Raw genomic sequence first — 57,008 nt, 5'->3', positions numbered from 1 at the left:
TTGACCAGGTACTTCTGCTGCGGATTCGGCAAGACGCGGAAGCGGGCGCTGTCCACCGCGATCACGGACCAGAAATACTTCGCGAAGCGCGACGGCAGGGCGTCCTTGGGGAAGGTCAGCGTGTAGACGTGGTCGCCATTCAGAACCGCGCCGCTGGCATCGTTGCCGCCGCGGTAGTACAGCACCTCCGGTTTGATATTCGCCCAGATGCCGCCGTAGTTCACCAGTGCGCGGGTCACGTAGTCGATGCCGTACTCCCCCACGACGCCCGGGCGTGCCCACCCGTTATGCACCGAGCCGTGACCGATGATCGTACCGGCCTTTCCAAACGCCGGCAGCGCCTGCGTCCGTATCACCTGATCGATCCGGGCACGCGACGACGGGTCGGCGGCTGCCGCCGCTACGCGGCGCGTGAGCGCCTGCATCGGCTCCAGCCCCGCGTTCAAGTCGGGGCCGCTGTCCAGCGCCAGGGCCGCCGCATCGAACGCCTCCACACCGGGCAGTTTCTCCGGTTCGAACATCAGCGTGGCAGGAATCGCCGGCACGGCGGGCTTGCCGGTCTGCGTCAGCGTGAACTGCCGTTGCAGCGCGATCGCGGCATCGGGGTCGTTGCCCAGCGCCACGCGCGCCAGCACGCGCGCGGACTTGACCGGCAGATCGATCCGGATCGCGCCGGGCGGAACCGGCGCCTTCGCGCCCCTCAGGCACACTGCGAAATCCCCGGCCGGGCGCGCCGGAAACAGCCGCTCATTGATATTGGCCAGCGTCTCGCCCCAGCCGTTCAGGATCTGCACCGTGTAGTAGCGATTCTTCACCGGCGGCACACCGACCACCGTGCAGCTCGCGTCGTCGACGGCAAGCCACGCTTCGGAATAGGCCACGTCGAGATTGGGATTGGGCCAGTCCACCGCGCCGGGCTTCCGGTGCATGAACTGGTTCCATTGGAAGCCCTCCCGGAAGTCGAGTTGCTGCTGACGCGTCACCAGCAGGCGGCCCAGCAGATAGATGTAGGCATCGCTGATCTCGGTGTCGCTGAGCGCATCCGTGGCGGGCTCGGCCCCCACGGATGCATTCGCGGCAAGCGCGAGCGACAGCACTGGAATCCAAGCGCGCAGGCGAGCAGTCATGGCAGTACCTTTTATCAAGAGCGGGGCGGCGTGCAACGCATGGCGGGCCGACCTTGCCGGCGACCGCCGCAGCGGCTCCAACGTGGAAAAAAGCGGGCAACCGTCCCGGGTCGGACCGTCGCGCCACGTCGTATGGTGCGCAAGCCGCCTTCACCGGGCATCCCTCCATTATGGAGGGGCGCCACGCATACCGGTAGGCAGCTACGCTGCGGCCTTCGCGCTGCTGATCGAGAAACTCGGCGATGAATGCATAGGCTTCCTGTCACTGCCCGTCCGGCGCGGCAGCTTCCTGCTGATTGGCCGGAGCACGCTGGGGGTGCCCCTCTTTGCAGGTTGCCTTGCGGCGTGCCGCGCACACGTTCACACTGCTGCAGCATGACGTGACCATGGAAGCCGTGCAGGATGGTGAGCTCTGCGGATTCGGCATGTCCTTCGCGCGCAAGGCGATCGGTGCGCAGAACTTTCTGCATGAGATGCTCGTCCGGGTGTTCTGGCAGATGCTGGCCTGGCTGAACGCGTCGCGGCTGCCGCTGCGTCGCATCGATTTCAGCTTTCCGGAACCAGCCTACGCTGCCATCTACCCCATGGTGTTTCCGGCGCCGATCCGCTTTGGCCAGCCGCGCACCGCCGCATGGTTCGACGCCACTGCGCTGCAGGCGCCCGTGCGGCGCGACGAAGAGGCCCTGCGCGCCATTGAGCGGTTGATCACCACTGTCACACCGGTATCCCAGCTTGCCGTGCAGCTCGGCTTCGCGGACGCCACGGCGTTCAATCGTGCGTTCAAGGTATGGACGCGGAGCACGCCCGGAACCTACCGGCGGCGATAGCGGACACGGGTGGATTGCAGGCAGGCTGTGTTGCATCGGCCGGCTGAAGCCGCAGTCGAAAGCCGCCCGCCGTGGTCCCCGCCCGTGCTCACAAACGATTACAACCTCGTACGCGTGCTGGCAATATGCTCTCGGGCGCAGGCGGCCGCTGGGGCCGACGCGTCACGAGGAGAGAATCGATGGGCAAGATCCGGGCACTGGGTCTACTGGCGTCTGTTTTGGCGCTATTGAGCGGCGGGAGCAATGCGACCGCCCAGCAGGTGGCAGGGGGCATGGGCGAGCAGGTACATATCGGCGCGTTTGACGCGCGCGCGGAGAGCCGGCTTACGCGGCGCAATCCGCCGGAGAAGCCATCGGCAAAGGCCAGGCGCGCACGCGATGCCGGAATGCCCGAAACGCACGCGCGTTACGTGAAGCCGACCTTGCCGGGCAAGCATCTGCCTTAGTTTGCGATTGCCATGACGCCGTCCCCCGCCGACCCAGGGCTCCGGTCGCCGGGGAGAGTTACGGAGCCCCGTGCCACGGCGGCGTTGTCCGCGCCCTCCCCGGCGACGCGGCCCTGTGCCGGAGTCAGGGTGACGCGAGATCTTGGCTACGGATCGGCAGACGGTCGGCGCCTCGATCTCTTCGCTCCAGGACCCATGTCGGCAGCGCCCCTCCCTGCACTGGTTTTTATACATGGGGGCGGCTTTATGTATCGGCATCGACGATCCGTGCCATCCCGCCGAACGTGCAGAAGCGTATATGGATGCACGTTTAGCTTCGTTGGCGGCGCATGGCCGGCGCGGTAGCCTAGCAGATCTCTTTTCGTCGCTCCCGGCCGCTACCAATGCATCGTTGCGCAGGCTCCGGCATCTCGCCAAGCCGTGCCCGACTGCACCAGCGTGCCCCAATCCGATATGCCCGCTTCCCCTTTTGTCGAAGACGCCGCCGGTGCCCTGCCGCTATACGCGTGCACATCGGAACAGATCGAACCACTGCTCGATTCCCTGCCGCCTGCCCAGGCCCGCTGGGCCCGCGCCACACGCTTCGGCGCCGAGCCAGGCACCACGCTGCTGTTGCCTGATGCGAACGGCGACCTGGCCGGCGCCATCGTCGGCATCGATGCCGGGCAGCCGCTATGGCAACTGGCCGCGCTGCCACGGCAGCTTCCTGCCGGCCGCTATGCCCTCGCGAACGAAGAGAACAGCACCGACTTCACGCTGGCAGCGCTGGGCTGGGCCATCGGCGCGCTGCCCGGGTGGGACAAACAGCCGGTACAGCAGGCCGATGGCGCGCAATTGGTGCTGCCACGAGGTGCACAGGACGCGCTGCTGCCGCTGGCCGAAGCCGTGCGCGTGGTTCGCAACCTGGTCAATGCGCCAGCCAACCAGCTCGGCCCGGCCGAACTGGCGGCCGTGGTGCGCGCCCTGGCCCTGGAACACGATGCGGACTACGCGGAATGGGTGGGTGACGAGCTTCCGGACGCCGGCTTTCCGCTGGTGCACGCCGTGGGGCGCGCCGCGGCGCCTGAACAGGCACCGCGCGTGAGCGCGCTGCACTGGGGCGACCCTGCCGCGCCGCGCGTGGTTCTGGTCGGCAAGGGTGTCTGCTTCGATTCGGGCGGCCTGGACATCAAGCCCGCGCAAGGCATGCGCTGGATGAAGAAGGACATGGGCGGTGCAGCCCATGCCATTGCCCTCGCGCGCCTGGTGATGCAGGCCAGGCTGCCGGTGCGGCTGACGCTGGTGGTGCCGGCGGTGGAGAACGCCGTGGGCGCCGGCGCACTGCGCCCCGGCGACATCCTGCGGGCCGGCAATGGCAGCACGGTGGAAATCGAGAACACCGACGCCGAAGGCCGCCTGGTGCTCGCCGATGCCTTGCACCATGCGTTGCGGCATGACAGGAACAAGCCTGCCGCGCTGGCCATCGACCTCGCCACGCTGACCGGCGCCGCCCGGGTGGCACTGGGCCCCGACCTGCCGGCCCTGTTCAGTAACGACGACGGGCTTGCCGCGGAACTGCTGGCCGCAGCCGGCAAGCAGGCGGATCCGCTGTGGCGCCTGCCGCTCTGGCAGCCGTATCGCGGCATGTTGAAGTCCACCTTTGCCGACACCGCCAATGCTGGCGCCGCGCCGCTCGCGGGAGCGCTGACGGCAGCGTTGTTCCTGGAGGCCTTCGTGCCGAACGGCACGCCCTGGGTACACCTAGATCTGTTTGCCTGGAACCAGGAAGAACGGCCAGGCCGTCCGCGCGGCGGCGAAGCGCAGGGATTGCGGGCGCTGTTCTCGCTGCTGGCAACGCGCTTTCCCCCGGCCTGAGCGCCGCGCCGGGGCGAGGCCCGCGCGCCAGCACAACACAACAATAAACAACGGAAGAGAAACGATGATCAAACGAGTCACCCTGGCCACCCTGCTGGCCTCGGGCATTGCCATGACGCTGCTTGCGGCGCCCGCGCTTCACGCCGAGACGGTGCGTTGGGCACGCTCCGTCGACGCCTCCACGCTGGACCCGCACGCACTGAACAACGGCCCCAATCACAACCTGCTGCATCAGGTCTACGAGCCGCTCATCATCCGTACCGCGGACGGCAAGCTGCTGCCCACGCTCGCCACCTCATGGCAGCGCACCGAAGACCCCACGGTTTGGGAATTCCAGTTGCGCAAAGGCGTGAAGTTCCATGACGGCAGCGTGTTCACCGCCGACGACGCCGTGTTCTCGCTCCTGCGCGCCAAGTCCGCAACGTCCGACATGAAGTCGCTGCTGGTGTCCGTTACCGAGGTCACCAAGGTCTCGCCCTTCGTGATCCGCATCAGGACCGCCGGCCCCAACCCGCTGTTGCCGGACAACCTGACCAACATCCAGATCCTCAGCGCCGCATGGGCCAAGGCGCATAACGTGGAACAACCGCAGGTGGCTTCCGCCAAGGACGAGACCTACGCCACGCGCCACGTCAATGGCACGGGCCCCTACACGCTGGTTTCGCGCGAGCAGGATGTGCGCACCGTGCTCAAGCTGTTCCCGCAATACTGGGGCCGCGGCCAGTTCCCGCTGGAGATCGACGAACTGGTCTACCTGCCGATCAAGTCGCCCGCCACGCGCGTGGCCGCATTGCTGTCTGGCGAGGTCGATTTCGTGCAGGACCTGCCCATCCAGGACACCGTGCGCCTGCGTGCGGACCCCAAGCTGCGCGTCAACCAGGCGGCAGAAAACCGCGTGATTTTCCTGGGCATGAACGTCGGCAGCGCGCCCCTGAAGTACTCGGACGTCAAGGACCGCAACCCGCTGGCGGATCGCCGCGTGCGCGAGGCGTTCCAGCTCGCCATCGACCGCAACGCCATCAAGACCGCGGTCATGCGCGGCCTGTCCGTGCCGACCAACATCATTTCCCCGCCGTTCGTCCACGGCTATGACAAGGCCTTCGACGTCGTGGGCAAGCCAGACCTGGCGCGCGCCAAGGCGCTGCTGGCGGAGGCGGGCTACCCGAACGGGTTCTCCATCACGCTCCACTGCACCAACGACCGCTACCTGAACGACGAGGCGATCTGCCAGGCCACGGCCGGCTTCCTGGGCCGCATCGGCGTGAAGACCAATGTGGTGTCGCGCCCGCTGGCCATCCAGAGTGCCGCGATCAACAACCTGGACACCGATTTCTACCTGTATGGCTGGGGCGTTCCCACCTATGACGCGGCCTACATCTTCGACTACCTGGTGCACACGCGCGGCAAGAACGCGCGCGGCGCCACCAATGCCACGCGGTTCAGCGATCCGGACCTGGACAGCAAGATCGTGTCCCTGGCGGCGGAAGGCGACCGGAAAACGCGCGACGCCACCATCAAGAGCATCTGGACCACGGTGCAGAAGGAATTGATCTACCTGCCGCTGCACGACCAGATCCAGACCTATGCCATGGTGCGCAAGCTCGATATCCCGGTGAACCCGTCGAACACGCCCTACTTCAAGCTGTTCAAGCTCGCCAGATGAAGGCCGCTACCTTTACCGGTCCACGCCGATGCTAGTCCACCTTCTGCGCAGGCTCGGGCAATCGTTGCTGGTGCTGCTGGCCGTATCGTTCATCGCGTTCCTGGTGTTTCGCCACATCGGCGATCCCACTGTCAGCCTGCTCGGTGAGGATGCCTCGCTGGAAGACCGGCAGGCGCTGATCGCCGAGCTGGGCTTCGACCGCCCGGTACCGGTCCAGTACGCGCGATACCTCGGCCATGTGCTGCGCGGCGACCTGGGCATCTCCTACCGGGTCAAGCAGCCGGTGGCGGACRTCATCCTGGAACGTGCGCCCGCCACGCTGGAGCTGGCGCTGGTGGCCGCGTTCGTGGCCGTGCTGGGCGGTGTGGCATTGGGCGTGCATACGGCGATCCACCGGGACAGCTGGCTCAGCCGGGCCTGGATGACGGTCTCGCTGGTCGGCGTATCGCTGCCCACGTTCCTCATCGGCATCCTGCTGATCTACCTGTTCGCGGTGGAACTGCGCTGGCTGCCCGCGTTCGGGCGCGGCGACACCGTAGCCGTAGGCGGCTGGAGCACGGGGCTGCTGACCCGCTCGGGATGGGCATCGCTGGTGCTGCCGGTGGCCACGCTCGGCTTGTTCAAGCTGACGCTGATCATGCGGCTGGTGCGTGCGGAGATGATGGAGGCGCTGCGCACGGATTACGTGCGCTTTGCCCGCGCCCGCGGCCTCCCCGAGCGGCGCATCCGCTATGGCCATGCGCTGCGCAATACGCTGATCCCGGTCGTCACCATCACCGGCCTGCAGGTCGGTTCGCTGATCGCCTTCGCCATCGTCACCGAAACGGTGTTCCAGTGGCCGGGCGTGGGGCTGCTGTTCATCTCGTCGATCCAGGCGGTGGATGTGCCCGTGATCGCTGCCTACCTGCTGTCTGTCGCGTTGCTCTACGTGTTCATCAACCTGACGGTCGACCTGATCTACCTGTTGGTCGACCCTCGCTTGCGGCGGGCGTGACATGATGAGAAACCGCTCCACCTCAACGCTGTCCCCCACCCCGCGCCGACGCTGGCGGAACGCCGATTCCCCGGTGCTGCGATCGTTCGCGCGCTCGCGCCTCGTGCAACTGGCCGTGACCCTGCTGGCACTGTTGGTACTGGCCGCGCTGCTGGCACCGTGGCTTGCACGCCAGGATCCGTTCGATCCGGCCGCGCTGGAATTGCTCGATGCCTTCACCCCGCCCTGGCAGCAGGGCGCCTCGGGTGCGTTCTATCCGCTGGGCACCGACGACCAGGGCCGCGACATCTTTTCCGCGCTGCTCTACGGGCTGCGCATGTCGCTGCTGGTCGGCGCGGCGGCGGTGGCGCTGTCGCTGGTCATCGGGATCGTGCTCGGCTTGGTGGCCGGCTATGCCGGCGGCTGGTTCGATGCCTTGGTGATGCGCCTGGCCGACGTGCAGCTGACGTTTCCGGTGCTGCTGGTGGCGCTGCTGATCTTCGGCATCGCACGCGGGATTCTTCCGGCCGGCTACCGCGACGAGATGGCTTTGTACGTGATCATCGTGGCCATCGGCCTCTCGGAATGGGTGCAATACGCGCGCACGCTGCGAGGCGCCGTCATGCTGGAGAAGCACAAGGACTACGTGCTCGCGGCGCGCGTCTGCGGGCGCTCGCGCGGCAGCATCCTGTTGCGCCACATCCTGCCCAACCTGCTGGCCCCCGTACTGGTGATCGGCACCATCAGCTTTGCACTGGCCGTGGTAGCGGAATCCACGCTGTCCTACCTCGGCGTGGGCCTGCCGCCGACGCAGCCGTCTCTCGGCACGCTGATCCGCGTAGGCCAGGGCTTCCTGTTCTCCGGAGAGTGGTGGATCCTGTTTTTCCCCGCGCTGGTGCTGCTGGCGCTGGCGCTCTCGGTCAATCTGGTGGGGGATTGGCTTCGCGACGCACTCAACCCGAAACTGCAATGACCCGCATGGTGACCCCCCTGTCCTCCACCCAACCCGGGCCGCCCCTGCTGCGCGTTCGCGATCTCTCGGTGGAATTCGACACCCATCGCGGCACCGTACGCGTGCTTGACGGCGTGTCCTTCGACATCGCGCCCGGAGAAATCCTCGGCGTGGTCGGCGAGTCCGGCGCCGGCAAGTCGATGACCGGCAATGCCGTTGCCGGCCTGATCGAAGCACCCGGCCGGCTGGCGGCAGGCCAGGTCGAACTGCATGGCGAGCGCATCGACACGCTGCGCGGCGAGGATATGCGCCGGCTGCGCGGCAAGCACATAGCGATGGTGTTCCAGGATCCGCTGACCAGCCTGAATCCGGTCTACACGATCGGCCGCCACCTCACCGAGACCATCCGCACCCATCTGCCGCTGAATGCGGCGCAGGCGCGCCAGCGCGCGCTGGCGCTGCTGGCCGACGTGGAAATACCGGACCCCGCCGCCCGCTTCAACCAGTATCCGCACCGGCTGTCCGGCGGCATGCGGCAGCGGGTGGCGATTGCCCTGGCGCTGAGTGGCGAGCCCGAACTGCTGATCGCCGACGAGCCCACCACGGCGCTGGACGTGGTGGTGCAAGACCAGGTGATCGGCATGCTCCGGCGCGTATGCCGCGAGCGCAATACGGCGGCCATGCTGATCACCCACGACATGGGTGTGATTGCGGAGGCTGCGGACCGGGTAATGGTGATGTACCGGGGCCGCGTGCTCGAAACCGGTCCGGTGCGGGAGATCCTTGCCCGCCCGCAGGCGCCCTATACGCAGGCGCTGATGGCGGCGATTCCCTCGGTGCACCAGCGGCTGAAGCGGCTCCCGGTGCAGGCAGCGGGCGTGGCCGACGTGCCGGCACCGGTCCCCTCCGACATGCCGCCAATCGCCAGTCCGGCGGCCGCGCCGCTGCTATCGGTCCAGGGGCTGTCGCGATCCTACGACCTTTCCCCCGGGTGGCTGCTGCGCACCCTGGCACGCGAGCCGCGCCGCGTTCTGCATGCGGTGCGCGAGATCGGCTTCGAGATCCCGCGTGGCTCGACCTTCGGCCTGGTGGGCGAATCCGGCTCGGGCAAATCGACGGTCGCGCGAATGATTGCCGGCCTCGTGCAACCCGATGCCGGCACCATCGTGCTGGACGGCATCGAACGTGGCACGGATCGCGAAAAGGAGATCGCGCTGACGGGTCGTTTCCAGATGATTTTCCAGGACCCGTATGCCAGCCTGAACCCGCGCTGGCGCATCGACCGGATCATTGCCGAGCCGCTGGAGGTAAAGAGCCTTACCCAGGATGCCGACGAGCGCGACGAGCGCGTGGCACAGGCCCTGCGGCTGGTACGGATGTCGCCCGACGATGGACGTCGCTATCCGCACCAGTTCTCCGGCGGGCAGCGGCAACGGATTGCCATCGCCCGGGCGCTGGTCAGCCGGCCGGGCTTTCTGATTTGCGATGAGCCGACCTCCTCGCTCGATGTATCGGTGCAAGCCCAGGTGTTGAACCTGATGCGCGATCTGCAGGATGAGTTCGGGCTGACCTATCTGCTGATCAGCCACAACCTGGCCGTGATTCGCCAGATGTGCGATCAGGTCGGCGTGATGCGGCAAGGGCGGCTGGTCGAGTGTGGCGCGGCCGACGAAGTGCTCTCCGCACCCGCCCACCCCTATACGCGACAGCTGATGGCGGCTGTGCCCGACATCGGCCGGGCCGGGCAGGTCGTCAATGCCTGAGCGCGCATGCTAGCACAGGCGCCGGGCGCCCCCCTCGAGCCCGTGCCCGCCATGCGTGCGGCGCAGGCGCGGCTGCCCTCGCCGGCCCGCCGCATAAGCTTCGGCGAAAAGAATCGTTCCATTCCCGCACCAAACGCCTACCGTTTCAAGTTCGCCCGACTCCTCGCACCGCCGTGCGCCGAAGCCATGCACGCCAATGCAGACACGATATCCGACTGGTTGCTGTCCGGGCCAAAGAAGCGTGGCATGCAACGCCGACCCTCCCTGAAGGGCGAGGTTTGCAGCGCATCCGGTCAATAGGGCAGCGGCAAGCCGAGGTTCTCCCGCAGGGTTCCACCTTGATATTCGGTACGGGCCCGCCCTTGCGCCTGCAGCAGCGGAATTACCTCATTGGCAAAGTCGTCCAGGCCGCCAGGAAAATACGCGGGCATGATGTTGAACCCATCGGCGGCGCCTTCGTCCACCCAAGTGGTGATATGTTCCGCGATCTGCGCCGCGGTGCCCACGACGACCTGGTGGCCTCGGGCACTGGCAACCACGTGATAGAGCTGCCGTAGCGTCAGGTTACGGTCGCGCGCAAGCTTCTTCAGCAGCTGACTGCGGCTCTGGATGGATTCGGTGGATGGCAGCTCGGGCAAAGGTCCATCGAGCGGGTAGCCTGAAATATCGTGGCCCAGTTGCTCCGATAGCAAGGCGGTCGCGTTGGATTGATCGGTGCCATTCTGCAATACCGCAAGCTTCTCATAAGCATCTTGCTCGGTACGTCCGACAATGGGCATCAACCCGGGCATCACCAGGCAGTGCGCCGGATCGCGCCCCTGTTTCGCCACCTGCTCCTTTATCTCCCGATAGAACTGCCGGGCCGCCGCCAGGTCCTGTTGCGCCGTGAAGACAACCTCTGCATGGCGAGCGGCGAGTGCCTGGCCTGGCCCGGAAGATCCCGCCTGGATCAGCACCGGATGTCCCTGCGGGCTCGGCGTCACGTTTAGCGGACCTGCTACCTCGAAGAACCTGCCGCGGTGATTCAGCGCGTGCATCTTGCCCGTGTCGACATAGACGCCGGCCTGCTTGTCGCGCACATAAGGATCAGGCTCCCACGAGCGCCACAATCCCTTTACCACCTCGACGAACTCGTCGGCGATCGCATACCGCTCGGCATGGTCGGGATGCCGTTCCCTGCTGAAGTTCACCGAGCCATCGGCGAAGGTCGTCACGATATTCCATGCGGCCCGCCCCTTGGATATCTTGTCCACTGTGGCAAACATGCGCGCGAGGTTGAATGGCTCGCTATAGGTCGTGGATGCCGTTGCCGCCAGCCCGATGTGACGCGTCACCATCGCCAATGCGGCAAGCAGTGTCAGCGGCTCCGGCCGCGTGATCATCGACGGGTGCGACTCGGGCGTGGTCAGCAAGCGGTCGCCAAAGAACACCATGTCGAACCGGGCTCGCTCTGCTGCCTGGGCGGTCCGGATAATCAGATCGATGTTCTCCGTACCTGACTCGGCGTCGGGATGACGCCAGCCGGCGGCGTGATGACCGGCGGCCAGGAGAAACAGGCCTAGTTTGATCGGCTTTGGCGAAGTGATGGGCATGTCAGAGACTTCAAATTGGTGTGGCACTGGCGCCAAAGGCGCCTGGAGCTAGAGCTGGGTACCGCTGCTTTGTATGATGCGATGCGACAGGTCATGGACCGAGCGTATCGCTGCCTTGGTCTGCTCCGGTGTGAGCGAGCGGGCCTCCACCTCGACACGGGCGAGCGCCTGGATAGTCGCGGGCTCCCGCAGGATTTCGGTGAGCAATCCCCGCAACGCCGCGAGTACGCTCGCAGGCGTGTCCTTCGGTGCGGAGACGAAGAACGACCCTCCCAACGCATTCTCCCAGCCGGTGATTCCGGCCTGCGCAATCGACGGCACCCCTGGCAGTTCGGGCGAGGTCTCGCTACCGAAGAAGGCAAGCGCACGCAGCTTTCCTGCCTTGATGGATGCCGTACTGAGGGGATCGAACACTACGTCCACATGGCCGGCGATCACATCCGCCACGGCGGGCGCGCTGCCTTTGTACGGCACATGGCGCATGTCGATGCCTGCGAGCGATTTGAGCAACTCGCCGGCGATATGCCCAGGGGTACCATTGCCCGAGGTGGCGTAGGTCAGCTTGCCAGGATTGGCCTTGGCATAAGCGATGAGTTCCTTCAGGCTCCGGGCAGGCACGCCTGGATTGACTGCCACCGTCGCGCGTGAGTTGCCGATGTATGCCACCGGAACGAAATCCGCAAACGGGTCGAAGGTCGTCTTGACCAGTTGCGGCGCAATCGCGAGATTGCCGATCGACGTGTTGAGCAACGTGTAGCCGTCGGCTGGCGCATGGGCAACATAGCCCGCACCCAGGGTGCCGCCGGCGCCCGGCTTGTACTCGACCAGCACGCTCTGCCCGGTCTTCTCCGCGAGCCGTTTGCTGATGATGCGCGCCACATTATCGTTGGTACCGCCGGGTGCATAGGGCACGATATAGCTGATCGGCTTTGACGGATACGCCGGGCCAGCCTGTGCATGGGAGGATGTGGCGGCGACCGCCAGGATGATGGTTGTCGCGAGGCGAACGGCAATGTTGGACATGGCAAAGGCCTGCAGATAAGCGAGGGCCAAGTCTCACACGAGCGCACAGCCCGGCAAAAGGAAGCATTCCGCAGTAGATAAGTTGGAGTCGTTCCTTGACGCGGGAGCGGCGCAGAGGTACGCAGGCGCTTGGCCTGGTCCGATCAAGCCACGCTGCCGAAGCGCGGCTGGCGCAGGGTTGATGCCGGAGCAGACTAGGCCGCCACGGTCGCCGGCTGCAGCGCGCGGACAAAGCGGATCAGCCGTTCCACGCCCTGCGCGCATTCCTCCGGGCTGGCCACCAACGCAATGCGGATGTGGCCCGCGCCAGGGTTATGGCCGCGCACCGTGCGCGCCAGGTAGGTGCCTGGGACCACGGCAAGGTTCTGTTCGGCCAGCAATTCGCGCGTGAACGCCACGTCATCCAGCCCGCTGGCACGGATGTCCAGCCAGACAAAGAAGCCCGCCTGCGGCGTGTGCAGGCTCGCCACCTGCTGCAGGCGCGGGATGGCGAAGGCAAATTTCTCGCGGTACAGGCGCCGGTTCTCCACCACATGCGCCTCGTCCTGCCAAGCCGCGATGCTGGCGCCCTGCACGGCCGGACTCAGTACCCCGCCGGAATAGCTGCGGTACTGGCGCAGCCGCGCCAGCACCTCCGCGTCGCCGGCGACAAACCCGGAGCGCAGGCCGGGCGCGTTGGAACGCTTGGAAAGGCTGGCCACGGCCAGGATGCGCTGGCGGTCGCGGCCCAGCGCGCGTGCGGCGGCCAGCACGCCCAGCGGCGGCGCATCCTCGTCGAAGTAGAGCTCCGAGTAGCACTCGTCCGCCACGATATGGAAGCCGTGGCGCTCGGCCAGTTCCAGGACATGCGCCCAATCGGACAGCGAGTACACGCGCCCCGACGGGTTGTCGGGCGAGCACAGGTAGGCCAGCCGCACGCGCGGCCAGATGTCGGGCGGCACCGCGTCGAAGGCTGCGGCCAGCCCGCGCGCGGGGTCGATGTCCAGGTAATACGGCTCCGCCCCGGCCAGCAGCGCGGCACCTTCATAGACCTGGTAGCCGGGGTTGCTGACCAGCACCACTGGCGTACCCTGTAGTGGAAGATTGGCCCGCAGCACCACCTGCGCCACGCTGAACAACGCATCCTTGGAGCCATTGACCGGCACGATCTCGCGTGCCGCGTCCAGGTCGGTCACGCCGTGTCGGCGTGCGATCCACGCGGCAATGGCTTCGCGCAGCGCATCGCTGCCGGCCACTTTTGGATACTGGCCAATGCCCGCGGCGTGCTCGCCAAGCGCCTCCACGATAAAGCGCGGCGTGGGATGTTGCGGCTCGCCCCAGCTGAAACTGATGGGCTCCAGCTTGGTGCGCAACGGCGTCTGCGCCGCCAGCGCCACAAGTTTCTCGGTGGGATAGGGCTGCAGGCGCTCGTGCAGGGGGTGGCTCATGGTTGTTCTCCGGTGAGGACTCTCGGTGCGTTAGCGGCTAACGGCTGACGGCTAGCGGCTTGGCGGCCTGGCGGCTTCCGGCGCCTTCCGCCCCCCCGCTGCCAGGACACGGCGCGCCGGCGTACTCACGGGCGATCCAGCCCGTAGTGCGCCCGCAGCGTATGGGTCTCGTAGTCACGGCGGAACAGGCCCTTGCGCTGCAGCAGCGGCACCACGTGCTCGACGAAATCGTCGAGGTGTGCGGGCAGCACCGGCGGCATCACGTTGAAGCCGTCGGCGGCGCCACTGACAAACCAATCCTCGATAGTGTCGGCGATGCGCTCGGGAGAGCCTGCCAGGGCGAAGTGCCCGCGCGCGCCGGCAAGCTTGTGCAGCAGTTCGCGCAGCGTCGGGCGCTCGCGGGAGACCAGGCCGGTGATCACCACGGCCCGGCTCTGTGCCGCCTGCACCGTGGCGGGATCGGGAAAATCATCGGGCGACAGCGGCGTGTCGAGATCCAGGTGCGAGAAGTCGAACCCGCCGAAACGGTTGGACAACCTGGCACGGCCGACCTCGGGATCGGTCAGCGCATTGAGCTCGCGCCAGTTGCGCTGCGCCTCTTCATCGCTCGAACCGATCACCGGACTGATGCCGGGCAGGACCACGATCTGGTCGGCGCGCCTGCCGCTCTTCTCGGCCCCGGCTTTCAGCTCGTCGTAGAAGGCCACGGCGGTTTCCTTGTCCAGATGCGCGGTGAAGACCGCCTCCGCATAGCGTGCCGCAAACGCCTTCCCCGCGGGGGACGAGCCTGCCTGGACGAGCACGGGGCGACCTTGCGGCCCCCGGGGGATATTGAGCGGGCCGGCCACCTTGTAGAACGCGCCGGCATGCCCGATCGGCCTGATACGGCCGGGGTCGGCAAAGCGCCCCGTTTGCGCATCATCGACAATGGCATCGTCGGCCCAGCTGTCCCATAGCTTGGTGGCCGCCTCCAGGAAGTCGTGGGCACGCGCGTAACGCTCCGCATGCGGCGGCTGCTGGTCCAGCCCGAAGTTCTGGTTGGCGCCCTGGACCCACGACGTTACGATATTCCAGCCCACGCGGCCGTTCGTGATGTGGTCGAGCGAAGCGAACTGGCGAGCCAGGTTGAAAGGCTCTGAGTAAGTGGTGGAGGCAGTGGCGATAAAGCCGATCCGGCTGGTGGCCCGTGCCAGCGCCGCTACCGCGGTGATCGGCTCCAGCCCGGCGCCGGCGACGTGCCGGATGCCCTCCCCCAGTGCCAGCGCATCGGCAAGGAACACGGAGTCGAAGCAGCCTGCCTCCGCCGTGCGGGCGAGCGCCTCGTAGTAGCCGATATCGGTCAGCGGCAGGCGCGTGGCGCGCGCATGGCGCCAGCCCGCCTCGTGGTGGCCGCGGCCGTGGACGAACAGATTCAGGTGGAGTTGCTTCTTCGCCATGGGGTCAAGGGGTCGATGGATCGGGGAGGTGGAACGAGGCGCCTACACGCAGGTGTCCATGCCGAGGGCGGAAAGCAACTGGTCGCGTAGCTGATCAAAGCCCGCTCCGCACCTTCTGCGCGGGTGGGACAGCCCGACTGGCCGGTCGAGCACAATGCGCCCCGCATCCATGACCATGACGCGGTCGGCCAGCACCAACGCCTCCTCCACGTCATGCGTGACCAGCAAGACCGCTGGCCGGTGCTTGCGGACCACATCGTGCAGCAGGCCCTGCATCCTGAGACGGGTCAGCGCATCGAGGGCGCCAAAGGGCTCGTCGGCCAGCAGAAGGGCCGGCCGGCGCACCAGGGATCGCGCCAGCGCAACCCGTTGCTGCTCGCCACCGGAGAGCGCATTGGGCCAGGCCTGCTCGCGGCCGGCCAGCCCGACCATGGCAAGCGCCGCCTTCGCGCTGGCCTCCGCATCTGCCTGGTGCAGGCCAAGCTTCACGTTGCCGAGCACGCTCTCCCACGGCAACAGACGCGAATCCTGGAACAGCACCGATCGGCTCTGCGGCACGGAGAGCTCCCCACTGCGGCCCGCGTCGGCATCGAGTTCCGCCAAGGCCCTGAGCAAGGTGCTCTTGCCGGAACCGCTCTTGCCTATCAGCGCGACGAACTCGCCGGGGGCGATGCTAAAGGAGAGGTTGTCCAGCACCGTGCGCTGGCCGAAGCGCCGGCTGAGGGCGCGCGCTTCGATGGCGACGCTCATGACCCGATCACCTTCCGATAGGACAGCGCCTTGCGCTCGCAGGCACGCACCAGGGCATCCGAGCCCAGCCCCAGCAGGGCGTAGATGCACAGGCCGACGACGATGACATCGGTCTGGCCGTAGTCACGGGCGCGGTTCATCAGATAGCCGATGCCCTCCGTGGTATTGATCTGCTCCAGCACCACCAGCGCCGTCCAGCAAGTTGTCACCGCGAGCCGCAGACCGGTGAAGAAGCCGGGCAGCGCCCCGGGTAGCGCCACCCGGCGGACGAACTCGGCCCGCGACAGCCCCAGGCTCTGTGCCAGTTCGACGTAGCGCATGTCGATGCTGCGCAGCCCGGCATGGGTATTGATATAGACCGGCACCAGCACGCTGGTGGCGATCAGGACGATCTTCATCGACTCGCCGTTGCCCAGCCACAGGATCGCCAGCGGAATCAACGCAAGCGTGGGAATCGCACGCTTGATCTGCACCAGGCTGTCGATCGACGCCTCTCCCCAACGGCTCAGGCCAGCCGCAAGCGCGAGCGTGACCCCAATCAGCACGCCCCAGAACAAACCGATGTAGGCGCGCTGGGCCGAGGCCCACAGATGCGGGCCGAGGGTCCCGTCGAGCGCCAGGTCCAGGCCGGTGACGACGGCGCTCGACGGCGCAGCCAGCAGCTTGGGCGGAAGATATCCGAGCCGCGAGGCCAGCTCCCAGGCAAGCAGCACGACCGCCGGCCCGAACAGCAAGCCCCAGGCACCGAGCTTGCGCGGCAGCAAGGCCGGCCGGGGTCCGGCGCCGCGCGCGGAAGGCCGCTGGCCCGAAGCCGCGGCGCGTAGCCAGGCGCCAGCGCCCTTGCCTGCAGTGGAAGCCTGCTGGTTCATGCCGTCCTCCTAGTTGGCTGCCGGCGGCAGCGAATCGACGGCAGCCTTGATCACGGGATCGAAACCAAGGTCGAACTCCTCGCGGGCGTCCAGGCGCTTCGGTATGTCGCCGGCATCGTGTATCAGGTCAACCAGTTGCTGCTGTGACGGGATCAGCGCCGACAGCAGCGGATAGTAGACTTTCCCCTCCGACCTGACGATGGCGAATCCGTCCTCCGGCTTCAGGCCCTGGTTCTTCACGTAGTAGGCCTGCACCCATTGCTGCGGATGCTTGACGGCCCAGTCGCTGGCCCGGATCCAGCCCTTCACGAACTGGCGGATCGCGGCGGCCTTGGCCGGGTCCTTGAGCGCCTTCGGGCTGGCATACAGGTAGGCCGTGCCGGTGGGCAGCGCGGCATGCTCGGCCGCGGGTATCGTGCTGGCCTTCTGGTCCGCGTAGTCGCGCAGGTAGCGGCTGAAGTGCGGCTCATTCAGGGCCGCCACATCGACCTGCCCGCTGTGGATCGCGGTGGGGAACTCGCCCGCGCGCAGCGGCACCAGCCTGACATCGCGCCGGGACAGGCCCGCCAGCTTCAGCGCGGCCAGCACGAAAGGCTGGCGGCCGGTTCCTTCGGCATAGGCGATCTTCTTGCCTTTCAGTTCCTTGAGCGTGTTGATCGTCAACCCTGGCCGCACGGCGAACTGGTAGTCCGGCGCCGAATTCTTCCTGGCTGCGACAACCGGCAGCGTCTCGCCTGCGGCATGGGCCTGAATCGGCGGCGTATTGCCAACCACTGCCAGGTCGAGGGCGCCTGCGCGGAAGGCCTCCAGGATCGCGGGGCCACCGAGGAAGTTGGCATAGGTGATGCTGGCGCCCACCCTAGCCTGCTCGCCGGCGCTGCGCAGCAGCGTCTGGAGGGCTTCGTTCTGGTCCGCTACAACCAGCTTCGTTCCCGCCGGGACCGCCGGATCCGCGCCGCCCGGCTGGGCCAATGCGTGCGCGCCGAAGGTGCCGCCCAGGGCGAGGGAAAACAGTATGCAGACGGCGCGCAAGCGAGATTTCTTGATAGACATGGAGGATACGAGCAGCACCGGCAAGGCGCCCCGTGAGACAGAGCAGTCCTGGATATTGCAACCGCGTGGAAGCGCGGGCAACGAAGCTTTTCGATCTTGCTTGCTACCATCTTCGCGGCAGGGTGGCCGGGCTGCGGCTCCGCCGCCCGGCGGGAATCCCCGTTGCAAACGGCTTGGTCTGCGGCCTGCGCCAGGCCTTCACCGGCAAGCCTGCCGTCAGGGCCTCACGCCCACCACTGCCCGCAGGATCACGGGGTTGTTGCCGCGCAGCGAACTGGCGCCGAGCACGGACCTCGCGTGGATGCCGACATCGCCGAGCACTTCGACGAGGGTATCGGAGGCACCATCGAGCACCAGGGCATGCTCTTCGAAATCCTCGGTGGCATTGACGAATCCCTGCAGTTCGAGCACCTGCGCAACCTTGTCCAACGATCCGAGTTCGTCCTTGAGGACGAGCAAGAGTTCGATCGCGGCGAGATGTGCGAAGTGCTTTCCCTCTTCGACGGAGAATTCCCGCCCGAGCTTCCCGCGCGGCGCCTTGCTGTCTACAGGCGCGGCGGATTTGCCGGAAAGAAACAGCAGGTTGCCCCATGCCGTGGCGTTCTGGTAGTGCGCCGCGGGCTTGCTGGCGGTTCGGGGTCCGGCGACGAATCTTGCAAGGCGTTCATCTGCGCTCATGGTGGTTTCCTCTGCTTGTACGGGTGGCGGCCCCCCGGGGCCGGACATCTGCGTTGAAACGCAACCGGTATCCATGCCTGCTCTCGCATGTCCACCGGGACCATCTAGAAGAACGCGCCGGTTGGCAGCAACGTGCCGTTCAGGTAATGGTCGCCCAGCACCCGCTCCTTGTAGAGGCGCGGGTTGTGCGAGGCAATGACCTTGATGTTGCGCCAGTGCCGGTCGAGCGCTGCCTGGGTGGAAACCCCGCTGCCGCTGGACACGTCGATCAGCAGGCTGGCCAGATTGGCGGCCACCTCGTCGGTGACCACCTTGGCCTCGGAAGCCGCCACCGTGGCGGCCAGCGACAAGCGATGCGCGTCCGGGCCATGGGACTCCCGCCAGGCAAGGTCCAGCGCTTGCACGGCGCGGTCGGTGACGGCGTGCAGGGCGCTGCGGTAGGCCGCGATGCGGCCGATCGTCGCCTGGATTTCCGGTTCGTCACCCGGCCGCTGCGCCAGCGCGTGATAGTAGTTGCGGTGCCGCGCGCGCACCAGGGCAACGGCATCCGCCAGTATCCTGCTGACGATGCCGGTGATGGCGGTGGTCAGGTACACCTGGTGGAAGGTGAAGCCATACAGCACGGGCCGGCCGTCATTCGCGCGGGCAGGCAGATCGTGCAGGTCCGCCTCGTTCACGTACACGTTGTCGAACACCGTGGTGCCCGAGCCTGTGAGCCGTTGCCCGAATCCGTCCCAGTCGTCGTCGAGCTTCACGCCGGACGCAGAAGATGCGATGAAAAACTGCTTGGTGCGCCCGGTGGCCGGCTCGATTGCCGTGGAGAACAGGTAGTCGGCGTACAGGTTGCCGGTCGAGTAGATTTTCCTGCCCGATATGCGCCACCCGGGCTCGCCGGGCACCGGCACGAGCCGGGTGGCCGGCACCTGGCCGAGGGAGCCGGCCGGCTCGCCGGTCAGTTCGTTGAAAGCGACGCCGAAGGTCTTGCCCTGTCCCGCCAATTCCAGAACATGCCGCGAGAAGGCGCCGTCCCTGGTCTTCAGGTGCTGCTCGACCGCGAAGAAGTGATTGCGGAACACGTGGGCGATGTTGGAGTCCGCCGTGGCGAGATCGCGTGCCAGCAGGAACAACTCCGGCAGCGTGATGCCCTGCCCGCGCTCGGCACGCGGCAACCGCACGGCGCCGAAGCCGCGTGCCTTGAGGGCGGCCGTTTCGGCGAAGGGGAGCCGGTGCGCCACGTCGCGCTCGGCAGCACCCGCCGCCAGCTCCCGGAACAGGTCTTCGTAGCCGAGCCGCCGTGTCACGTCGCTCCACGCGATCAGGTCGACCGATGCAACCTCAGACATGATCGGTCACTCCTTCGCGGCTGGCGGCCTGCGCGGCGACGCCCGGATCGCGCGGGTCCGCATACGCCGGCAGTCCCAGGTGGTCACGCAGTGTCGTTCCCGTGTACTCGGTGCGGAAGCGCCCCGCCTTCTGCAACACGGGGATCAGGTGGTCCACCACATCTTCGAGACCGCCCGTCTGTACGTCGATGTTCAGGTTGAAACCGTCCGCGGCGCGGCTGTCGACCCAGTGCAGGATGTCGGCGGCAACCTGCTCCGGCGTGCCTGCGATGATCCGGTGTCCGCCGGTGATATTGCTGACCAGCGTCTGGCGCACGGTCCAGTCGTTCGCGCGCGCCTCGCTGAGGATTTCCCGCCGATGCCATCGCGAGGCCACGGGCACCCGGCTTTCCGCCTGCTCGATCTTGTCAAAGGGCAGCTTTTCGTCCAGCGGCAGATCGTCCGGATCGAGCGCCAGGTGGTGCGCCAGTTCCTCGCGCAAGAATGCGAGATCGAGTTGCTCGTCCAGTTCCCGCTTGCGCCTGTGCGCCTCGGCCTCGGTGCCGCCCAGGATGGGGAACAGGCCGGGCATCACCAGCAGGTGGTCCGGATTGCGCCCGTAGCTGCGCGCCAGGGACTTCACGTCGGCGTAGAACGTCCGCCCCTTTTCGATGCGGCGCTGCCCGGTGAAGAGCGCATCGGCGAAGCGCGCGCCGAAGGCCTTGCTGTCATCTGACTGCCCTGCCTGGAAGATGACGGGGCGGCCCTGCGGGGTGGCCGGGGTGGACAGCGTGCCCTCGCTGCGGAAATGCTCGCCCCGGTAGCGGATCGGCCTCAGTCGTGCCGGATCCACGTAGACATGGCTGCGCGCATCGGCCACCACGGCGTGCTGCGGCAAGGAGTCCCACAACTGGACCACGATCTCCGCGAATTCGGTTGCGCGCTGGTAGCGCGCCTCCTGCTCGAAGCCCTTGTCGAGCCCGTAGGCGGCCAGCGCCACCGGCACCTGGCTGGTGATGATGTTCCAGGCGGAGCGCCCTTTGCTGATGTGGTCGAGCGTGGCAATCTGGCGCGCCACGATATACGGATGGCCGAAGAGACTGGATGCCGTCACCACCAGGCCGATGTGCCGGGTGGCCTGGCTCAGCGCGGCATGCAGCGCCAGCGGATCGAGCGCGCGCCACGGCCGGTGAAAGGCCTCCGGCACCAGCCCGCCCGGCCCGTCCGCGAGAAACAGCGCGTCGATCTTGCCGCGCTCGGCGATCCGGGCAATCTCGACGAAGCTGTCGATATCGGTGGACAGGCGGGCCGGATCTGGCAGCGTCTTCCAGGCGGCGTCATGGCGGCCGGAGGCGAGCACGTTGACGCCCAGGCGAACGGGAGGTGCGGATGACATGAAAAGGTCCTTGCGGTGGGACGGAGGCTGCGTATCGCGGCATATTGCTGCGATACCCCAGCCATGGCGCGGCAGTATCGGAATGGCGTGACAGCGCCCGGGCGCCGGAAGCGCCCGGACAGGAAACCCGGCTCACACTCTCACGGAGTACTCGGCCACGTTGACCCGCTTCGGCAGGATGCGGCGCTCGGCCAGCCAGTCCGCGGCCCGCTGGAACTGGCCGAGGAAGGCCTTGTCGTCGGCCTCGTAGAACTTGTTCTGGCGGCGATAACCGATCAGGTGGTCACGCACGGCATTACTGTATTTGCCTGCCTTCTGGGCGAAGGCCTCGGCCTCGGCAGCATGCTGGTCCGACCACGTTCCCTCGATGCGATAGGCGTCGATGACGGCGCGCACCAGGGCGGAGTTCTCCACCGCGAAGCGCCGCTGCGTGACCAGCGAGGAATAGTCGATCAGGAAGTCCAGGTCGGTGCCTTCGAAAAAGATGTCCTTGGCGTCGTACTGGCTGCGCGCGATGTCCACGCCGGGCGTCCACATGGACCAGGCATCGACCTTGCCCTGCCCGAAGGCGGGTGCCGCGTCCGGCGGATTCAGGTAGACGAACTCCACCTTCGCGCGGTCGACGCCATGCTTTTCCAGCGCCGCCACCAGCAGGAACTCTCCCAGGCCGGAGCGGTTCACCGCCACCTTCCTGCCGGCCAGGTCCTTGACCGAGTTGATGCCCGAGGTCTTCTTGACGATGATCGCGGTGCTGCGCGGGCTATAGACATTGAACTGCGCGAACACCAGCGGCGAGCCGGCGATGATCGCCGCCAGCGCTGGCGTCGTGCTGCCCCAGAAGCCGAAGTCGGCACTGCCGCCCACCACCGCCTGCAGCGACGGCGCGTGATTGGGGAAGGGGCCGACCCATTCCACCTTGATGCCCTTGGCCGCCAGGTTCTTCTCGAATTCGCCGCGTTCGCGCGCGATCAGCGGCAAGCCGCCGGGCCCCCAACCCACCCGCACCTTGTCGGTATTGCGGGTACCCTCGGCCAGGACGCCTTGCGGCAGCCCCAGGCCGGCGCCGAGCGCCAGGCCGGCCTGGACCAGTTTGCGGCGGGCGGGAGAAAACGGGGAATGCTGTGTCATCGGAACCTCACAAGGAATGGCAGAACCGGCGCGCATGGCCGGGACGGGAAGACTGGATCTCAGCTGGCTGGCCGGGGCCGGGCATCGACGCCCAGTTCCCGCAGCAGGCGGGCCCGCAGCGTGCCCCTTTCCTGCCCGGCGTCGGCGCCGACGCCGTAGGACGCGGCGATGCGTCCCTTGCGCATGACCAGGATGCGGTCGGAAATGGCAATGGCCTCGTCCACATCGTGTGTCACCAGCAGCACGCCAGGCTGGTGACGTGCCACGAGCTCCTTCACCAGCACATGCATCTTGATGCGAGTCAGCGCATCGAGCGCGGCGAACGGCTCGTCCAGCAACAGCAAGCGGGGCTCGCGCACCAGCGCGCGAGCCAATGCCACACGCTGCGCCTGCCCGCCGGAGAGTCGTCTGGGCAGGTCGTTTTCACGCCCGCCGAGGCCAACCTCGCGCAGAGCCGCCTCGGCGAGCGGCCTGCCCTTGTCGTCCGGGATGCCCAGCGCGACATTGCGCCATAGCGGGAACCACGGCATCAGCCGATGCTCCTGGAAGACCACGGCAGGCTGCGCGGGGCCGTCCACGTGGCCGGCGTCGATGGGGTCCAGACCAGCCAGCGCGCGCAGCAGCGTGGTCTTGCCGCAGCCGCTTTCACCGAGCAGCGCGACGAATTCGCCGGCGTCGATCTGCAGGTCGAGATCGTCCACCACCACATGTTCGCCATACTGACGGCGCAATCCACGGACGACGACCGCCGCTTCGCCGCGCTGGCGGGTTGCTGTTTGCGCGGACATCAGCGTGAACCCTTTGCGTCGTAGTTGGGATGCCAGGACAGCAAGCGGCGTTCCAGCAGGCGCGCCAGGCTATCCGCGAGCACGCCGATGGCGGCGTAAATCAGGAGGGTGAGTACGATGACATTGGTCTGCAGGAACTCGCGGGCATCCATGGCGAGGAAGCCGATGCCTTTCGTCGTGGCGATCGTCTCGGCGATGACCAGCGCCAGCCACGACACGGCGAGCGCATAGCGCACGCCGGTCAGGATGGACGGCATGGCACCCGGCAGCACGATCTTCGAGATCTGCTCGCCCAGGCTCAGGCCCGTCACTTTGCCAACCTCCAGCAGCTTCGGGTCCACCTGCCGGATGCCCAGCACCGTGTTGATATAGATCGGGAATAGCACGGCCAGCGAGACGAGGAAGATCTTGCCGCTCTCCTCCACGCCGAACCAGACGATGACCAACGGAAGCAGGGCAAGGAACGGGATCGCCCGCACCATCTGCACCGAGCGGTCCAGGACGGCCTCCGCCAGGCGGGAGAAGCCCACCAGGATGCCCAGGCCAAAGCCAATCGCGCCACCGATGGCAAAGCCGGTCGCCGCCCGTGCCAGGCTGTATGCGAGGTGAACGAACAGCGATCCGTCACGGATCATTTCCCATGCCGTCCGTGCGACGCTGCTGGGCGCCGGCAGCACCTGCGGTTCGATATAGCCCGCGCGGGACAGGAATTCCCATACGACCAGGACCAGTACGGGCGTGGCCCACGAGATCGCCAGGAACCCGGCATTGCCGAGCCTGCGCTCGCGGCCGCGGGCTTTCTCCTTCGCGGCTGGCGGCGCGGCAGTCCGCACGTCGAATGGCTTTGAGGCGCTGGATGTCATGGAAACTGGCTCGTCCCGCGACGAGTAGAATTTGAAACCGGGGCAACGCGGCAAGGCAGGACTGCCTCGGCCGGTGAGTGAGCGTCAAAGCTTACTGTCTGGCCAGTTACGCGGGAAATAACAAGTCTGGATATGCATATGTCTTTCGGCGCATCCAGCGAAGTGGAGGAGACATCCCGGCCGCGCCTGCGCGTTCATGCATTTGCGGCAGAGCGGCTTTTCAGGATGCCCGCGATTGGCTTTGAAATCGCGGATGGCAACGGTCTTTGCTGTTCGACAGAACAGGAGGCACCACAGGACGCGGAACCGGGCTATCGGCTTTCGGCTTTCGGCTAACCATTGTCCGGCCCGTCCCCTGTAGCGATTCCCTGCCATGCGTGCGTCGCCTCAGGCGGGCGTCTTGCGAAACTTCTCGTGCAGTTGGCGCAGCAGCGGCGTGGGCGTCATGCCGTTCTTCTTCTCTACGCCGATCAGCCAGCCGGTGCGATGCCAGTCCTGCACGATGCGGTCGATCACGGCCTGGGTATCGGTCTCACCCTTGCGCACCCAGATCACCGATGGGGACGGGATCAGGTCGCGCGGCGAAACGATCTCGTAGTCCTTCCAGTCGGCGTTGTTCTCCACCAGGTCGCGCAGCGTCGGGCTCACATGCACCGCCGCCACGCAATTGCCGCCCCTGAGCGCCAGCAGCGACTCGGGCTGGCCGCGGAAGGCCCTGATCTGCGCGCCGTACTGCTCGGCCAGCGGCTTGGTGAAGTTGCTGCCCTGCGAAACGCATACCGGCTTGCCTTTGGCGTCTTCCCACCTGGCGATGCCGCTACCCTTCCTGGCGATAGCGGCGCCACCGACCTCCTCGAATGGCGTGGGCACGAAGGACAGGATCTCGCTGCGCTCCTGCGTCCATTGCATATTGGCGATCAGGATATCGACCTTGCCCTGCTGCAGGAACTGCACGCGGTTCGAGGGCTGCACCTGGATGGTTTCCAGCGTGACGCCAAGGCCCCTGGCCACACCCTCGGACAACTCCACGTTATAGCCCACGTGCTTTTGCGTGGCCGGGTCGATGGTGCCGAAGGGCGGGCCGGAGAGGACCACGCCCGCCACGAGCTTGCCGCGCTGCCTGATCTTGTCGAGCGTGGCATCCGCATGCGCGACGCCCGCGGACAGGCAAAGCAAGGCGGCGACGATTCGGGCAAAGGACGAGAAGCGGAAGACGGAATTCATGCGGACCACGCGCCGAAGCAAGTGAAAGGGAGGCGGGCATCTTGCTGGATCACGCTGACGACCACAAGAAAGGGTTTCGGATATGGATATGCGCGACCCCGGGCCGGGCGCCGGGGCAATGAGGCGAGCTCAGGAATCAGCGTTGGCGTGAGAGCCCGAGCCCGGCGCATGCCATCCGCCGGTCCTGGTGCACACAGCTATCCGAGTAAGAACCTGCGCAAATACTCGTAGGAAAGCCGTAGAAAGTCATGCTGGAATCAGCCCTGGAGCGCTCTCCGATTCCAGCCACGGCTCACCACCCGCCGGCATCTTGAGCCAATACTGTCCGCATCCATCACCAGGAACCCTCATGTCGCAGCCCCGCAGCACCGAGCACGATATCCATCCGCTTTTCCTGCAGCGCTGGTCGCCGCGCGCCTTCACCGGCGAGGCGATCGAACCCGCCACGCTGCTGCGCTTCTTCGAGGCGGCGCGTTGGGCGCCGTCCGGCTACAACGCCCAGCCGTGGCGCTTCGTCTACGGGCGGCGCGATACACCGGCCTGGCAGCCGATTTTCGACGCGCTTTCGGAGTACAACCAAGGCTGGGCACGGAGCGCGTCGGCGCTGGTGGCCATTCTGTCGCGCAAGGTGTGGATCCCGCCGGGCAAGACCGAGCCGCAGGACATCGCCACGCATTCCTTCGACGCCGGCGCGGCCTGGGCCAGCCTGGCCTTCCAGGTAACGCTGTCGGGCTGGCACGCACATGGCATCGGCGGCTTCGACAAGGCGCGGTTGCGCGAGGCACTGGCGGTGCCGCACGACTATGCCATCGAGGCTGTGATCGCCATCGGCAAGCAGGGCGACAAGTCGCAGCTGCCTGAAGCATTGCAGGCGCGCGAGCAGCCCACCCAACGCCATCCGCTGTCGCACCTGGTGGCCGAGGGCCGCTTTGCGTTCGTGGAACAACCGGGCGCCTAGGCGTCGAAGGCTCCTCCCAGGAAGCCGGCATGAACGACAAAGGCCGCCAGCATTGCTGGCGGCCTTTGTCGTTCATGCCCCGAGCCGGGCTTAGAAGTCCAGCCCGCCCGGCAGCGCCGGTGCGGCATCCGCCTTGGGCAGCTCGATCACCGCCGCATCCGTGGTCAGGATCAGGCCGGCCACCGAGGCCGCATTCTGCAGCGCGGTGCGGGTTACCTTGGTCGGATCGACCACGCCGCCTTCCACCAGATCGCCGTATTCGCCGGTGGCCGCGTTGTAGCCGAAGTTGCCTGCCCCCTCGGCCACGCGCGCCACCACCACGCTCGCCTCTTCGCCAGCGTTGGTGACGATCTGCCGCAGCGGCTCCTCCAGCGCACGCAGCACGATCTTGATGCCGGCCTGCTGGTCGGGATTCGCGCCGGTCACGTCCTTGACCGCCTGGCGCGCGCGGATCAGCGCCACGCCGCCGCCGGCGACGATGCCTTCCTCAACCGCGGCGCGGGTGGCATGCAGCGCGTCTTCCACACGGGCCTTCTTTTCCCTGACCTCGACCTCGGTGGCACCGCCCACCTTGAGCACGGCCACGCCGCCGGCAAGCTTGGCCACTCGCTCCTGCAGCTTCTCGCGGTCGTAGTCGGAGGTGGCTTCGTCGATCTGGGTGCGGATGCGCTTGACGCGCGCCTGGATCTGATCGGCATCACCTGCACCGTCGATGATGGTCGTGTTCTCCTTGCCGATCTCCACGCGCGCGGCCTGGCCCAGCTGCTCCAGCGAGACCTTCTCCAGCGACAGGCCCACTTCCTCGGCCACCACCTGCCCGTTGGTGAGGATGGCGATGTCCTCCAGCAGCGCCTTGCGGCGGTCGCCGAAGCCCGGCGCCTTGACTGCGGCAGCCTTCAGGATGCCGCGGATGTTATTGACCACCAGCGTGGCCAGCGCCTCGCCTTCCACGTCCTCGGCGATGATCAGCAGCGGGCGGCCGGCCTTGGCCACCTGCTCCAGCACCGGCAGCAGGTCGCGGATGCTGGAGATCTTCTTGTCCACCAGCAGCAAGAAGGGCTGCTCCAGCACCACTACCTGCTTCTCCGGGTTGTTGATGAAGTATGGCGACAGGTAGCCGCGGTCGAACTGCATGCCCTCCACCACTTCCAGCTCGTCGGCCAGCGACTTCCCGTCTTCCACGGTGATCACGCCTTCCTTGCCTACACGGTCGATGGCTTCGGCGATGCGCTCGCCGATGGCGCTCTCGCCGTTGGCCGAGATGGTGCCCACCTGGGCGATCTCGCGGCTGGTGGTGGTGGGCTTGCTGATGCGGCGCAGCTCCTCGATGGCCACCGCCACCGCCTTGTCGATGCCGCGCTTCAGGTCCTGCGGGTTCAGCCCCGCCGCCACATACTTGACGCCTTCGCGCACGATGGCCTGGGCCAGCACGGTGGCGGTGGTAGTGCCATCGCCGGCGTTGTCGCTAGTGCGCGAGGCCACTTCCTTGACCAGTTGCGCACCCACGTTCTGCAGTCTGTCCTGCAACTCGATTTCCTTGGCCACGGACACGCCGTCCTTGGTCACCGTGGGGCTGCCAAAGCTGCGCTCCAGTACCACGTTGCGGCCCTTTGGGCCCAACGTCACCTTCACTGCGTTGGCAAGGATGTTGACGCCCTCCACCACCTTGGCCCGTGCCACGTCGCTGAACACTACGTCTTTTGCTGCCATTGCTATTGGTCCTGTGTCTTTGTCTGGTTGATCTTGATTGTTCGTGTCGCGGTACTTCAGCGCTCGACCACGGCGACGACGTCTTCCTCGCGCAGCACCAGCAGTTCCTCTCCGTCCACCTTGACGCCCTGGCCGGCGTACTTGCCGAACAGCACGCGATCGCCCAGGCGCAGGTCCGGCGTGATGCGTTCGCCGGCCTCGTTGCGGCGGCCGGGGCCGACGGCGACGACTTCGCCCTGGTCGGGCTTCTCGGCGGCACTGTCAGGAATCACGATGCCGGATGCGGTGCGGGTCTCGTTGTCGGACCGTTTGACGAGGACACGATCGTGCAGGGGACGAAGGCTCATGCTGGCTCCAGGGAAATGAAATGCAGGGAGTGGTAACAGGTCGAATCGGATCGAATCGAATCGGCAGATGAGCACACCGCGGTGACACCGCGATGTTTGCAATCAGCACTCAATGCCGGTGAGTGCTGAGTATAAAAACGATGCCGCGCACGGCCAACTGCTTGTTTCGCATTTCCATAGTCACGCGGCTTACGAGCCGGATCGCTCGCATTGTCGCCAGGTTTTTTTGCCCGCTTCACCGCCGCCAGACCGGTGGAACCCGCACGGGCCGCCGTGGCCGTCCGCTAACGCGAATGTTGAAATGCCGTTGTGGGTTGCGGATTCAACCGGTCAACGCAACAGCTTGATGGAATCGCTCCGCCGAGCAGCCTCTTTAAACCCCAAACATTCACGTCTAATCTGCCTGTCTTTTGCCAGATACATTACGAAATCCGGGGGGTATTCGTTGCCGGGAATCAATGCTGTAATTCTCCGCGGGTATATTGCGAATCAATCTAAATTAAAAAAACAAAATTTCAGGGAAAACATGCGAGCCATCACCATCGCTCTTGTTTATGCGAGCAGCCTTTTTGCAGGCTGCGCGTCCATCGTAAGCGGCACCAACCAGGTGGTTTCCGTGGAAACCCGTGACAATGATCAGCCGCATGCCGGTGCGAAATGCAAGCTGACCAATAGCAAGGGGACTTACTACGTCACCACTCCGGGCACGGTCACCATCAATAGAGCCTATGGCGATATCAACGTGCGGTGCGACAAGGACGGGCAAGAGCCGGGCCTGGCCACAGTGAAGTCGACGACAAAAGCCATGGCCTTCGGGAACATACTATTCGGTGGAGGTGGCGCGATTGGCGTCGCCGTGGACACCGCCTCGGGCGCGGCTTATGACTACCCTGAAGTCATCCTGGTACGCATGGGTGAAAACTCGATTGTCAGCATTCCGACAACGGGTGGTGGACTAGCGCACGTCGAAGCCTCTCTTCCCGCGGCCACCGGCTATGCTGACGCTGCCAATGTCGATGCCGTGCCCTATATGCGCGCACGCAAAGGCTACGCAACCTATCGTGAACGCAAGGCACCTAAAGCATTCGTGCTGGCCGATGGCGGACACTATGCCTTCTGGACCAACAACTCGAACGCCATCGACAAAGCCATGGCACGCTGCCGGGAAATGCGCTTCACCAATTGCCGCCTCTACGCCTATGACGACGTCGTAGTCTGGCCGCACGGGGTCGCTATCACACGAGAAGACCCGCCAGAAGGTGAATCCAGAAACAAAGTACTAAGCCGCTCTGGTACGCAGCCGTAACCGGAATCGCGCGCCAACCGTTTCCGCTCCGGCAAATCAAGCATCCTTGGGAGGAGAAAAAAACATGGAGATTTGTCGGGTCGAACTTGTCGAATGGATCGAAAACGCCGACGGACCACTGGGTTGGCTGAGTCCGTCGTCGGACAGTTTCGACCTTCGAGCCTCGAGAGACTCCTCGCATGATCAAGATTCGAGCGACAGGGTAGGAGACCGATGATCGCTTACGTCTCGAAACCGACCTTCAGGATTCGGTCCAAGGATGTATCAGATGGGTTGGGGCTTCAACCGCTCACTGGCAATGCGCTGATTAGCGAGCCTGCCCCCGAACTCATTGTGTAACATTGGAGCGAACACGACTTCACCATCTCAAGGCCTCTGAGCGCTGAAGAATCGCGGCGCAGCGTCGTGAGCGAGCTTCGCCTCACACGCTTTGTTACTTCAACTGCCTGCGGCTACGAAACGTCTTCGGACGCTGCCGTTGCTGCCCGAACATACGAAGCTCGAAAGCACCGTCGGCTTGGACACGATATATGCCTTCTGATTTTCCTACCAGCCTGCAGTTCGATGGCATCGCAGAGTTCGTGGCGGTAGCGCGACTGGGTTCCTTTACTTCTGCGGCCGACGAGCTTGGCCTGACGAAGTCCGCAGTCGCTCGCGCGGTTTCGCGCCTTGAGGCACGACTTGATGCGAAGTTACTTCACCGCACGACGCGTCGTCTTACGCTGACGTCCCATGGCGAAGCGTGGCTAGAACATTGCGCGGCCGCGCTGGATGAACTACAACGAGGCGAGGACATTCTGAAGGTCGCGCAGAACAGCCCGGCAGGTCAGGTTCGAATCGACCTCCCGACCGCGTTCGGCCGGCTATACGTGATGCCGGTCTTGCTCGAGGTGGCGGCCCGATGTCCTGCCTTGCAACTCAACGTCAGTTTCACCGACCGGCTGGTCGATCTGATCGATGAGGGCATCGATCTCGCAGTGCGTATTGGCGAACCAGGCGACTCTACCGATCTGGTCGCTCGAAGGCTGGGCGTGCAACAAATAGTCATTTGTGGATCGCCGGCGTATGTCGCTGCGCGTGGCGCGCCCCAGCATGCGGCCGACCTTGCCCGTCACGATTGCATTGCCAGCTGGAATTCCCCGCGTCGCATGGCCTGGTTGCTCAAACAGCCTGACGGCTCAGTCGTTCCGCATACCGTACCGATCAAGCATAGGGTGTGCGACTTCGAGATGGTGCTGGCGGCGATCAAGTCGGGACATGGGCTCGGTCAGCTCCCGCTATGGATGGCACAGGATGACATCAGAAGCGGCCATCTTGTCACCGTGCTCGACAGGATGTCGGGCAGCGAGGTGCCAATCAACCTGTTGTGGGCCCGGACACCCGCGTTGCCGGCGAAGGTTCGCGTTATCGTCGATGCCCTGCTCGACCGCGCGCGTCAATTTCCGGTAGCGGCGCCCGGGCGATAAGCCGCTTACCTCGTGTGACCGAAGTTGACGAGCCACGCCACGCTCCAGCGGTCGGACAACGGCGAATCCCTGTCTGCTCGCCGCGTTCACCAGATTGCGGGAAGGAACTTCAGGGCGGGAGATACGACGTGGTCCTACTCGTAGACCCCGTAGTCCGTGTAGCCCCGGGCTCCCGCCGTATAGAACGTATCCTCATCCCATTCATTGAGCGGCCAGCCGTTGCGCAGGCGCTTGATCAGGTCGGGATTCGCGATGAAGGGCTTTCCGATCGCAATCAGATCAGCCTCTCCCGAATCGACAGCTGCCTGTCCACTATCCCGCAGATAGCCGCCGGCGAGGATCACGGGTCCCCGAAAGGCGCCGCGGAACGCCCGTAGAAAATGTTCGGGAATGGCGACGTCGTCGGCCCATCGGGTCTGGTCGCTGATGTGCACATAGGCGATGCCGCGCGCCGAAAGCTCGGACGCAAGCGTCAGGTACGTCTCGGCCTCGTCATCGAAAGCCGGCATTTCGTTGTAGCGGCCAAAGGGCGACAGGCGGATGCCAGTACGCTCGCCACCGATGGCGTTGACGACCGCATCGACCGTCTCAAGCGTGAAGCGAAGACGATTCCCGATCGAGCCGCCGTACCGGTCGTCGCGGGTGTTAAGCGCTCCATTGATGAACTGATCATGAAGATAACCGTTGGCACCGTGGATCTCGATGCCGTCGAATCCACCTTCGCGAGCATTGCGCGAGGCCTGGGCAAACTCGCCGACGATCTGGGACACCTCCTCAGTGCGCAACGCGCGAGGCCTGCCTTGCAACAGAAAGGCCGGTTGGCCATTTTCGTCGAACGCCATCGAAATCGCTTTCGTCGCCCCAGTGTCGGTGGAGCTGACTGTGCGCTGGCGATTCGGCTGATGTGAAACGTGACTTGCGCGGCCACCATGCCTGATCTGCCCGAAGATCACCCCGCCATGATCATGAACCGCTCCGGTTACATGGCGCCAGGCTTTGATCTGGGCCGGGGTGTACAGGCCGGGCTCGAACGCCCAGGTGCGAGCCCATTCGCTGATGGAGATGCTGCCAGTGACAATGAGACCGGCGCCCGCGCGCTGCGCAAAATAGCGGGCCGTGTCGAGCTGCGGCGCCCAGTCCGCGTTGCGCGCGCGCGAGCGCTCCATTGGTGCCATGACAACACGGTTCTTGAGGCGAAACGGTCCAAGATCGTACGGATCGAACAAAGAAGACATAGAGTTGGCTCATTTGAAGTAGTCCAGAACGTGCTCACTCTAGGCCGGTCGATGCAAATGAATAACGGCCCGCGCCTCGACTCAGAGTTGCGTCGGAAGCGACAATGCCGTGGGTGTTTGCGCCTGGCCGACACGATGGCCGAGTGGCTGATCCGGGTGTCAAGGCAGTCCCTCTCGAACGGGCGTAGCGCTGCGGTACAGGTCAACTCGAGCGTGACAGGTCGGAGACAGGACGAAGTGCGCCGAAGGCGATGGCCACCTCGTACTTCCGCCCTGGCCATTCCCAGCTTACTCATCGCAGAAGTAGCAGCTCAGCTCACCCTCAATCCGACCTATACTACGATCGTCGTTTCACTGCAGGATGAACTATGGAATACGCTCCCAGCATCAGCCAGCTCGCCGGCCTGCTGGCGGACCCGGGGCGCGCCGCCATGCTGTGGGCCCTGATGGACGGCAGCGCGCGGCCCGCGGGCGAACTTGCCGCCATTGCCGGCCTCTCGGCTTCGTCCACCAGCGGTCACCTCGCGCGCCTGAGCGAAGGAGGCCTGCTGGCGGTGCAGACGCGCGGGCGCAATCGCTACTATCGCCTCGCCACGCCGGAGATCGGCGTGGCCATCGAAGCGCTGGCCAGCGCGTCGCTGGCCAGCCGTCCGACGCGCGCGCGCGCAGTGCCCACGTCGCGTACCGCGCCGGCGGCGCTGCGCCAGGCCCGCACCTGCTACGACCACCTGGCCGGCGAGCTTGCCGTCGCCCTGTTCGAGCGCATGGCGCGCGCCAGCTGGATCGCGGTGGCCGGCAATGCGGTGGAGCTCACCGCGAGCGGAACGCAAGGCATGGCGCAACTTGGCATCGACCTGGAGATGGCCAGGCGCAAGCGCCGCCAGTTCGCCTGCACCTGCCCCGACTGGAGCGAGCGCAAGCCCCATCTCGGCGGCGCGCTCGGCGCCGCGCTGCTGCAAAGCCTGATGGACCAGCGGTGGATCGAACCCACGTCGGCCTCGCGCGCCCTGCGCGTGACACCGCTGGGCCAGCGCGAGATCTGGCGCATCGCCGGCTGAGCCCCGGCGAGCCACCGGGCCAATGATTCTTCCGACCACACCAAGACCGCAGCAAAGGAGGTAGATGCGATGAGCGATGGACTGACTGACGAAGCGCGCGAGACACTCTGGCGCCTGATCGAACTGATCAACCTCGGCGACGCGGCCATGGCCGAGAAACAGCAAAAGCTGTTCGACGAGGCGCTCGCCAACGCCGACGACGCGGACGAGATCGCAGGCCAGGAACTGCTGTGGCTGCTCAAGGACGTGATCGACTGGGAATCCGGCTTCTATGTCGACTGGAAGGATTGCGCGTCCTTTATCAGTTGCCTGGACGAACTGTGCGCACGGCTGGACATCGAGATCGACTGGGGCGTCGAGGATCCGGAGGACGAGGACTTCCTCGAGAAGGCCACCGTTCCCGAACTGATGGAGCTGGCGACCGAGCAATTGCGGATGGCGGGCATCACGCTGTGGAACTGGAATACCGATGGGGATGCCTATGCCGGATGGATTGCCCGCGGCGAGGATGACGAGGAGATGACGAGCGCGGCGGAAATGCTCGGGCTCGATATCCGCGCCGGAGATCAGCCGTACTGAGGGCTCACCCCTTGGGCGGCGACAGCCGGGGATCGATCCGGCCCAGCGTATCCTCCAGCACATCGAGGAACACACGCACACTGGCCGGCATCAGCTTGCGCGCCGGCATCAGCACGAACACCTTCAGCGGTGATGTCGTATAGGCGGGCAACACCCGCACCACCCGCCCCTGATCGAGCTCGTCCTGTACGTAACGCGGCGACAGGCGCGCCACGCCCAGCCCGTCCAGCGCGGCCTTGAGGCGGAGCTCCGCACTCTGCGTGCGCATGCGCGGCTCCACCGGCAGGCTCGCGACCTCGCTGCCGTCACGCAGGAACTCCCAGCGGCGGTCTTCGGCATTGCCCAGTATGGGCCAGCAGACCAGGTCCTGCGGCGTGCGGGGCAGGCCACGCGCGCGGATCAGCGAGGGCGACGCAAAGAAGCCCCGTTCGATCAGCACCACGCGCTTGCTGGCGAACGAGCTGTCGTGCAGGCCGGTATCGGTCATGACGAAGGCCAGGTCGTAGCCGCGCTCGACGAGATCAGGCTGGTCCCAGGTCACGTCCACTTCCACGCGCAGCTCGGGATGCAGGCGCAACAGCCGCGTGATGACGGGCGACAGGTGCAGCGAGCCCACTTCGTAGGGCGTGGAGATGCGCAGCGTGCCACTGACCTGTTCGCTGACGGATGCGGCCTCGGCGCTGATCTCGCGCAACTCGGAGAAGAGCGGCGCGACGCGGTCGTAGAGCTGCTGGCCGCGCTCGGTCACGCGCACGCGGCGCGTGGTGCGCTCGAACAGGCGTACGCCGAGCTGCACTTCGAGCCGCGCCACGGCGGCACTGGCGGAGGATTTCGGCACGTCGGCCAGTTCTGCGCCCCGGGTGAAGCCGGCACCCTCCACCACCCGGCAGAAAATCTCCCAGTCCTTCCATTCGATCGTCTTCATGCGTCGTTCCTGTCGCCTCGTCGCGCACCTGCCGGCGCCGGAGCCATTGTCCCACAGGGCGAACAATGGCATGGGCGGCGGGCAGTGTCCGCGGAGGGGAAGAAACACCCCCGGCAAAAAATGCCTTGATAATTTACAACGTAAATATACACTGTAAATCATCGCTGCCCGGCACACCGGCCGGCCAGGCTCGTGAATCACTTTGCCGCGCTTTGCTGCGTATCCACCCCGTATCCGCGCCACCCGAACCATGGCAAAAAACCTGACCCAGGACGAAATCGACGCTTTCAAGGCACGCCTTTGCGCAGTGGCCGAACGGCGCTTCGCCGAAGGCGGCGTGGCCAGCGTCAGCATGCGCCAGCTCGCGGATGAACTGGGCTGCAGCCCGATGACGCCGTACCGCTATTTCCGCGACAAGGACGACATCCTGGCCGCAGTGCGCACCGCGGCATTCGATCGCTTCGCCGCCGCGCTGGAGGCCGCCGGCGCGGGCGCCAGCGCCGCCGAGCCGCGCGACCGGGCGCGCGCGGTAGGCCAGGCTTACCTGGATTTCGCCTTCGCCGAGCCCAATGCCTACCGGCTGATGTTCGAACTGACCCAGCCGGGCGATGCGCGCTATCCGGAACTGGAGCGCGCCGGGTCGCGGGCGCGCCGCACCATGAGCGCCCACCTGGAAGGCATGGCCGAGCGCGGCCTGATCCACGGCGACCCGCATGTGCTGAGCTACGTGATCTGGGCCTCGATCCACGGCCTGGTGATGTTGCGCCTGGCCGGCAAGCTGCCGGACGAACCCGGCTACCGCGTCATCCACGCCGAGATGATGCGCCTGCTGGGACAAGGCATGCGCATGCCGGTGGCCGGCCCGGCCAGCGCGCCCGCCGCGCACACGCCGGCCGCCACATCCGAAGCCGCCCCCGAAGCCGCCCCCGAAGCCAAACCCGAAGCCAAACCCCAAGCCAAACCCCAAGCCACCCCCACCGCCGAACCGGAACCGGCCCGGCAGCAGACCAGGAAAAGGAGCACGACATGAGCAAGCCGTTCCCGCCTTCGCCCTATCTCAGCGGCAATTTCGCCCCCATCCTGATGGAGTGCGACGCGCCCGACCTGCCAGTGCTGGGCGAATTGCCGCGCGCGCTGCGCGGCACGCTCTACCGCAACGGACCCAACCCGCAGTTCGCGCCGCGCGATGCCTTCTACCACTGGTTCATCGGCGACGGCATGGTGCATGCCTTCCATATCGAGGACGGGCGCGTGCGCTACCGCAACCGCTGGGTGCGCACCAACAAGTTCCAGCGCGAACAGGCCGCCGGCGGCGCCCTGTTCGGCAGCTGGGGCAATCCGGCCACCACCGACCCCGCGGTGGCGGGCCAGAACGACGGCGTGGCCAACACCAATATCCTGTGGCATGGCGCGCGCCTGCTGGCACTGGAAGAAGCCGACCTGCCGGTGGAGCTGGACCGCGAGACGCTGGCCACGCGCGGCGACGTGGACTACGGCGGCAAGCTGACGGGTCCCATGACCGCGCACCCCAAGGTGGACCCGGTCACCGGCGAGATGGTGTTCTTCGCCTACTCGGCCGACGGCCCCTTCACGCCCTCCCTGCGCTACGGCGTGGTGGACCGTGCCGGCCAGCTCCAGCGCCTGGAACGCTTCGAGGCGCCATATCCGAGCATGGTCCACGATTTCATGGTGACGCAGAACCACGTGCTGTTTCCCATCCTGCCGGTGACCGGCAGCATGGAGCGCGCCATGCGCGGCGAACCGGCCTATGCGTGGGAGCCGGAGAAGGGCTCGCATATCGGCATCATGCCGCGCCAGGGCGGCGTGGCCAGGATGCGCTGGTTCCGCGGCGAAGCGTGCTACGTCTTCCACGTGATGAATGCATGGGAATCCGGCAACAGGATCATCGCCGACGTGATGCAGTACGACACCGCACCGCTGTTCAACCCCAACGCCGACGGCGCACGCGCGCGCTTGTGCCGCTGGACCTTCGACATGGCCGGCAACTCGGACACCTTCACGCGCGAATACCTGGACGACATGGCGGGCGAGTTCCCGCGCTTCGACGAGCGCTTCGCCACCCTGCCCTACCGCCACGGCTACTTCGCGTTTCGCCAGCACGAAAGCAGCGCGCGGGGCAGCTATGACGGCCTGGCCCATATCGACCTGCGCAGCGGCAAGCGCACGGTGCACGTGCTCGACGAGGGCGACGCGGTCTCCGAGCCGGTATTCGTGCCGCGCGCGGCCGACAGCGCCGAAGGCGACGGCTGGCTGATCGCCACGGTCTTCCGCGGCGCGGAGAACCGCAGCGACATGGTGGTCTACGAGGCCGGCGCCATCGCCGACGGCCCGGTGGCCACGGTGCAGTTGTCGCACCGCGTCCCGTTCGGCTTCCACGGCAACTGGCTCGGCGCCGACTGAACCGCCGCCGCGCCTGCGGACACTTTCATTGCCACGCGGCCGGGCAACCATCGGGCCGCAAGATCCCCAAGGAGAACAGCATGGGAATTCTGACTGGTTTCGCCCCGTTCATCGCCTTCTTCATCGCCACGCGCCGCGTCTCGCCACTGGCGGGACTGGCCGCCGCCCTCGCGGTCTCGCTGTTCCTGTGCGCACGCATGTGGCGGCGGGGCGAATCGCTCAAGGTGCTGGAGCTTGGCACGCTGGTGCTGTTCGGGCTGCTGCTGGCCTATACGCTGGTGGCCGCGCCAAGCTGGACGATAGCCACGGTGCGGCTGGCGGTCGATGGCGGCCTGCTGGCCATCATCGTGATCTCGCTGGCGATCGGCAAGCCGTTCACGCTGCAATATGCGCGCGAACGGGTCGCGCCGGAGCTGTGGGACTCGCCCCGCTTCCTGGCGGTGAACCGCCACATCACGCTGGTGTGGGCGGTGGCCCTGGCCGTGCTGGTGGCCGCCGACGCGGCCGCCGAGTATGTGAGCGCGATCCCGCTGTGGGTCGACGTGGCGGTCAGCCTGGCCGCCATGGGCGGCGCGGTGCTCTTCACCATCCGCTACCCGCAGGCGGTGCGCCGCGCGGCCGAAGCGGCAGCGGCGAGCCAGCCGCAACGCTAGGCGAGCCCGGGACGGCGGAGCCCGCCCTTTCCTTTTGCCGGTTCGGCGCGCCGCGCTCAGTGCTCGAACATGATCACCGAGCGCGCGAGTTCGCCGCGGCGCAGTTCGTCGAAGGCTTCGTTGATGTTCTCCAGCGGCATGCGGCGCGAGATCAGTTCGTCCAGCCTGAGCTTGCCCGAGAGGTAGAAGTCCACCAGCCGCGGCATGTCCACCGGGAAGCGGTTGGAACCCATCATCGAGCCCTGGATGCGCTTCTCGGCCAGGAAATCGGTGCCCTTGATCTCGATCTTCACGCCCGGCGCGATCATGCCGATCACGGTGGCGGTGCCGCCCCGGCGCAGCATCGAGAAGGCCTGCTCGGCGGTCTGCTTGAGGCCGATGGCCTCGAAGGCGTGATGCACGCCGCCGCGCGTGAGCGCGCGCACGGCTTCCACCGCATCGGTATCCGCCGCGTTGACCACGTCGGTCGCGCCGAACTGTTTCGCCAGCTCCAGCTTGCCCGGCACGCGGTCGATTGCGATGATGCGGCCCGCGCCGGCGATGGCCGCCCCGTTGATGGTGGCCAGGCCGATGCCGCCGCAGCCGATCACGGCCACGGTCTCGCCGGGCTGCACGCGCGCGGTATGCACCACCGCGCCCACGCCGGTGGTCACGGCGCAGCCGATCAGCGCGGCGCGGTCCAGCGGCATCTCGGGGCGGATCGCCACCAGCGCATGCTCATGGATCAGCATCTGCTCGGCGAAGGCCGACAGGTTGAGGAACTGGTTCATCGGCGCGCCTTTGGCCAGCAGGCGCGGCTCCTCGCCCTCGCGGCGCCTGGTGTCGGGCTCCACGCATAGCGACAAGTGGCCGGTCAGGCAGTGCTCGCAATGGCCGCAATAGGCCGACAGGCAGGTGATCACATGATCGCCGGGCTTGACCGTGCGCACCTCCGAACCCACCTGCTCGACAATGCCGGCGGCCTCGTGGCCCAGCACCACCGGCGTGGGGAAGGGATAGGCGCCGTCCAGGAAATGCAGGTCCGAATGGCACACGCCCACCGCGGCCGTGCGCAGCAGCACCTCGCGCGGGCCGGGCTTGCCGATGGCGACGTCTTCGATCACGAGCGGGGTCTTGGGTTGATGCATGACGGCGGCTTTCATGGGTCTCCTCGTTGTCCGACAGGGTTCGAATGCGCATGCGGCGCCTCGCGCAGCAAGGGCTACCATACAGCCGAAACGGGATTCGGTGAAGCCGTCCGGCCGGCCCTCGTCAGGTGGCAGAGGCGGCAGGGGTCGCCGCTGCCGCTGTGGCGGGCGTCGCGGCTGCGGCCGCGGCCGCAGCCGCCTCGCCGCGCTGGCGGTGATACTGCCGCAGGATCTGCTGCCCGACCGACAGGCGCGAGGCCACCGGCACCGGGAAGCGCACCAGCGCGTCGAGCTTGTCCGCGGCCACGGCCTCGAACAGCACGCGCGGCTCGAACTGCGAGAGATCGAGGAAGCGCGAGCCGCCGTACTCCTGCAGGCTGTGCCGGGCCTCGGCCAGGAACGGCGCGCAGACCTGCTCGGTGATGGCGATCAGGTCGGCCTCGACGCGGTCCGGGTCGCATTTCTCCGGCAACGGCAGTCGCAGGGTATCCAGCGTGTACTTGCCGGCTTGCGAATGGTTGCGCACGGCCGAGGTCAGCAGCGTGCTGTTGGGGATCTGCACCGTGGACCCGGTGAACTGCCGCGTGCCGGCGATCTCCACCAGCGTGGTGGTGAGCGCGTCCATGTCCACCACCTCGCCGGAATATGGCCCGATCTCCACGATGTCGCCGAGCTGGAACGGGCGCGCCATCATGCGCAGGAAGGCGCCCAGGAAACACATCACCAGTTCCTTGCCGCCGATCACCAGCGCCACCGCGAAGGCGGTCAGCGAGATCGCCACGCTCTTGAGCTCGGACACCCAGATGCCGAGCAGCAGCAGGAACACCACCGCCGCGACCGCGTTGCGCGAGGCCACCGTCCAGGTGCGGTAGCTGCCGCGGTTGTCCTTGTCGGCGAGCTGGCGCGACTGGAAGAAGCGGTTGACGAACTTCACCGCCACCATGCCGGCGAGCACGATGGCAAGGCTCAGCCCGATGTGCAGCAGATAACTATCGTTGAAGGGCAGGGTCATGAGGATTAGTCCGAATACGGCTTGGCAGCGCTGCCGGCAGGGCCGCGCCTGCGCGAAGTCAAACCCCGATTCTAGCCATGCTGCAATGCACGATCGCAAAACATGGCTTCCCGCGCGCGACCCGGCACGCACGGAACCATGCCCCATCGCGGTGCGCGACCGCTTCCGCCGCGCCGCGTTTTCTCTTATGATGCCGCCGTATGTACCAGCCGGTGAATGTATTGCATGCCTGTACGCGGCATGCCAGCCGGGCTGGGTCGCACGCCGGCACCGCCGGCGAATGCGGGCGGTGCCGGCAGGCCCGGCCCTCCTGCCCCAACCCCTCTCGCCCATGACCATCGAGCCTCCCGCCACCGGCACCGCTCCGCCCGCCCTGCGCCGCACCTTGCGCGCGCGCCACCTCACCATGATCGCGATCGGCGGCTCGATCGGCACCGGCCTGTTCGTCGCCTCCGGGGCCACCATCGCGCAGGCGGGCCCGGGCGGCGCGCTGGCGGCGTATGTGCTGATCGGCGCCATGGTGTACTTCCTCATGACCAGCCTGGGCGAGCTGGCGGCCTATATGCCGGTGTCGGGCTCGTTCGCCACCTACGGCGCGCTCTACGTGGACGAAGGCTTCGGCTTCGCGCTGGGCTGGAACTACTGGTACAACTGGGCGGTGACCATCGCGGTGGAGCTGGCGGCGGCGCAACTGGTGATGCTGTACTGGTTCCCCGATACGCCCGGCCTGCTGTGGAGCGCGCTGTTCCTTGGCGTGATGTTCCTGCTCAATGCCATCTCGGTGCGCGGCTTCGGCGAGGCCGAATACTGGTGCGCGCTGGTCAAGGTGGTGACGGTGATCGCCTTTATCGTCATTGGCGTGCTGATGATCTTCGGCATCCTGCGCGGCGACGGCGGTGGCCTGCCGGTCGGCCTGCAGAACCTGACCGCGGGCGATGCGCCCTTCGTCGGCGGGCTGCCCGCCATGATCGGCGTGGCCATGATCGCCGGCTTCTCGTTCCAGGGCACGGAGCTGATCGGCGTGGCCGCGGGCGAATCGGCCGATCCGGCGAAGAACATCCCGCGCGCCGTGCGCCAGGTGTTCTGGCGCATCCTGCTGTTCTACGTGCTGGCGATCCTGATCATCGGCATCCTGATTCCCTACACCGACCCGAGCCTGCTCAAGAACGACGTGGAAACGGTGGGCGTGAGCCCGTTCACGCTGGTGTTCCGCCATGCGGGCCTCGCCTTCGCCGCCGGGGTGATGAATGCGGTGATCCTGACGGCGGTGGTGTCCGCCGGCAACTCCGGCATGTACGCCTCCACCCGCATGCTCTACAACCTCGCCACCGAAGGCCGCGCGCCGCGCATCTTCGCGCGGCTCACGCGCAACGGCGTGCCGCTGGCGGCGCTGCTGGCCACCACCGCGGTGGGCGCGCTGTGCTTCCTGACCTCGCTGTTCGAGAGCAAGTCGGTCTACCTGTGGCTGCTCAACCTGTCGGGCATGACGGGCTTCATCGCCTGGCTGGGCATTGCGGTGAGCCACTACCGCTTCCGCCGCGGCTTCGTGGCACAGGGGCTGGACCTGTCGCGCCTGCCTTATCGCTCGCCATTTTTCCCGTACGGCCCGCTGTTCGCCTTCGGGCTGTGCCTGGTCGTCACGCTGGGGCAGAACTACCAGGCCTTCACCGACGGCAAGATCGACTGGGTGGCGGTGACCGCCACCTATATCGGCATCCCGATCTTCCTCGCGATCTGGCTGGGCTATCGCATCGTGCGCAAGACGCATTTCGTACGCTATGCCGACATGAAATTCCCGCCGCTGCCACCTGCGCGAAGCGAGGCGGGCGGCCCCGCCCTTCCCGCTGCGGCGACGGCCGAATAAAGAGCACCAAGCAGTCATCCTGAGAGCCCATAAGAAAACCAAAGCGCTGTACCACAACAACAAGGAGAGTTGATTTGAAACACGCAATCCACAAGAGCCTGCTGGCGCTGGCCGCCGGCCTCGCGCTGTCGGCCCACGCCGCGCCCAGCCTGGTCGAATCCGTGCAGGGCTACACGCTGAAGAACGACCAGGTCGCCAGCTTCACCGGCCTTGTGTTCGACCAGGGCAAGGTGCTGGCCACCGGTGACGCCGCCGCGTTGCGTGCGCAGTATCCCGATGCGAAGCGCATCGACGGCCAGGGCAAGACCTTGCTGCCGGGCCTGATCGACGCGCACGGCCATGTGTTCCGCCTGGGCTTCAAGACCACCGAGATCTCGCTGTCGGAAACCAGGGACCTGCAGGAAGCGCAAGGCATCATCCGCGCCTATGGCGTCAGCAACCCGCAACGCAAGTGGTTGCTGGGCTATGGCTGGAACCAGGTCAACTGGAAGCTGGGCCGCTTTCCCACCGCGGCCGAACTGGACGCCGCCGTCTCCGACCGCCCCGCGCGCCTGGTGCGCGTGGATGGCCACGCCGCGTGGCTCAATACCAGGGCGATGCAGGCCGCCGGCATCACGCGCGACACCAAGGACCCGGCAGGCGGGCGCATCGAGCGCGACGCCAACGGCAATCCCACCGGCGTGCTGGTCGACAAGGCGATGGCGCTGGTCAACAACGTGATCCCGCCTTACTCCGACGACGACCGCCGCGCCGCGCTGGCCGCCGCGCTCGCGCATATGAACGCGCTCGGCCTGACCGCGGCGGGCGACGCTGGCGTGACCGCGCAGGAGGACCGCATCTACCGCGAGTTCGCCGACCAGGGCAAGCTGACCACGCGCATCTACGGCATGATCCGCGACACCGGCGACGACTTCAAGGCGCTCTCGGCCAAGGGCCCGCTCTCGGGCTATGGCAACGACCGCTACTACCTGCGCGCCGTCAAGCTGTACGGCGACGGCGCGCTGGGCAGCCGCGGCGCGGCCCTGATGGCGCCCTACTCGGACGACCACGTGCACAGCGGCCTGCTGTTCATGAGCGACGCCGCCATGCAGGCAGCCGTCAAGACCGCCATCAAGGCCGGCTACCAGGTCAATGTGCACGCCATCGGCGATGCCACCAACCACCAGGTGCTGGACGCGCTCGAAGTGGCCTACAAGGAAGTCGGCGGCCGCGAACTGCGCAACCGCATCGAGCACGCGCAAGTCGTGTCGCTGCCGGACATCCCGCGCTTCAAGAAGCTCGACCTGATCGCCTCGATGCAGCCCACCCATGCGACCAGCGACATGAACATGGCCGAGGACCGCATCGGCCAGGAACGCATCAAGGGCGCCTATGCGTGGCAGACCATGCTCAGGCAAGGCACGGTGATCGCCGGCGGCTCGGACTTCCCGGTGGAATCCGCCAACCCCTTCTACGGCCTGCACGCTGCGGTGACGCGCACGGACCACCAGGGCCGCCCGATCAAGGGCTGGCACCCGGAAGAAGCGATGACGCTGACCCAGGCCTTCCGCGCCTTCACGCTGGACGCCGCCTACGCGGAACACCAGGAGAAGACGCTGGGCTCGCTGGAGCCGGGCAAGTGGGCCGATTTCATCCTGGTCGACCAGGACCTGTTCAAGGTCGCGCCGGGCGAGATCTGGAAGACCCGCGTGCTGCAGACGTGGGTGGCCGGCGAACGCGTCTACGCACAAGGCGAACGGCGCTGAGCCAGGCCTGAATCACCGGGGCGGGCCGCCGCCCCGGAAAGACCCTGCGGCCCGGCAGGGTTCTGCAGACCGGTGATCCGTGCAAGAATACGGCCTATTGCACCGCAGCAGCGCTGCGGCGGCAACGTCCCCTGACGCAATCGCCCGGGAAATCGTTTCACGATGCCACCCGGGCGGCCAGACACAGGAGAAGCCACGCCCATGTACCACGGAGAACGCTTCAACGGTTACAGCCACCTCGCCGGCGCCGTCCTCGCGGCCGCCGGCACGGCCGTCCTCGTTACCTCCTCCGCCCTGTACCACGATGCCTGGAAGGTCGTCAGCTCGGTGGTCTACGGCAGCACGCTGGTGTTCCTCTACACCATCTCCACGCTCTACCACAGCCTGCGCGGCCGCCCCAAGGACGTGCTGCGGCGGCTGGACTACTGCGCCATCTACCTGCTGATCGCCGGCAGCTACACGCCGTTCGCGCTGGTGACGCTGCGCGGGCCGTGGGGCTGGACGCTGTTCGGGGTGAACTGGGGGCTGGCGCTGATCGGCATTGCGCAGGAGTTGTGGATCGGCAAGCGCACGCGCATCTTCTCGCTGCTGATCTACGTTCTGATGGGATGGCTGGTGCTGTTCGCGTTCGGGCCGCTGGTGGCGGCGCTGCCGGCCGCGGGCCTGTACTGGCTGGTGGCCGGCGGCGCGCTCTACACGGCGGGCATCGGCTTCTTCCTGTTCGACGAGAAGGTGCGCCATTTCCACGGGATCTGGCACCTGTTCGTGCTGGCGGGCAGCGCCTGCCAGTTCGCGAGCATTTTCTGGTACGTGGGATAGGCGCCGGCGGCGCCATCCTCACCGCACGGCGCCCGTCTCCCGCATGCTTTCGATCTCGGCTTCGCCGTAGCCATATTCGGCCAGCAGCTCGCGCGTGTGTTCGCCCAGGCCTGGCGCGGGCCGCACGTATTGCGCGGGCGTCTCCGACAACTGCACCGGCAACCCCAGCGTCTTGATCGCGCCGGCCACCGCATGCTGCTGCTCGACCACCATGCCGCGCGCCAGCGTCTGCGGGTGGGCGAGCGCCTCGCCGATCGAATGCACCGGCCCCGCCGGCACTCCCGCGCGGTCGAACTCGGCCAGCCAGTGCGCCGACGGCCGGCCGCAGAGGATCCCGGCCATGGCAGGCAGCAGGCTGTCGCGGTGGCGCATGCGGTCGGCATTCAGGCGGTAGCGCGGGTCGTCCAGCCACTCGGGCTTGCCCAGCACCTGCGCGATGCGTTCCCAGTTTTTCTCGTTGGCGCCGCCGACGATGATATGGCCGTCCTGCGTCGGGAAGGCCTGGTAAGGCGTGGCGAGGATATGCGCCGAGCCGCTCGGCCCCGGCGATTCGCCGGTGGCGAAATGGATGGCGGCGTGCCAGTAGAGCTGCTGCAGGCCGGCCTCGATCAGCGAGGTTTCGACCACCTGGCCGCGTCCGGTCTTCTGCTTGTGCTGGCAGGCGGCGAGGATGCCGAAGGCGGCCAGGATGCCGGCGTTGATATCGGCGATGGAGTTGCCGGTGCGCAGCGGCGGCCCGCCCTCCTCGCCCGTGATGCTCATCAGGCCGGCGAAGCCCTGCGCGATCAGATCGAAGCCGCCCTTGTCCGCGGCGGGGCCGCTGCGCCCGTAGCCGGAGATGGCGCAGTAGATCAGGCCCGGGTTATGCCGCGAGAGCGTGTCGTAGCCGAGGCCGAGCTTTTCCATCGTGCCCTTGCGGAAGTTCTCGATCACCACGTCGGCATCTTTCACCATGCGCAGGAAGACCTCGCGGCCCTCGGGCTGCTTCAGGTCCAGCGCAATGGCGCGCTTGTTGCGGTTGAGCATCAGGAAGGGCGCGGAGACACCGTTGATCTGCGGCTCGCGGTAGCCGCGCGCGTCATCGCCGCCGTCGGTCTTCTCGATCTTGATCACCTCGGCGCCGAGATCGGCCAGCATCATGCCGCAGGTGGGGCCGGCCATGATCTGCGCCAGCTCCAGCACGCGCATGCCGGAAAGAGCGCCGGGGCGGGGAAATGCGTTGGTATCCTGCATCGCGGGTGCGCTCCGTCGGGGCCTAGCTGCCGCTGAACCGCGGGGTTTCCTTGGCGAGGAAGGACTGGAAGCCGGTGCGGAAATCCCCGGTATCGAAGCAGTCGAAGGCTTCGTCCAGCTCGCGCGCGTCCAGCGTCTTGCCGGCTGCCAGCTGGCGCGCGAACTTCTTGTGCCAGCGCGCCACCAGCGGCGCTCCGGCGGCGATGCGCGCGGCGGTGGCGCGCGTCTCGGCGGCCACCTCGGCGTCCGCCACCACGCGCGACACCAGGCCCATGCCGAGGGCTTCGTCGGCGCCGATGATGCGGCCTTCGAACAGGATCTCCAGCGTGCGCGCCTCGCCCACCAGGCGGATCAGCGGCGCCATCTCGGCATGCGCCATCACCAGGCCGAGGTTCTTGATCGGCGCGCCGAAGCGGCTGCCCGCGCCGCAGATGCGGATATCGGCCATGGCCGCCACTTCCAGCCCGCCGCCCACGCAGATGCCGTGGATCTGCGCCACCACCGGGTGCGGGCAGTCGAGGATGGCCTGCGCGGTGGCGTGCATCACGCGGCCGTAAGCAATGGCCTGCGCCTTGTTGGAGCGGGCCGTGGCGAACTCGGAGATATCGTTGCCGGGCGAGAAGGCGCGCTCGCCGGCGCCGCGCACCACCACGCAGCGCACCGACATATCGGCGGACAGGGTGCGAAAGGCGTCACCAAGCTGCTGCCACATCGCCAGCGTCAACGCATTGAGCTTGGCCGGGCGGTTGAGCACCACGGTGGCGACGGCGCCGTCGCGTTCGAGCAGGAGCGGCGCTTCGCCGGTGGTGGCTGCGTTCGGGATTTCGTTCATGCGGGGTCTCCCTCTTCGGCTCAGGCCAGCGCGCGGCGGCGCTGGCGCAGGCCGCCGATCAGCGGCCACACCAGGCTGGTCACCGCCAGCGCCATGATGGTGCCGACCAGCCCGTTGGACCAGAACACCTCCATGCTGCCGGAGGAGATCAGCATGGTCTGGCGGAATGCGTCCTCGGCGCGGTCGCCCAGCACCAGGGCCAGCACCAGCGGCGCCAGCGGATAGTCGAGCTTCTTGAGCACATAGCCCACCACGCCGAAGATCAGCATCAGCCAGACATCGAACATGGCGTTGTGCACGGTGAAGGCGCCGATGGCGCAGACCACCAGGATCAGCGGCGCGATGATGGCGAACGGAATGCGCAGGATGGCGGCGAACAGCGGTACCGTGGACAGCACCACCAGCAGCCCGGCGATATTGCCCAGGTACATGCTGGCGATCAGGCCCCACACGAAGGTCTTCTGCTCGGTGAACAGGAGCGGCCCCGGCTGCAGCCCCCAGATCATCAGGCCGCCCAGCAGCACCGCGGCGGTGGCGGAGCCGGGAATGCCCAGCGCCAGCATCGGCAGCAGCGCGCTGGTGCCGGCCGCGTGCGCGGCCGATTCCGGCGCGATCACGCCCTCCACATTGCCCTTGCCGAAGCTGTCGGGGTCGCGCGCGAAGCGCTTGGCCACGCCGTAGCCCATGAAGGACGCGGCGGTGGCGCCGCCGGGCGTCACCCCCAGCCAGCACCCGATCACCGACGAGCGCAGCAGCGTCAGCCAGTAGCGCGGCAGCTCGGCCCAGGTCTTGAGCACCACCTTGAGGTCGATGTTGGCGCGCTTGCCGCGGAACGCGATGCCTTCTTCCATCGTCATCAGGATCTCGCTGATGCCGAACAGGCCGATCACCACCACCAGGAAATCGAAGCCCCGCAGCAGCTCGGTGGAGCCGAAGGTCATGCGCAGCGTGCCGGAAACCGTGTCCATGCCCACCGCCGCCAGCGCAAAGCCCACGCACATCGCGATCAGGATCTTGGGCTTGCTTTCCTTGCCCATGCCGATGAAGCTGCAGAAGGTGAGGAAGTAGACCGCGAAGAACTCAGGCGGGCCGAAGCGCAGCGCGAACTTCGCCACCATCGGCGCGAGGAAGGTGATCAGCAGCACGCCCACCAGCGCACCGACGAAGGAGCCGGTGAAGGCCGATGTCAGCGCACGCCCGGCCTGGCCCTGCTGCGCCATCGGGTAGCCGTCGAAAGTGGTCGCCACGGACCAGGCCTCGCCGGGAATATTGAAGAGAATGGAGGTGATGGCGCCGCCGAACAGCGCGCCCCAGTAGATGCACGACAGCATGATGATGGCCGAGGTGGGCTCCATGCTGAAGGTCAGCGGCAGCAGGATGGCCACGCCGTTGGGGCCGCCCAGGCCGGGCAGCACGCCCACCACGATGCCGAGCAGGATGCCGACCAGCATCAGCCCGACGTTGTGCCACGACATCGCCACGGCGAAGCCGCCCATCAGTGAGTTGAGTTCTTCCATGGCCGCCTCTTCAGAAACCGAACGCCGCTTCGAGCGGGCCCTTGGGCAGCGGCACGCGGAACTGCATCTCGAAGACCCAGAACAGCACCACGTTGATCGCCACGCCGGCCAGCACCGCCCGCCACCAGGCGAACTTGCCGATGGCCACCATGAACCCCGCGATGAAGACGGCCGACGCCACATAGATGCCAAGCACGGCGATCAGCCCGACGTACACGGTCAGCGGCACCACGATCACGCCGACCTGGCGCAGCTGCGGCCAGGTAACGAAGGGGGCGCCGCCGCCGTCCATGCGCCATGCCTGCCACAGCACCGCCAGGCAGGACACGAAGATAATGGCGCCGATGCGCAGCGGGAAATACCCGGCCTCCGGGCCGTCGGGCGCCCAGCCGGCACCGATGCGGTAGTTGCTCACCATCACCACCACCGCGCCCAGGGCGATCAGCAGCGCGACCGCGATCTCGGCGGTCCGCACCGAGATCGCCGCCGCGCCGGCATGGCCTTCGGGATGTTCGTTCATGCTGGGGTCTCCTTTTGCGAGGCTGCGGCCGCGGGCCGCGCCTGTCTTCTGTTGAAGGATGTGCAAGTACGCGGATGGTGCGGTGCCGTGTTCCCCGCTCCCGCGAGCGGGAGCGCGCAGAGGAGAGCGGGGAGCGGGGAGAAACACAGACAGAAGAAACCCGGCGAGGCGCCTGCGCCTACCGCGCCGCCACGAATCCCGCTTCCTTGATGATGTCCCTGTGGCGGGTCTCGTCCGCGCCGAGGAAATCGACCAGCTTCTGCCCGGCCAGGAAGTCGTTCTTGAGGGCGTTCTTCTCGAGGTAGTCCTTCCATTCCGGCGTGGCGACCACCTTCTGCATCAGCTCGACGTAGTACTTCTGCTGGTCGGGCGTCACGCCGCCCGGCAGCATGAACACGCGCAGCATCTGGTATTGCACGTCGAGGCCCTGTTCCTTGCAGGTGGGGATGTCGCCCCAGCTTTGCGTGGCGGTGATCTTGGCCGAGTAGTTCATCCGTGCCGGCGCGAACACGCACAGCGCGCGGTGCTCGCCGGCACGCCACTGGCCGATCGATTCGGACGGGTTGTTGACGTTGGCGTCGATGTGCTTGCCGGAGAGCTGCGTGGCGGCCTCGCCGCCGCCCTTGTACGGGATGTAGATGAACTTCGCGCCGGTCTTGCGCTCGACCTGCGCGGTGATGATCTGGTCCTCGCGCTTGGAGCTGGTGCCGCCCATTTTCATTTTTCCGGCCATCTTCTTCGCGTCGTTGACGAAGTCGGCGGGGGTCTTGTACGGCGCCTCGGCATTGGTCCACAGCACGAACTCGTCGAGCGCGACCATGGCCACCGGCGTGAGGTCGCGCCAGTTGAACGGGAGCTGGCTGATCATCGGCACGGTATAGAGCGCGGACGAAGTGACCAGCAGCTTGTGCGCGTCGCCGCGCGAAGCCTTGGTGTCCATCAGGCCTTCGGCGCCGGAGGCGCCCGCCTTGTTGAGCACGATGACGGGCTGCGCCATCAGCTTGTGCTTGGCGATGATGCCCTGGATGGAGCGCGCCATCTGGTCGGACGCACCGCCCGCGCTGAACGGCACCACGATCTCCACCGGCTTGGTCGGCTCCCAGGCCAGCGCGGGCGTGCCCACGGCGCCAAGCAGCGAGGCGCACGCAAGCGCGCGCAAGGTCAAACGCAAGGTCATGACTTGTCTCCTTTGGTTGGATCGCCGTGCGCTCTGTCGGCACATCGGCACATGCCGGGCGGCACCGCGGGGCCCGCCCGTGCTGCGAACCGCGCCTACCTTGCCGCCGCCTCCAATGCCACCGAGGACGCGCGCAGGCTGTCCATCGCCGCCAGCACGCCGCCGGCCCGGTGCGGGATGCCGGCCAGCGCCAGCCCCATCTCGACGCCGGCCAGCGTGCCCATCAGGGTCAGGTCGTTGAAATCGCCGAGATGGCCGATGCGGAAGACCTTGCCCGACAGCCTGGACAAGCCTTGGCCCAGCGACATATTGAAGTGCTGCAGCACGATGCGGCGGAAGGCGTCGGCGTCATGCCCTTGCGGCAGCAGCACCGCGGTCAGCGCCGGGCTGTATTCGGCCGGGTTCTGGCACAGGATCTCCAGTCCCCAGGCGCGCACCGCGCGGCGCGTGGCCTCGGCGTGGCGCTGGTGGCGCGCGAAGACGTTGCCGAGCCCTTCGGCGAACAGCATGTCGCAGGCTTCGGACAGGCCATAGAGCAGGTTGGTGGCCGGCGTGTAGGGCCAGTACCCGTTCTTGTTGGCCTCGATGATCTCGTCCCAGCCCCAGAACGCACGCGGCAGCCGCGCCGAAGCCGAGGCCGCGATGGCCTTCTGGCTGACGGCGTTGAAGGACAGGCCGGGTGGCAGCATCAGGCCCTTCTGCGAACCGGACACGGTCACGTCCACGCCCCATTCGTCGTGGCGGTAGTCCACCGAGCCGAGCGAGGAAATCGTATCGACCAGCAGCAGCGCCGGATGGCCGGCCGCGTCGATGGCGCGGCGCACGGCGGCGATATCGGAGGTCACGCCGGTGGAGGTCTCGTTGTGCACCACGCACACCGCCTTGATGGCATGGCCACGGTCCTGCCCGAGGTACGCGCCGATGGCGGCGGCGTCCACGCCGTGGCGCCAGTCGCCCACCAGGAACTCCGGCTGCAGGCCGAGCTTGTCGGCCATCTTCTTCCACAGCGAGGCGAAATGCCCGGTCTCGAACATCAGCACGCGATCGCCGGGAGACAGCGTGTTGACCAGCGCGGCCTCCCATGCGCCGGTCCCGGACGCCGGGTAGATCACCACCGGCTGCGCGGTCTGGAAGACCTTGCGCACATCGGCCAGCACCTTCTTGCCGAGCTGCTGGAACTCGGGCCCGCGGTGGTCGATGGTGGGATGGTCGATGGCGCGCAGCACGCGGTCCGGCACATTGGTGGGGCCGGGAATCTGCAGGAAATGCCGCCCGCTGGGATGGGAGTTCAGTCGGATCATGTCACCTCTCAGGCGTGGTTTTGAATTTTGTATTCAAAAAACAATGACACACTGCGGCGCTGCGATACGGGATAATGTAGTGCCGCCGCGCGTGCTGCAATCAGGGAAAAACCCCAGTAAATTCAAGGCCTATCGGGGAATTTGGCTGTGCTTTGGCGGGGCGGCGGCGGGGCCGCGGTGCGGCCCGGCAAGCTCGAAGCAAGTTCTTGCTTGCCCCAATGTAGATTTTGAATACAATATTGTCAAGCCATGAACATGATCTCGACCCCCGAAGCCATCGCCGTAGACCGCCAGATCCTGCATGTGGCGGTGGCGCAGCGCCTGCGCACGATGATCGTCGAAGGCGAGCTCGCGCCGGGCACTCGGCTCAACGAGCGCGTGCTGTGCGACCAGCTGCAGGTTTCGCGCACGCCGCTGCGGGAGGCCTTCAAGGTGCTGGCCAGCGACGGGCTCATCACGCTGCTGCCCAACCGGGGCGCCGAAGTGGTGCAGCTCTCGCGCGAGACCATCGACAACCTGTTCGAGATGATGGGCGGGCTGGAGGCCATGTCCGGCGAGCTGGCCTGCCAGCGCATCACGCCGGCGGAGCTGACCGAGATCCGCGCGCTGCATTTCGAGATGCTGGCGTGCCACGCGCGGCGCGACCTGCCGAACTACTACAGCCTGAACCGCCGTATCCATGACGCGATCAACGCGGCGGCGCGCAACCCGATCCTGGAGGAGACCTACCGCCGAATCAACCTGCGCATCCAGGCCCTGCGCTTTCGTTCCAACTTCGACCAGGACAAATGGGACCTGGCCGTGCGCGAGCACGGCGCCATGCTCGATGCGCTGGCCGCGCGCGATGGCGCGACGCTGCGCGAGATCCTGCGCCAGCACCTGAAGAACAAGCGCGATGCGCTGATCGCCGAACTAGATCGACTGGACGCGGCCTGAGGCACGCCGCGCCGCAAGCCAAGGCATGCGGCGCAGGACGGCGCCACGGCTGCGTTCCCTGCACCCACACCAGGAAGAGACAGCCATGGCATTGCCCACCGAGAACACCGCCGTCCAGCCACTGCGCTTCATCCCCCGCGACGCGCACGGCATGCAGGGCGCCGCGCGGGCCGGCTCCGCGCTCCAGCGCCGCCTTGCCGCCGAGCTGCGCGGCGATGTGCTGTTCGACACGGCCAGCCGCGGCCGCTACGCCACCGATGCGTCGATCTACCAGGTCATGCCGCTGGGCGTGGTGGTGCCGCGCGACGAGGCCGATGCACGCCTCGCGCTGGACATCGCGCGCGACCTGAAGGCGCCGCTGCTGCCGCGCGGCGGCGGCACCAGCCAGTGCGGCCAGACCGTGGGCGAAGCACTGGTGATCGACAACAGCAAGTGGCTCAACGAGGTCATCGCGTTCGACAAGGACGCGCGTACCGTCACCGTGCAGCCCGGCATCGTGCTCGATCACCTGAACGCCTGGCTCAGGCCGCACGGGCTGTGGTTTCCCGTGGACGTGTCCACCGCCGCGCAATGCACCATCGGCGGCATGACCGGCAACAACTCCTGCGGCTCGCGTTCGATCCAGTACGGCAATATGGTCCACAACGTGCTGGGCATCGACGCCATCCTCGCCGGCGGCGAGGAGGTGCGCTTCGACGCGCGCTGGCCCGGCGAGGGCGCCGCCCACCGCCATATCGCCGACGGCGTGCGCCGCATTGCCGAGCGCGAGCGCGACGCCATCGCGCAGATGTACCCCAAGGTGCTGCGCCGCGTGGGCGGCTACAACCTCGATATCTTCCATCCGCAAAGCGAGCGTCCCTACACGGCCGACGGCAGTGCCAACCTGGCGCACCTGCTGGTGGGTTCCGAAGGCACGCTGGCCTACTTCAGGCGCATCACGCTGCAACTCGCGCCGCTGCCGGTGCACAAGGCGCTCGGCGTGATCAACTTCCCCTCCTTCTTCCAGGCGATGGAGATGACGCGCCATATCGTCGGGCTGCGCCCCGCCGCGGTGGAACTGGTGGACCGCACCATGATCGACCTGGCGCGCCGCAACGACGCCTTCCGCCCGGTGATCGAACGCGCGCTGGTGGGCGAGCCCGAGGCCATCCTGCTGGTCGAGTTCGCCGGCGAGGCGCGCGCCGAAACCCTGCGCGGGCTGGCGCGGCTGGTCGAGCTGATGGCCGACCTGGGCCTGCCCGGCGCCGTGGTGGAGATGCCGGAAGCCGCGCCGCAGAAGGCGCTGTGGGAAGTGCGCAAGGCCGGCCTGAACATCATGATGAGCATGAAGGGCGACGGCAAGCCGGTCTCCTTCATCGAGGACTGCGCGGTGCCGCTCGAGCACCTGGCCGAGTACACCAGCCGCCTGACCGAGGTCTTCCACAAGCACGGCACGCGCGGCACCTGGTACGCGCACGCCAGCGTCGGCACGCTGCATGTGCGCCCCATCCTGGACATGCGCCGCGACGGCGCCACCAAGATGCGCGCCATCGCCGAAGAGGCCGCGGCCATGGTGCGCGAATACAAGGGCGCGTACTCCGGCGAGCACGGCGACGGCTTGTGCCGCGGCGAATGGGTGGCGTGGCAGTTCGGCCCCGCGCTCAACCACGCGTTCGAGGAAGTGAAGGCGCTGTTCGACCCGGAACACCGTTGCAACCCGGGCAAGATCGTGCGCACGCCGCGCATGGATGAAGCGGCGCTGTTCCGCTTCCCGCCTGGCTACACGGTAAAGCCCTTCGCGGGCGCGCTCGACTGGTCCGCGTGGAACGTCATGCGCGATCCGGTCACCGAGGCGGAAAGCGCGCCAGGCACGGGGCTCGATCCCGCCAACGGCTTCGCCGCCGCGGTGGAGATGTGCAACAACAACGGCCACTGCCGCAAGTTCGACGCCGGCACCATGTGCCCGAGCTACCGCATCACGCGCGACGAGCAGCATCTCACGCGCGGGCGCGCCAATACGCTGCGCCTGGCGCTGTCCGGCCAGCTCGGGCCCCAAGGCCTGCTGGAGCCGGCGGTGAAGGACGCGCTGGACCTGTGCGTGTCATGCAAGGGCTGCAAGCGCGACTGCCCTACCGGCATCGACATGGCCAAGATGAAGATCGAAGTACGGGCAGCCCACGCGCGCGCCGGGCGGCTGTCCGCGCGCGACCGCCTGGTGGCCTGGATGCCGCGCTACGCCGGCGTGGCCAGCCGCCTGCCATGGCTGTTCAACCTGCGCGACCGCGTGCCGCTGCTGGCCAGGCTGAGCGAAAGCGTGCTGGGACTGTCGGCCCGGCGCACGCTGCCGCGCTGGCAGCCCGCCTTCCTCCAGGGCGCGGACGCCCGCGGCACCTCCGCAAAGGCGGAAGGCGGCAAAGAGGTTCTGCTGTTCGTCGACACCTTCAACAACCACATGGAGCCCGCCAACGCGCGCGCCGCGCGGCGTGTGCTGGAAGCCGCCGGCTACACCGTGCATCTCGGCACCGCCCCGGGCCAGCGCGCGCTGTGCTGCGGGCGGACCTTCCTCGCCGCCGGCCTGGTGGACGAGGCCAAGGCCGAGGCACGGCGCACGCTCGATGCATTGCTGCCCCATGTCGCACGCGGCGTGGCGGTGGTCGGGCTCGAGCCATCCTGCCTGCTCACCATGCGCGACGAGTTTCTCCAGTACGGCTATGGCGACGCCGCCCGCCAGCTTGCCGGGCACGCCTTCCTGTTCGAGGAATTCCTGGTGCGCGAGCGCGCGGCCGGGCGCTTCGCGCCAGCCCTCGCGCAGCTCGCCGCGACCCAGGCGCTGCTGCATGGCCACTGCCACCAGAAAGCGTTCGACGCGGTGCGCCCCGTGCAGGAAGTGCTGTCATGGATCCCCGGCCTGAAGACCGAGTTGATCGAATCATCCTGCTGCGGCATGGCCGGCAGCTTCGGGTATGAGGCGGAGCACCACGACGCCTCGATGCGGATGGCCGAGCAGGCCTTGCTGCCGGCCATCCGCAAGGCGGATGCGGATACCCTGCTGGTGGCGGACGGCACCAGTTGCCGCCACCAGATCCACGATGGCGCGCAGCGCGAGGCGCTGCATGTGGCGCGCATCCTGGAGATGGCGCTGGCGGCGCCGGTGGCCTTCGCTTAGCCGCTTAGCCGCTTAGCCGCTTAGCCACGTTACTGCGGCACCAGCTCGACCTTCTCGCGGCTCTCCTTCTCCACGGCCTTGCGCGTGTAGAGCAGCGGGAAGTACTCGCCCCTGGCCCACAGCGGCGCGAGGTCGCGATAGTGCGGGCTGGCCGGATTGCCGGACTGGCCCGGCGTGTTGACCACGCGCGAGGCATCCCAGTTGCCGACGTCCAGCACCATGCGGAACGAGGCGCCCGCGGTGAGCTGGTAGTCGCTGTTGCGGTAGCTGGTGTTCATCGGCGTAAACGACGAGCCGCCGATGGGACCGGCGTTGACTTCGTAGCGCTGCCGCGCGGCGGCGTCGAGGATCGGGTGCAGCGGGTGGTCGAACACGGCGGTGTGCAGCTTGCCCCATTGCCACGTCTTCGGATCGGGCCCCAGCTTGCGCTCCACTTCCGTCATGGCGCTCTTGAGCGAACTCACGATGACATCGTTGCGGCGCTCCGCCGGCATCCACGGCTCGGGCCGCTCCAGCACCGCCAGCACGCGGCTGGCATCGCCGTAGCCGGCCAGGCGCGCGCCGTCCGCCGAGAGCGCCGCGCGCACCACCGCCGGGCGCAGGTATTTGCTGAACCAGACCTCGAACAGCGCGGCCGGCGCGCTGTCGGCACGCTCGTTGCCGTCCCAGCCGCGCAGCAGGTCCAGGCCGCGCTGGGCCTGCGCGTCGTCGCTGCGCACATTGGCCAGCAGCGCCACCACGCGCAGCGCGGGCAGCGAGGTGGTGTCGTTCTGCCAGGCCATGCTGTCGGCCACCGTCGAATGCGCATTGGCCGCGACCAGGCTCTTGAGGCGCCGCGCGCGCGCCGTGTCGCTCCACTCGTAGCCCACCCCCATCTTCGCAGCGGGATGCTTGGGCGGGATATTGTTCTCGTTGGCGGTCACCACGAAGCCGGCGGCAGGGTTGTAGGCCCACGGCAGCTCGTCCATGTTGCGGTAGCCGGCCCATTCGTAGCGTCCGTCGCCGGGCACCGGGGTAAGGCCGTCCCAGTTCGGGCGGATCACGGTCAGGCCGCCGGGAATCCAGCCGATATTGCCGTCGCGGTCGGCATAGACCTGGTTCTCGCCGGGCGCGCCCCAGCGGTTCATGGCGGCGCGGAACTGGTCCCAGTTCTGGGCCCGCATATAGTCCATCGAGCCGAAGTACGGCGCCATGCCGAGATCCAGCCAGGCCGCGCGCAACGCATAGGCGTGGTTGCCCTTGGCGTCGGCGTAGAGCACCGGACCGTGGCGCGTGAAGTCGATGCTGACCTTGCGCGGCGCGGGCTCGCCCTTGACGGCAATCTCCTCGGTCACGGCTTCCATCGGCTCCCAGCGGCCGCGGTACTTGTACTCGCGCGGCTGCGCCGGGTTGGTCTCGTAGACGTAGAGGTCTTCCTGGTCCATGTAGAAGCGCGTCAGGCCGAAGCCCACGGTGCCGTTGTGGCCGATCGAGATGCCCGGCAGGAAGGGCTCGCCGGCGCCGATCACCGACAGGCCAGGCGCGTTCAGGTGGCTGATATAGCGCAGGCTGGGCGCGCCGTGCGCGCGGTGCGGGTCGTTGGCCAGGATGGGCCGCCCGGTGGCGGTGCGCGCGCCGGCGATGACCCAGTTGTTGGAGCCCAGGCTGCGCGCGGTGTCGCTGTTGTTGTCGAGCACGGCGTAGAGCGCTTCGTGCGGGATGTTGCCGGCCGCGGCCGAGCTCCACCACTCCTTGGGGAACCTCGGCGCCGCGGTGGCCAGCTCATAGGCGCGGCGCAACTCGGCGGCGGGCAGCGCGCACGGGTCCAGGCCGTCCGGCAGCCTGGGCGTGACGGGCGGGTCCAGCTCGCGGCGCACCCAGTCGGCGCGCACGGCGTCGGGCTTCACGTGGCAGTAGATCTGCGCGCGGTCGATCTCGCCGGTGAAGTTGAGGGTGAGGCCATGGTGGCGGATGCGCACGATGTCCTCG

The 57,008-nt window shown here is 67.0% G+C and carries 49 protein-coding genes (2 of these 49 only partly in view); 21 read left to right on the top strand and 28 right to left on the bottom strand.

The window, feature by feature from the left end; translation table 11 throughout:
* A protein-coding gene (locus AB4Z48_RS00710; protein WP_441611902.1) for a DUF1214 domain-containing protein crosses the window boundary here: on the bottom strand, positions 1–1,163 show its 5' portion. The gene continues 202 nt to the left of window position 1, outside the view; the window shows 1,163 of its 1,365 coding nt (coding positions 1–1,163); the start codon lies at positions 1,161–1,163; its stop codon lies beyond the left edge, outside the window.
* A gap of 260 nt (positions 1,164–1,423) precedes the next feature.
* On the opposite strand from AB4Z48_RS00710, the gene AB4Z48_RS00705 reads away from it, so the two are divergent.
* From AB4Z48_RS00705 to AB4Z48_RS00675, 7 genes are all read left to right on the top strand, one after another.
* Entirely contained in the window at positions 1,424–1,954 is a 531-nt protein-coding gene (locus tag AB4Z48_RS00705) for an AraC family transcriptional regulator ligand-binding domain-containing protein (protein WP_441611901.1), read from the top strand.
* A 179-nt stretch (positions 1,955–2,133) separates the two neighbouring features.
* Positions 2,134–2,400, top strand: coding sequence for a hypothetical protein (locus AB4Z48_RS00700; protein ID WP_441611900.1), 267 nt, complete (start codon positions 2,134–2,136; stop codon positions 2,398–2,400).
* A 453-nt stretch (positions 2,401–2,853) separates the two neighbouring features.
* Positions 2,854–4,254: a leucyl aminopeptidase family protein gene (locus AB4Z48_RS00695; protein WP_441611899.1), complete on the top strand. Its 1,401-nt coding sequence runs from the start codon at positions 2,854–2,856 to the stop codon at positions 4,252–4,254.
* Between the two features lie 64 nt (positions 4,255–4,318).
* Positions 4,319–5,917 carry an ABC transporter substrate-binding protein gene (locus AB4Z48_RS00690; protein ID WP_441611898.1) on the top strand — a complete coding sequence of 533 codons (1,599 nt, stop codon included), beginning with the start codon at positions 4,319–4,321 and terminating at the stop codon, positions 5,915–5,917.
* Positions 5,918–5,945: 28 nt separating this feature from the next.
* Complete coding sequence (locus AB4Z48_RS00685) at positions 5,946–6,911, top strand: ABC transporter permease (protein WP_441611897.1); 966 nt, start codon at positions 5,946–5,948, stop codon at positions 6,909–6,911.
* Positions 6,912–6,915: 4 nt separating this feature from the next.
* Positions 6,916–7,863: an ABC transporter permease gene (locus tag AB4Z48_RS00680; RefSeq protein WP_441612262.1), complete on the top strand. Its 948-nt coding sequence runs from the start codon at positions 6,916–6,918 to the stop codon at positions 7,861–7,863.
* Between the two features lie 5 nt (positions 7,864–7,868).
* Positions 7,869–9,605, top strand: coding sequence for a dipeptide ABC transporter ATP-binding protein (locus tag AB4Z48_RS00675; RefSeq protein WP_441612261.1), 1,737 nt, complete (start codon positions 7,869–7,871; stop codon positions 9,603–9,605).
* Positions 9,606–9,898: 293 nt separating this feature from the next.
* On the opposite strand, the gene AB4Z48_RS00670 is transcribed toward AB4Z48_RS00675, so the two are convergent.
* From AB4Z48_RS00670 to AB4Z48_RS00610, 13 genes are all read right to left on the bottom strand, one after another.
* Entirely contained in the window at positions 9,899–11,197 is a 1,299-nt protein-coding gene (locus AB4Z48_RS00670) for an LLM class flavin-dependent oxidoreductase (protein ID WP_441611896.1), read from the bottom strand.
* Positions 11,198–11,245: 48 nt separating this feature from the next.
* Positions 11,246–12,220 (bottom strand): Bug family tripartite tricarboxylate transporter substrate binding protein, encoded by a 975-nt coding sequence (locus tag AB4Z48_RS00665; RefSeq protein WP_441611895.1) that lies wholly within the window; start codon positions 12,218–12,220, stop codon positions 11,246–11,248.
* Between the two features lie 194 nt (positions 12,221–12,414).
* The gene (dapC, locus tag AB4Z48_RS00660; protein WP_441611894.1) at positions 12,415–13,647 is read right to left on the bottom strand and encodes a succinyldiaminopimelate transaminase; all 1,233 of its coding nucleotides are present in this window, start codon (positions 13,645–13,647) and stop codon (positions 12,415–12,417) included.
* A gap of 125 nt (positions 13,648–13,772) precedes the next feature.
* Positions 13,773–15,083 carry an LLM class flavin-dependent oxidoreductase gene (locus tag AB4Z48_RS00655; protein ID WP_441611893.1) on the bottom strand — a complete coding sequence of 437 codons (1,311 nt, stop codon included), beginning with the start codon at positions 15,081–15,083 and terminating at the stop codon, positions 13,773–13,775.
* Positions 15,084–15,125: 42 nt separating this feature from the next.
* Positions 15,126–15,833: an ABC transporter ATP-binding protein gene (locus AB4Z48_RS00650; protein ID WP_441611892.1), complete on the bottom strand. Its 708-nt coding sequence runs from the start codon at positions 15,831–15,833 to the stop codon at positions 15,126–15,128.
* On the bottom strand, positions 15,830–16,702 hold the full coding sequence (locus AB4Z48_RS00645; protein ID WP_441611891.1) for an ABC transporter permease: 873 nt from the start codon (positions 16,700–16,702) through the stop codon (positions 15,830–15,832). The genes AB4Z48_RS00650 and AB4Z48_RS00645 overlap by 4 nt, the downstream gene beginning before the upstream one ends.
* 9 nt (positions 16,703–16,711) lie before the next feature.
* Positions 16,712–17,755 carry an ABC transporter substrate-binding protein gene (locus AB4Z48_RS00640; RefSeq protein ID WP_441611890.1) on the bottom strand — a complete coding sequence of 348 codons (1,044 nt, stop codon included), beginning with the start codon at positions 17,753–17,755 and terminating at the stop codon, positions 16,712–16,714.
* Between the two features lie 216 nt (positions 17,756–17,971).
* Positions 17,972–18,433, bottom strand: coding sequence for a RidA family protein (locus AB4Z48_RS00635; protein WP_441611889.1), 462 nt, complete (start codon positions 18,431–18,433; stop codon positions 17,972–17,974).
* 104 nt (positions 18,434–18,537) lie between these two features.
* Complete coding sequence (locus AB4Z48_RS00630) at positions 18,538–19,776, bottom strand: acyl-CoA dehydrogenase family protein (RefSeq protein ID WP_441611888.1); 1,239 nt, start codon at positions 19,774–19,776, stop codon at positions 18,538–18,540.
* Complete coding sequence (locus AB4Z48_RS00625; RefSeq protein ID WP_441611887.1) at positions 19,769–21,151, bottom strand: NtaA/DmoA family FMN-dependent monooxygenase; 1,383 nt, start codon at positions 21,149–21,151, stop codon at positions 19,769–19,771. Before AB4Z48_RS00625 ends, AB4Z48_RS00630 begins: the two co-directional genes overlap by 8 nt.
* A 132-nt stretch (positions 21,152–21,283) precedes the next feature.
* Complete coding sequence (locus AB4Z48_RS00620) at positions 21,284–22,279, bottom strand: NrtA/SsuA/CpmA family ABC transporter substrate-binding protein (RefSeq protein ID WP_441611885.1); 996 nt, start codon at positions 22,277–22,279, stop codon at positions 21,284–21,286.
* A gap of 59 nt (positions 22,280–22,338) precedes the next feature.
* Entirely contained in the window at positions 22,339–23,067 is a 729-nt protein-coding gene (locus AB4Z48_RS00615) for an ABC transporter ATP-binding protein (RefSeq protein WP_441611884.1), read from the bottom strand.
* Complete coding sequence (locus AB4Z48_RS00610) at positions 23,067–23,930, bottom strand: ABC transporter permease subunit (RefSeq protein WP_441611883.1); 864 nt, start codon at positions 23,928–23,930, stop codon at positions 23,067–23,069. Before AB4Z48_RS00610 ends, AB4Z48_RS00615 begins: the two co-directional genes overlap by 1 nt.
* A 138-nt stretch (positions 23,931–24,068) precedes the next feature.
* Here AB4Z48_RS00610 and AB4Z48_RS00605 point away from each other — a divergent pair, with 138 nt between their 5' ends.
* Positions 24,069–24,266 carry a hypothetical protein gene (locus AB4Z48_RS00605; protein WP_441611882.1) on the top strand — a complete coding sequence of 66 codons (198 nt, stop codon included), beginning with the start codon at positions 24,069–24,071 and terminating at the stop codon, positions 24,264–24,266.
* A gap of 51 nt (positions 24,267–24,317) precedes the next feature.
* Here AB4Z48_RS00605 and AB4Z48_RS00600 read toward each other — a convergent pair whose 3' ends face one another.
* Entirely contained in the window at positions 24,318–25,154 is an 837-nt protein-coding gene (locus AB4Z48_RS00600; protein WP_441611881.1) for a transporter substrate-binding domain-containing protein, read from the bottom strand.
* A gap of 349 nt (positions 25,155–25,503) precedes the next feature.
* Here AB4Z48_RS00600 and AB4Z48_RS00595 point away from each other — a divergent pair, with 349 nt between their 5' ends.
* Positions 25,504–26,112, top strand: a complete 609-nt coding sequence (locus AB4Z48_RS00595) for a nitroreductase family protein (RefSeq protein ID WP_441611880.1) — start codon at positions 25,504–25,506, stop codon at positions 26,110–26,112.
* Positions 26,113–26,202: 90 nt separating this feature from the next.
* Here the strand turns inward: AB4Z48_RS00595 and groL are convergent, their stop codons facing one another.
* A complete protein-coding gene (gene groL, locus AB4Z48_RS00590) occupies positions 26,203–27,822 on the bottom strand; it encodes a chaperonin GroEL (RefSeq protein WP_441611879.1) in 1,620 nt (539 codons plus the stop codon).
* 56 nt (positions 27,823–27,878) lie between these two features.
* The gene (locus tag AB4Z48_RS00585) at positions 27,879–28,169 is read right to left on the bottom strand and encodes a co-chaperone GroES (protein ID WP_441611878.1); all 291 of its coding nucleotides are present in this window, start codon (positions 28,167–28,169) and stop codon (positions 27,879–27,881) included.
* Positions 28,170–28,281: 112 nt separating this feature from the next.
* Between AB4Z48_RS00585 and AB4Z48_RS00580 the strand changes: the two genes are divergently transcribed.
* Together AB4Z48_RS00580 and AB4Z48_RS00575 are read left to right on the top strand one after the other, a co-directional pair.
* The gene (locus tag AB4Z48_RS00580; RefSeq protein ID WP_441611877.1) at positions 28,282–29,475 is read left to right on the top strand and encodes a hypothetical protein; all 1,194 of its coding nucleotides are present in this window, start codon (positions 28,282–28,284) and stop codon (positions 29,473–29,475) included.
* Positions 29,476–30,005: 530 nt separating this feature from the next.
* Positions 30,006–30,941: a LysR family transcriptional regulator gene (locus AB4Z48_RS00575; protein ID WP_441611876.1), complete on the top strand. Its 936-nt coding sequence runs from the start codon at positions 30,006–30,008 to the stop codon at positions 30,939–30,941.
* A 134-nt stretch (positions 30,942–31,075) separates the two neighbouring features.
* On the opposite strand, the gene AB4Z48_RS00570 is transcribed toward AB4Z48_RS00575, so the two are convergent.
* Positions 31,076–32,176, bottom strand: coding sequence for an alkene reductase (locus tag AB4Z48_RS00570; protein WP_441611875.1), 1,101 nt, complete (start codon positions 32,174–32,176; stop codon positions 31,076–31,078).
* A gap of 368 nt (positions 32,177–32,544) precedes the next feature.
* On the opposite strand from AB4Z48_RS00570, the gene AB4Z48_RS00565 reads away from it, so the two are divergent.
* Together AB4Z48_RS00565 and AB4Z48_RS00560 are read left to right on the top strand one after the other, a co-directional pair.
* A complete protein-coding gene (locus tag AB4Z48_RS00565; RefSeq protein ID WP_441611874.1) occupies positions 32,545–33,234 on the top strand; it encodes an ArsR/SmtB family transcription factor in 690 nt (229 codons plus the stop codon).
* Between the two features lie 69 nt (positions 33,235–33,303).
* Positions 33,304–33,813, top strand: coding sequence for a DUF6630 family protein (locus AB4Z48_RS00560; RefSeq protein ID WP_441611873.1), 510 nt, complete (start codon positions 33,304–33,306; stop codon positions 33,811–33,813).
* Between the two features lie 4 nt (positions 33,814–33,817).
* On the opposite strand, the gene AB4Z48_RS00555 is transcribed toward AB4Z48_RS00560, so the two are convergent.
* Entirely contained in the window at positions 33,818–34,738 is a 921-nt protein-coding gene (locus AB4Z48_RS00555) for a LysR family transcriptional regulator (protein ID WP_441611872.1), read from the bottom strand.
* Positions 34,739–34,988: 250 nt separating this feature from the next.
* On the opposite strand from AB4Z48_RS00555, the gene AB4Z48_RS00550 reads away from it, so the two are divergent.
* The 3 genes from AB4Z48_RS00550 (at position 34,989) to AB4Z48_RS00540 (ending at position 37,812) form a co-directional block, all read left to right on the top strand.
* Positions 34,989–35,768 carry a TetR/AcrR family transcriptional regulator gene (locus tag AB4Z48_RS00550; protein WP_441611871.1) on the top strand — a complete coding sequence of 260 codons (780 nt, stop codon included), beginning with the start codon at positions 34,989–34,991 and terminating at the stop codon, positions 35,766–35,768.
* The gene (locus AB4Z48_RS00545) at positions 35,765–37,159 is read left to right on the top strand and encodes a carotenoid oxygenase family protein (protein WP_441611870.1); all 1,395 of its coding nucleotides are present in this window, start codon (positions 35,765–35,767) and stop codon (positions 37,157–37,159) included. The genes AB4Z48_RS00550 and AB4Z48_RS00545 overlap by 4 nt, the downstream gene beginning before the upstream one ends.
* Before the next feature lie 80 nt (positions 37,160–37,239).
* A complete protein-coding gene (locus AB4Z48_RS00540; protein WP_441611869.1) occupies positions 37,240–37,812 on the top strand; it encodes a hypothetical protein in 573 nt (190 codons plus the stop codon).
* A gap of 56 nt (positions 37,813–37,868) precedes the next feature.
* On the opposite strand, the gene AB4Z48_RS00535 is transcribed toward AB4Z48_RS00540, so the two are convergent.
* The gene (locus AB4Z48_RS00535; RefSeq protein WP_441611868.1) at positions 37,869–38,954 is read right to left on the bottom strand and encodes a Zn-dependent alcohol dehydrogenase; all 1,086 of its coding nucleotides are present in this window, start codon (positions 38,952–38,954) and stop codon (positions 37,869–37,871) included.
* Positions 38,955–39,063: 109 nt separating this feature from the next.
* Positions 39,064–39,951 (bottom strand): mechanosensitive ion channel family protein, encoded by an 888-nt coding sequence (locus AB4Z48_RS00530; RefSeq protein WP_441611867.1) that lies wholly within the window; start codon positions 39,949–39,951, stop codon positions 39,064–39,066.
* Between the two features lie 331 nt (positions 39,952–40,282).
* Between AB4Z48_RS00530 and AB4Z48_RS00525 the strand changes: the two genes are divergently transcribed.
* From AB4Z48_RS00525 to trhA, 3 genes are all read left to right on the top strand, one after another.
* Positions 40,283–41,815, top strand: a complete 1,533-nt coding sequence (locus tag AB4Z48_RS00525) for an amino acid permease (protein WP_441611866.1) — start codon at positions 40,283–40,285, stop codon at positions 41,813–41,815.
* Between the two features lie 74 nt (positions 41,816–41,889).
* The gene (locus AB4Z48_RS00520) at positions 41,890–43,560 is read left to right on the top strand and encodes an amidohydrolase (RefSeq protein WP_441611865.1); all 1,671 of its coding nucleotides are present in this window, start codon (positions 41,890–41,892) and stop codon (positions 43,558–43,560) included.
* A gap of 201 nt (positions 43,561–43,761) precedes the next feature.
* Entirely contained in the window at positions 43,762–44,379 is a 618-nt protein-coding gene (trhA, locus tag AB4Z48_RS00515; protein ID WP_441611863.1) for a PAQR family membrane homeostasis protein TrhA, read from the top strand.
* A gap of 18 nt (positions 44,380–44,397) precedes the next feature.
* Here trhA and AB4Z48_RS00510 read toward each other — a convergent pair whose 3' ends face one another.
* The 6 genes from AB4Z48_RS00510 to AB4Z48_RS00485 all read right to left on the bottom strand — a co-directional run bounded on the left by AB4Z48_RS00510 (position 44,398) and on the right by AB4Z48_RS00485 (position 50,959).
* The gene (locus AB4Z48_RS00510) at positions 44,398–45,612 is read right to left on the bottom strand and encodes a CaiB/BaiF CoA transferase family protein (RefSeq protein WP_441611862.1); all 1,215 of its coding nucleotides are present in this window, start codon (positions 45,610–45,612) and stop codon (positions 44,398–44,400) included.
* 22 nt (positions 45,613–45,634) lie between these two features.
* Positions 45,635–46,444, bottom strand: coding sequence for an enoyl-CoA hydratase/isomerase family protein (locus AB4Z48_RS00505; protein WP_441611861.1), 810 nt, complete (start codon positions 46,442–46,444; stop codon positions 45,635–45,637).
* A gap of 20 nt (positions 46,445–46,464) precedes the next feature.
* On the bottom strand, positions 46,465–47,961 hold the full coding sequence (locus AB4Z48_RS00500) for a tripartite tricarboxylate transporter permease (RefSeq protein ID WP_441611860.1): 1,497 nt from the start codon (positions 47,959–47,961) through the stop codon (positions 46,465–46,467).
* Positions 47,962–47,971: 10 nt separating this feature from the next.
* Complete coding sequence (locus AB4Z48_RS00495; RefSeq protein WP_441611859.1) at positions 47,972–48,481, bottom strand: tripartite tricarboxylate transporter TctB family protein; 510 nt, start codon at positions 48,479–48,481, stop codon at positions 47,972–47,974.
* Positions 48,482–48,659: 178 nt separating this feature from the next.
* Entirely contained in the window at positions 48,660–49,658 is a 999-nt protein-coding gene (locus tag AB4Z48_RS00490; protein WP_441611858.1) for a Bug family tripartite tricarboxylate transporter substrate binding protein, read from the bottom strand.
* 95 nt (positions 49,659–49,753) lie between these two features.
* A complete protein-coding gene (locus AB4Z48_RS00485) occupies positions 49,754–50,959 on the bottom strand; it encodes a pyridoxal-phosphate-dependent aminotransferase family protein (protein WP_441611857.1) in 1,206 nt (401 codons plus the stop codon).
* Between the two features lie 255 nt (positions 50,960–51,214).
* Here AB4Z48_RS00485 and AB4Z48_RS00480 point away from each other — a divergent pair, with 255 nt between their 5' ends.
* Both AB4Z48_RS00480 and AB4Z48_RS00475 read left to right on the top strand, forming a co-directional pair.
* Positions 51,215–51,895 carry a GntR family transcriptional regulator gene (locus tag AB4Z48_RS00480; RefSeq protein WP_441611856.1) on the top strand — a complete coding sequence of 227 codons (681 nt, stop codon included), beginning with the start codon at positions 51,215–51,217 and terminating at the stop codon, positions 51,893–51,895.
* A gap of 85 nt (positions 51,896–51,980) precedes the next feature.
* Positions 51,981–55,040 (top strand): FAD-binding and (Fe-S)-binding domain-containing protein, encoded by a 3,060-nt coding sequence (locus AB4Z48_RS00475; RefSeq protein WP_441611855.1) that lies wholly within the window; start codon positions 51,981–51,983, stop codon positions 55,038–55,040.
* A gap of 29 nt (positions 55,041–55,069) precedes the next feature.
* Here the strand turns inward: AB4Z48_RS00475 and AB4Z48_RS00470 are convergent, their stop codons facing one another.
* Positions 55,070–57,008 carry the 3' portion of a penicillin acylase family protein gene (locus AB4Z48_RS00470; RefSeq protein ID WP_441611854.1) on the bottom strand. The gene runs 524 nt beyond the window's last position, so only the last 1,939 of its 2,463 coding nucleotides appear in the window; its start codon lies beyond the right edge, outside the window — the gene reads right to left on this strand; its stop codon occupies positions 55,070–55,072.

The organism is Cupriavidus sp. 2TAF22 (assembly GCF_052115045.1).
Lineage (GTDB): Bacteria > Pseudomonadota > Gammaproteobacteria > Burkholderiales > Burkholderiaceae > Cupriavidus.
This window is presented reverse-complemented; position numbering and strand designations above follow the sequence as displayed.

Bases quoted from the DNA above. Each gene is read 5' to 3' on its own strand.
- AB4Z48_RS00600 (WP_441611881.1), bottom strand. From the start codon at position 25,154: ATGAATTCCGTCTTCCGCTTCTCGTCCTTTGCCCGAATCGTCGCCGCC.
- AB4Z48_RS00535 (WP_441611868.1), bottom strand. From the start codon at position 38,954: ATGAAAGCCGCCGTCATGCATCAACCCAAGACCCCGCTCGTGATCGAA.
- AB4Z48_RS00555 (WP_441611872.1), bottom strand. From the start codon at position 34,738: ATGAAGACGATCGAATGGAAGGACTGGGAGATTTTCTGCCGGGTGGTG.
- AB4Z48_RS00505 (WP_441611861.1), bottom strand. From the start codon at position 46,444: ATGAACGAAATCCCGAACGCAGCCACCACCGGCGAAGCGCCGCTCCTG.
- AB4Z48_RS00565 (WP_441611874.1), top strand. From the start codon at position 32,545: ATGGAATACGCTCCCAGCATCAGCCAGCTCGCCGGCCTGCTGGCGGAC.
- AB4Z48_RS00510 (WP_441611862.1), bottom strand. From the start codon at position 45,612: ATGCAGGATACCAACGCATTTCCCCGCCCCGGCGCTCTTTCCGGCATG.
- AB4Z48_RS00530 (WP_441611867.1), bottom strand. From the start codon at position 39,951: ATGACCCTGCCCTTCAACGATAGTTATCTGCTGCACATCGGGCTGAGC.
- AB4Z48_RS00655 (WP_441611893.1), bottom strand. From the start codon at position 15,083: ATGGCGAAGAAGCAACTCCACCTGAATCTGTTCGTCCACGGCCGCGGC.
- AB4Z48_RS00475 (WP_441611855.1), top strand. From the start codon at position 51,981: ATGGCATTGCCCACCGAGAACACCGCCGTCCAGCCACTGCGCTTCATC.
- AB4Z48_RS00585 (WP_441611878.1), bottom strand. From the start codon at position 28,169: ATGAGCCTTCGTCCCCTGCACGATCGTGTCCTCGTCAAACGGTCCGAC.
- AB4Z48_RS00620 (WP_441611885.1), bottom strand. From the start codon at position 22,279: ATGACACAGCATTCCCCGTTTTCTCCCGCCCGCCGCAAACTGGTCCAG.
- AB4Z48_RS00690 (WP_441611898.1), top strand. From the start codon at position 4,319: ATGATCAAACGAGTCACCCTGGCCACCCTGCTGGCCTCGGGCATTGCC.
- AB4Z48_RS00700 (WP_441611900.1), top strand. From the start codon at position 2,134: ATGGGCAAGATCCGGGCACTGGGTCTACTGGCGTCTGTTTTGGCGCTA.
- AB4Z48_RS00615 (WP_441611884.1), bottom strand. From the start codon at position 23,067: ATGTCCGCGCAAACAGCAACCCGCCAGCGCGGCGAAGCGGCGGTCGTC.
- AB4Z48_RS00630 (WP_441611888.1), bottom strand. From the start codon at position 19,776: ATGTCTGAGGTTGCATCGGTCGACCTGATCGCGTGGAGCGACGTGACA.
- groL (WP_441611879.1), bottom strand. From the start codon at position 27,822: ATGGCAGCAAAAGACGTAGTGTTCAGCGACGTGGCACGGGCCAAGGTG.
- AB4Z48_RS00485 (WP_441611857.1), bottom strand. From the start codon at position 50,959: ATGATCCGACTGAACTCCCATCCCAGCGGGCGGCATTTCCTGCAGATT.
- AB4Z48_RS00695 (WP_441611899.1), top strand. From the start codon at position 2,854: ATGCCCGCTTCCCCTTTTGTCGAAGACGCCGCCGGTGCCCTGCCGCTA.
- AB4Z48_RS00670 (WP_441611896.1), bottom strand. From the start codon at position 11,197: ATGCCCATCACTTCGCCAAAGCCGATCAAACTAGGCCTGTTTCTCCTG.
- AB4Z48_RS00500 (WP_441611860.1), bottom strand. From the start codon at position 47,961: ATGGAAGAACTCAACTCACTGATGGGCGGCTTCGCCGTGGCGATGTCG.
- AB4Z48_RS00595 (WP_441611880.1), top strand. From the start codon at position 25,504: ATGTCGCAGCCCCGCAGCACCGAGCACGATATCCATCCGCTTTTCCTG.
- AB4Z48_RS00560 (WP_441611873.1), top strand. From the start codon at position 33,304: ATGAGCGATGGACTGACTGACGAAGCGCGCGAGACACTCTGGCGCCTG.
- AB4Z48_RS00575 (WP_441611876.1), top strand. From the start codon at position 30,006: ATGCCTTCTGATTTTCCTACCAGCCTGCAGTTCGATGGCATCGCAGAG.
- AB4Z48_RS00675 (WP_441612261.1), top strand. From the start codon at position 7,869: ATGGTGACCCCCCTGTCCTCCACCCAACCCGGGCCGCCCCTGCTGCGC.
- AB4Z48_RS00605 (WP_441611882.1), top strand. From the start codon at position 24,069: ATGTCTTTCGGCGCATCCAGCGAAGTGGAGGAGACATCCCGGCCGCGC.
- AB4Z48_RS00610 (WP_441611883.1), bottom strand. From the start codon at position 23,930: ATGACATCCAGCGCCTCAAAGCCATTCGACGTGCGGACTGCCGCGCCG.
- AB4Z48_RS00680 (WP_441612262.1), top strand. From the start codon at position 6,916: ATGAGAAACCGCTCCACCTCAACGCTGTCCCCCACCCCGCGCCGACGC.
- AB4Z48_RS00525 (WP_441611866.1), top strand. From the start codon at position 40,283: ATGACCATCGAGCCTCCCGCCACCGGCACCGCTCCGCCCGCCCTGCGC.
- AB4Z48_RS00550 (WP_441611871.1), top strand. From the start codon at position 34,989: ATGGCAAAAAACCTGACCCAGGACGAAATCGACGCTTTCAAGGCACGC.
- AB4Z48_RS00625 (WP_441611887.1), bottom strand. From the start codon at position 21,151: ATGTCATCCGCACCTCCCGTTCGCCTGGGCGTCAACGTGCTCGCCTCC.
- AB4Z48_RS00645 (WP_441611891.1), bottom strand. From the start codon at position 16,702: ATGAACCAGCAGGCTTCCACTGCAGGCAAGGGCGCTGGCGCCTGGCTA.
- AB4Z48_RS00570 (WP_441611875.1), bottom strand. From the start codon at position 32,176: ATGTCTTCTTTGTTCGATCCGTACGATCTTGGACCGTTTCGCCTCAAG.
- AB4Z48_RS00495 (WP_441611859.1), bottom strand. From the start codon at position 48,481: ATGAACGAACATCCCGAAGGCCATGCCGGCGCGGCGGCGATCTCGGTG.
- AB4Z48_RS00665 (WP_441611895.1), bottom strand. From the start codon at position 12,220: ATGTCCAACATTGCCGTTCGCCTCGCGACAACCATCATCCTGGCGGTC.
- AB4Z48_RS00540 (WP_441611869.1), top strand. From the start codon at position 37,240: ATGGGAATTCTGACTGGTTTCGCCCCGTTCATCGCCTTCTTCATCGCC.
- AB4Z48_RS00635 (WP_441611889.1), bottom strand. From the start codon at position 18,433: ATGAGCGCAGATGAACGCCTTGCAAGATTCGTCGCCGGACCCCGAACC.
- AB4Z48_RS00545 (WP_441611870.1), top strand. From the start codon at position 35,765: ATGAGCAAGCCGTTCCCGCCTTCGCCCTATCTCAGCGGCAATTTCGCC.
- AB4Z48_RS00490 (WP_441611858.1), bottom strand. From the start codon at position 49,658: ATGACCTTGCGTTTGACCTTGCGCGCGCTTGCGTGCGCCTCGCTGCTT.
- AB4Z48_RS00480 (WP_441611856.1), top strand. From the start codon at position 51,215: ATGATCTCGACCCCCGAAGCCATCGCCGTAGACCGCCAGATCCTGCAT.
- AB4Z48_RS00580 (WP_441611877.1), top strand. From the start codon at position 28,282: ATGCCGGTGAGTGCTGAGTATAAAAACGATGCCGCGCACGGCCAACTG.
- trhA (WP_441611863.1), top strand. From the start codon at position 43,762: ATGTACCACGGAGAACGCTTCAACGGTTACAGCCACCTCGCCGGCGCC.
- AB4Z48_RS00650 (WP_441611892.1), bottom strand. From the start codon at position 15,833: ATGAGCGTCGCCATCGAAGCGCGCGCCCTCAGCCGGCGCTTCGGCCAG.
- AB4Z48_RS00640 (WP_441611890.1), bottom strand. From the start codon at position 17,755: ATGTCTATCAAGAAATCTCGCTTGCGCGCCGTCTGCATACTGTTTTCC.
- dapC (WP_441611894.1), bottom strand. From the start codon at position 13,647: ATGAGCCACCCCCTGCACGAGCGCCTGCAGCCCTATCCCACCGAGAAA.